At 71.4% G+C, this 54,480-nt stretch carries 57 protein-coding genes and 2 pseudogenes (1 of these 59 running past the window's edge); 25 read left to right on the forward strand and 34 right to left on the reverse strand.

Annotation, left to right across the window (positions count from 1 at the left end):
- Nucleotides 1–145 precede the first annotated feature (145 nt).
- A complete protein-coding gene (locus ACZ61C_RS16470; RefSeq protein ID WP_465307427.1) occupies nucleotides 146–982 on the reverse strand; it encodes a hypothetical protein in 837 nt (278 codons plus the stop codon).
- 166 nt (nucleotides 983–1,148) lie between these two features.
- Complete coding sequence (locus ACZ61C_RS16475; RefSeq protein WP_360767072.1) at nucleotides 1,149–1,391, reverse strand: DUF3039 domain-containing protein; 243 nt, start codon at nucleotides 1,389–1,391, stop codon at nucleotides 1,149–1,151.
- Between the two features lie 67 nt (nucleotides 1,392–1,458).
- Between ACZ61C_RS16475 and ACZ61C_RS16480 the strand changes: the two genes are divergently transcribed.
- Genes ACZ61C_RS16480 through ACZ61C_RS16495 form a run of 4 tightly spaced genes read left to right on the forward strand, consistent with a single transcriptional unit; the run spans nucleotide 1,459 to nucleotide 4,648 of the window.
- A complete protein-coding gene (locus ACZ61C_RS16480; RefSeq protein ID WP_465307429.1) occupies nucleotides 1,459–2,247 on the forward strand; it encodes a sporulation protein in 789 nt (262 codons plus the stop codon).
- Entirely contained in the window at nucleotides 2,247–2,864 is a 618-nt protein-coding gene (locus ACZ61C_RS16485; RefSeq protein WP_465307431.1) for an HD domain-containing protein, read from the forward strand. The genes ACZ61C_RS16480 and ACZ61C_RS16485 overlap by 1 nt, the downstream gene beginning before the upstream one ends.
- Nucleotides 2,865–2,873: 9 nt before the next feature.
- Complete coding sequence (locus ACZ61C_RS16490) at nucleotides 2,874–3,779, forward strand: pseudouridine-5'-phosphate glycosidase (RefSeq protein WP_465307433.1); 906 nt, start codon at nucleotides 2,874–2,876, stop codon at nucleotides 3,777–3,779.
- Entirely contained in the window at nucleotides 3,776–4,648 is an 873-nt protein-coding gene (locus ACZ61C_RS16495; RefSeq protein ID WP_465307435.1) for a carbohydrate kinase family protein, read from the forward strand. Before ACZ61C_RS16490 ends, ACZ61C_RS16495 begins: the two co-directional genes overlap by 4 nt.
- A 30-nt stretch (nucleotides 4,649–4,678) precedes the next feature.
- On the opposite strand, the gene ACZ61C_RS16500 is transcribed toward ACZ61C_RS16495, so the two are convergent.
- A complete protein-coding gene (locus tag ACZ61C_RS16500; protein ID WP_465307437.1) occupies nucleotides 4,679–5,014 on the reverse strand; it encodes a DUF3099 domain-containing protein in 336 nt (111 codons plus the stop codon).
- 17 nt (nucleotides 5,015–5,031) lie between these two features.
- Nucleotides 5,032–6,297 (reverse strand): amidohydrolase, encoded by a 1,266-nt coding sequence (locus ACZ61C_RS16505; RefSeq protein ID WP_465308252.1) that lies wholly within the window; start codon nucleotides 6,295–6,297, stop codon nucleotides 5,032–5,034.
- A gap of 28 nt (nucleotides 6,298–6,325) precedes the next feature.
- Here ACZ61C_RS16505 and ACZ61C_RS16510 point away from each other — a divergent pair, with 28 nt between their 5' ends.
- The 4 genes from ACZ61C_RS16510 (at nucleotide 6,326) to ACZ61C_RS16525 (ending at nucleotide 12,068) form a co-directional block, all read left to right on the forward strand.
- Nucleotides 6,326–7,828 (forward strand): DUF7782 domain-containing protein, encoded by a 1,503-nt coding sequence (locus tag ACZ61C_RS16510; RefSeq protein WP_465307439.1) that lies wholly within the window; start codon nucleotides 6,326–6,328, stop codon nucleotides 7,826–7,828.
- Nucleotides 7,825–8,250 (forward strand): D-aminoacyl-tRNA deacylase, encoded by a 426-nt coding sequence (gene dtd / locus ACZ61C_RS16515; protein WP_465307441.1) that lies wholly within the window; start codon nucleotides 7,825–7,827, stop codon nucleotides 8,248–8,250. Before ACZ61C_RS16510 ends, dtd begins: the two co-directional genes overlap by 4 nt.
- 286 nt (nucleotides 8,251–8,536) lie before the next feature.
- Nucleotides 8,537–9,571, forward strand: coding sequence for a sigma-70 family RNA polymerase sigma factor (locus ACZ61C_RS16520; RefSeq protein ID WP_465307443.1), 1,035 nt, complete (start codon nucleotides 8,537–8,539; stop codon nucleotides 9,569–9,571).
- Nucleotides 9,572–10,412: 841 nt separating this feature from the next.
- Complete coding sequence (locus ACZ61C_RS16525) at nucleotides 10,413–12,068, forward strand: fumarate hydratase (RefSeq protein ID WP_465307445.1); 1,656 nt, start codon at nucleotides 10,413–10,415, stop codon at nucleotides 12,066–12,068.
- 58 nt (nucleotides 12,069–12,126) lie between these two features.
- On the opposite strand, the gene ACZ61C_RS16530 is transcribed toward ACZ61C_RS16525, so the two are convergent.
- The 13 genes from ACZ61C_RS16530 to ACZ61C_RS16590 all read right to left on the reverse strand — a co-directional run bounded on the left by ACZ61C_RS16530 (nucleotide 12,127) and on the right by ACZ61C_RS16590 (nucleotide 22,936).
- Nucleotides 12,127–12,801, reverse strand: coding sequence for a hypothetical protein (locus ACZ61C_RS16530; protein WP_465307447.1), 675 nt, complete (start codon nucleotides 12,799–12,801; stop codon nucleotides 12,127–12,129).
- Between the two features lie 100 nt (nucleotides 12,802–12,901).
- Nucleotides 12,902–14,314 carry an MFS transporter gene (locus ACZ61C_RS16535; RefSeq protein WP_465307449.1) on the reverse strand — a complete coding sequence of 471 codons (1,413 nt, stop codon included), beginning with the start codon at nucleotides 14,312–14,314 and terminating at the stop codon, nucleotides 12,902–12,904.
- Nucleotides 14,315–14,379: 65 nt separating this feature from the next.
- Entirely contained in the window at nucleotides 14,380–14,817 is a 438-nt protein-coding gene (locus tag ACZ61C_RS16540; RefSeq protein ID WP_465307451.1) for an SRPBCC family protein, read from the reverse strand.
- Nucleotides 14,818–14,831: 14 nt separating this feature from the next.
- A complete protein-coding gene (locus tag ACZ61C_RS16545; RefSeq protein WP_465308254.1) occupies nucleotides 14,832–15,317 on the reverse strand; it encodes a hypothetical protein in 486 nt (161 codons plus the stop codon).
- Between the two features lie 159 nt (nucleotides 15,318–15,476).
- Complete coding sequence (locus tag ACZ61C_RS16550; protein WP_465307453.1) at nucleotides 15,477–15,974, reverse strand: hypothetical protein; 498 nt, start codon at nucleotides 15,972–15,974, stop codon at nucleotides 15,477–15,479.
- Nucleotides 15,975–16,014: 40 nt separating this feature from the next.
- Nucleotides 16,015–16,812, reverse strand: coding sequence for an ABC transporter permease (locus ACZ61C_RS16555; RefSeq protein ID WP_465307455.1), 798 nt, complete (start codon nucleotides 16,810–16,812; stop codon nucleotides 16,015–16,017).
- On the reverse strand, nucleotides 16,790–17,647 hold the full coding sequence (locus ACZ61C_RS16560) for a 2-aminoethylphosphonate ABC transporter permease subunit (protein ID WP_465307457.1): 858 nt from the start codon (nucleotides 17,645–17,647) through the stop codon (nucleotides 16,790–16,792). The genes ACZ61C_RS16555 and ACZ61C_RS16560 overlap by 23 nt, the downstream gene beginning before the upstream one ends.
- Nucleotides 17,644–18,693, reverse strand: coding sequence for an ABC transporter ATP-binding protein (locus ACZ61C_RS16565; RefSeq protein WP_465307459.1), 1,050 nt, complete (start codon nucleotides 18,691–18,693; stop codon nucleotides 17,644–17,646). The genes ACZ61C_RS16560 and ACZ61C_RS16565 overlap by 4 nt, the downstream gene beginning before the upstream one ends.
- Nucleotides 18,690–19,697: a 2-aminoethylphosphonate ABC transporter substrate-binding protein gene (locus ACZ61C_RS16570; protein ID WP_465307461.1), complete on the reverse strand. Its 1,008-nt coding sequence runs from the start codon at nucleotides 19,695–19,697 to the stop codon at nucleotides 18,690–18,692. Before ACZ61C_RS16570 ends, ACZ61C_RS16565 begins: the two co-directional genes overlap by 4 nt.
- On the reverse strand, nucleotides 19,694–20,368 hold the full coding sequence (locus tag ACZ61C_RS16575; protein WP_465307463.1) for a phosphonatase-like hydrolase: 675 nt from the start codon (nucleotides 20,366–20,368) through the stop codon (nucleotides 19,694–19,696). The genes ACZ61C_RS16570 and ACZ61C_RS16575 overlap by 4 nt, the downstream gene beginning before the upstream one ends.
- Entirely contained in the window at nucleotides 20,365–21,483 is a 1,119-nt protein-coding gene (locus ACZ61C_RS16580) for a TIGR03364 family FAD-dependent oxidoreductase (protein WP_465307465.1), read from the reverse strand. The genes ACZ61C_RS16575 and ACZ61C_RS16580 overlap by 4 nt, the downstream gene beginning before the upstream one ends.
- 102 nt (nucleotides 21,484–21,585) lie before the next feature.
- The gene (locus ACZ61C_RS16585; protein WP_465308256.1) at nucleotides 21,586–21,822 is read right to left on the reverse strand and encodes a DoxX family protein; all 237 of its coding nucleotides are present in this window, start codon (nucleotides 21,820–21,822) and stop codon (nucleotides 21,586–21,588) included.
- Nucleotides 21,823–22,159: 337 nt separating this feature from the next.
- Nucleotides 22,160–22,936 (reverse strand): GntR family transcriptional regulator, encoded by a 777-nt coding sequence (locus ACZ61C_RS16590; protein WP_465307467.1) that lies wholly within the window; start codon nucleotides 22,934–22,936, stop codon nucleotides 22,160–22,162.
- A gap of 320 nt (nucleotides 22,937–23,256) precedes the next feature.
- Between ACZ61C_RS16590 and ACZ61C_RS16595 the strand changes: the two genes are divergently transcribed.
- Nucleotides 23,257–24,057 (forward strand): S1 family peptidase, encoded by an 801-nt coding sequence (locus ACZ61C_RS16595; protein ID WP_465307469.1) that lies wholly within the window; start codon nucleotides 23,257–23,259, stop codon nucleotides 24,055–24,057.
- 40 nt (nucleotides 24,058–24,097) lie between these two features.
- On the opposite strand, the gene ACZ61C_RS16600 is transcribed toward ACZ61C_RS16595, so the two are convergent.
- The gene (locus ACZ61C_RS16600) at nucleotides 24,098–25,198 is read right to left on the reverse strand and encodes an NAD(P)H-dependent flavin oxidoreductase (RefSeq protein WP_465307471.1); all 1,101 of its coding nucleotides are present in this window, start codon (nucleotides 25,196–25,198) and stop codon (nucleotides 24,098–24,100) included.
- Nucleotides 25,199–25,212: 14 nt separating this feature from the next.
- Nucleotides 25,213–26,829, reverse strand: a complete 1,617-nt coding sequence (locus ACZ61C_RS16605; RefSeq protein ID WP_465307473.1) for an acyl-CoA synthetase — start codon at nucleotides 26,827–26,829, stop codon at nucleotides 25,213–25,215.
- A gap of 61 nt (nucleotides 26,830–26,890) precedes the next feature.
- Here ACZ61C_RS16605 and ACZ61C_RS16610 point away from each other — a divergent pair, with 61 nt between their 5' ends.
- The 5 genes from ACZ61C_RS16610 (at nucleotide 26,891) to ACZ61C_RS16630 (ending at nucleotide 31,762) form a co-directional block, all read left to right on the forward strand.
- On the forward strand, nucleotides 26,891–27,679 hold the full coding sequence (locus ACZ61C_RS16610) for a crotonase/enoyl-CoA hydratase family protein (RefSeq protein ID WP_465307475.1): 789 nt from the start codon (nucleotides 26,891–26,893) through the stop codon (nucleotides 27,677–27,679).
- A 246-nt stretch (nucleotides 27,680–27,925) separates the two neighbouring features.
- Nucleotides 27,926–28,909 carry a Zn-ribbon domain-containing OB-fold protein gene (locus tag ACZ61C_RS16615; RefSeq protein WP_465307477.1) on the forward strand — a complete coding sequence of 328 codons (984 nt, stop codon included), beginning with the start codon at nucleotides 27,926–27,928 and terminating at the stop codon, nucleotides 28,907–28,909.
- Between the two features lie 7 nt (nucleotides 28,910–28,916).
- Nucleotides 28,917–29,930, forward strand: coding sequence for a thiolase domain-containing protein (locus ACZ61C_RS16620; protein ID WP_465307479.1), 1,014 nt, complete (start codon nucleotides 28,917–28,919; stop codon nucleotides 29,928–29,930).
- Nucleotides 29,927–31,090, forward strand: coding sequence for a thiolase domain-containing protein (locus ACZ61C_RS16625; protein ID WP_465307481.1), 1,164 nt, complete (start codon nucleotides 29,927–29,929; stop codon nucleotides 31,088–31,090). The genes ACZ61C_RS16620 and ACZ61C_RS16625 overlap by 4 nt, the downstream gene beginning before the upstream one ends.
- Before the next feature lie 15 nt (nucleotides 31,091–31,105).
- Nucleotides 31,106–31,762: a TetR/AcrR family transcriptional regulator gene (locus ACZ61C_RS16630; RefSeq protein WP_465307483.1), complete on the forward strand. Its 657-nt coding sequence runs from the start codon at nucleotides 31,106–31,108 to the stop codon at nucleotides 31,760–31,762.
- 30 nt (nucleotides 31,763–31,792) lie between these two features.
- Here the strand turns inward: ACZ61C_RS16630 and ACZ61C_RS16635 are convergent, their stop codons facing one another.
- Entirely contained in the window at nucleotides 31,793–32,812 is a 1,020-nt protein-coding gene (locus tag ACZ61C_RS16635) for a YhjD/YihY/BrkB family envelope integrity protein (RefSeq protein WP_465307485.1), read from the reverse strand.
- Nucleotides 32,813–32,879: 67 nt separating this feature from the next.
- A complete protein-coding gene (locus ACZ61C_RS16640) occupies nucleotides 32,880–33,671 on the reverse strand; it encodes a transglutaminase-like domain-containing protein (protein ID WP_465307487.1) in 792 nt (263 codons plus the stop codon).
- 22 nt (nucleotides 33,672–33,693) lie between these two features.
- Between ACZ61C_RS16640 and ACZ61C_RS16645 the strand changes: the two genes are divergently transcribed.
- A complete protein-coding gene (locus ACZ61C_RS16645) occupies nucleotides 33,694–34,275 on the forward strand; it encodes a dienelactone hydrolase family protein (protein WP_465307489.1) in 582 nt (193 codons plus the stop codon).
- Here the strand turns inward: ACZ61C_RS16645 and ACZ61C_RS16650 are convergent.
- Nucleotides 34,247–35,473, reverse strand: coding sequence for a cytochrome P450 (locus ACZ61C_RS16650; protein WP_465307491.1), 1,227 nt, complete (start codon nucleotides 35,471–35,473; stop codon nucleotides 34,247–34,249). The two genes, ACZ61C_RS16645 and ACZ61C_RS16650, sit on opposite strands and share 29 nt — an antisense overlap.
- Nucleotides 35,474–35,705: 232 nt before the next feature.
- On the opposite strand from ACZ61C_RS16650, the gene ACZ61C_RS16655 reads away from it, so the two are divergent.
- Nucleotides 35,706–36,863 (forward strand): steroid 3-ketoacyl-CoA thiolase, encoded by a 1,158-nt coding sequence (locus ACZ61C_RS16655; protein ID WP_465307493.1) that lies wholly within the window; start codon nucleotides 35,706–35,708, stop codon nucleotides 36,861–36,863.
- On the opposite strand, the gene ACZ61C_RS16660 is transcribed toward ACZ61C_RS16655, so the two are convergent.
- Nucleotides 36,860–37,246 carry a RidA family protein gene (locus tag ACZ61C_RS16660; protein WP_465307495.1) on the reverse strand — a complete coding sequence of 129 codons (387 nt, stop codon included), beginning with the start codon at nucleotides 37,244–37,246 and terminating at the stop codon, nucleotides 36,860–36,862. The two genes, ACZ61C_RS16655 and ACZ61C_RS16660, sit on opposite strands and share 4 nt — an antisense overlap.
- Before the next feature lie 43 nt (nucleotides 37,247–37,289).
- Here ACZ61C_RS16660 and ACZ61C_RS16665 point away from each other — a divergent pair, with 43 nt between their 5' ends.
- Nucleotides 37,290–38,090 (forward strand): alpha/beta fold hydrolase, encoded by an 801-nt coding sequence (locus tag ACZ61C_RS16665; protein WP_465307497.1) that lies wholly within the window; start codon nucleotides 37,290–37,292, stop codon nucleotides 38,088–38,090.
- Nucleotides 38,087–38,455 carry a DUF2255 family protein gene (locus ACZ61C_RS16670; protein ID WP_465307499.1) on the forward strand — a complete coding sequence of 123 codons (369 nt, stop codon included), beginning with the start codon at nucleotides 38,087–38,089 and terminating at the stop codon, nucleotides 38,453–38,455. The genes ACZ61C_RS16665 and ACZ61C_RS16670 overlap by 4 nt, the downstream gene beginning before the upstream one ends.
- Here the strand turns inward: ACZ61C_RS16670 and ACZ61C_RS16675 are convergent.
- The 4 genes from ACZ61C_RS16675 to ACZ61C_RS16690 are packed head-to-tail and all read right to left on the reverse strand — an operon-like array spanning nucleotide 38,452 to nucleotide 42,462.
- Nucleotides 38,452–39,654 carry a metal-dependent hydrolase family protein gene (locus tag ACZ61C_RS16675; protein ID WP_465307501.1) on the reverse strand — a complete coding sequence of 401 codons (1,203 nt, stop codon included), beginning with the start codon at nucleotides 39,652–39,654 and terminating at the stop codon, nucleotides 38,452–38,454. The two genes, ACZ61C_RS16670 and ACZ61C_RS16675, sit on opposite strands and share 4 nt — an antisense overlap.
- On the reverse strand, nucleotides 39,651–41,066 hold the full coding sequence (locus ACZ61C_RS16680; RefSeq protein WP_465307503.1) for a sodium:solute symporter family protein: 1,416 nt from the start codon (nucleotides 41,064–41,066) through the stop codon (nucleotides 39,651–39,653). Before ACZ61C_RS16680 ends, ACZ61C_RS16675 begins: the two co-directional genes overlap by 4 nt.
- Nucleotides 41,063–41,263 (reverse strand): hypothetical protein, encoded by a 201-nt coding sequence (locus ACZ61C_RS16685; RefSeq protein WP_465307505.1) that lies wholly within the window; start codon nucleotides 41,261–41,263, stop codon nucleotides 41,063–41,065. The genes ACZ61C_RS16680 and ACZ61C_RS16685 overlap by 4 nt, the downstream gene beginning before the upstream one ends.
- Nucleotides 41,264–41,268: 5 nt before the next feature.
- The gene (locus ACZ61C_RS16690) at nucleotides 41,269–42,462 is read right to left on the reverse strand and encodes a M20 metallopeptidase family protein (protein ID WP_465307507.1); all 1,194 of its coding nucleotides are present in this window, start codon (nucleotides 42,460–42,462) and stop codon (nucleotides 41,269–41,271) included.
- A gap of 68 nt (nucleotides 42,463–42,530) precedes the next feature.
- Between ACZ61C_RS16690 and ACZ61C_RS16695 the strand changes: the two genes are divergently transcribed.
- Nucleotides 42,531–43,595, forward strand: a complete 1,065-nt coding sequence (locus ACZ61C_RS16695) for an Lrp/AsnC family transcriptional regulator (RefSeq protein ID WP_465307509.1) — start codon at nucleotides 42,531–42,533, stop codon at nucleotides 43,593–43,595.
- Between the two features lie 605 nt (nucleotides 43,596–44,200).
- On the opposite strand, the gene ACZ61C_RS16700 is transcribed toward ACZ61C_RS16695, so the two are convergent.
- From ACZ61C_RS16700 to ACZ61C_RS16725, 6 genes and pseudogenes are all read right to left on the reverse strand, one after another.
- A complete protein-coding gene (locus ACZ61C_RS16700) occupies nucleotides 44,201–44,464 on the reverse strand; it encodes a hypothetical protein (RefSeq protein WP_465308258.1) in 264 nt (87 codons plus the stop codon).
- Nucleotides 44,465–44,515: 51 nt separating this feature from the next.
- Nucleotides 44,516–44,659 (reverse strand): annotated as a pseudogene (locus ACZ61C_RS16705) (hypothetical protein); the annotation flags it as partial.
- A gap of 44 nt (nucleotides 44,660–44,703) precedes the next feature.
- A pseudogene (locus ACZ61C_RS16710) lies at nucleotides 44,704–45,141 on the reverse strand (hypothetical protein); the annotation flags it as partial.
- A gap of 44 nt (nucleotides 45,142–45,185) precedes the next feature.
- Nucleotides 45,186–46,679, reverse strand: a complete 1,494-nt coding sequence (locus ACZ61C_RS16715) for a DUF1996 domain-containing protein (RefSeq protein WP_465307511.1) — start codon at nucleotides 46,677–46,679, stop codon at nucleotides 45,186–45,188.
- A 266-nt stretch (nucleotides 46,680–46,945) separates the two neighbouring features.
- Nucleotides 46,946–47,737: an anti-sigma factor family protein gene (locus ACZ61C_RS16720; protein ID WP_465307513.1), complete on the reverse strand. Its 792-nt coding sequence runs from the start codon at nucleotides 47,735–47,737 to the stop codon at nucleotides 46,946–46,948.
- 7 nt (nucleotides 47,738–47,744) lie between these two features.
- Nucleotides 47,745–48,308, reverse strand: coding sequence for a sigma-70 family RNA polymerase sigma factor (locus ACZ61C_RS16725; RefSeq protein ID WP_465307515.1), 564 nt, complete (start codon nucleotides 48,306–48,308; stop codon nucleotides 47,745–47,747).
- A gap of 229 nt (nucleotides 48,309–48,537) precedes the next feature.
- Here ACZ61C_RS16725 and ACZ61C_RS16730 point away from each other — a divergent pair, with 229 nt between their 5' ends.
- The 5 genes from ACZ61C_RS16730 to ACZ61C_RS16750 are packed head-to-tail and all read left to right on the forward strand — an operon-like array spanning nucleotide 48,538 to nucleotide 52,180.
- Complete coding sequence (locus tag ACZ61C_RS16730) at nucleotides 48,538–49,131, forward strand: hypothetical protein (protein ID WP_465307517.1); 594 nt, start codon at nucleotides 48,538–48,540, stop codon at nucleotides 49,129–49,131.
- Entirely contained in the window at nucleotides 49,115–49,906 is a 792-nt protein-coding gene (locus ACZ61C_RS16735) for a DUF4142 domain-containing protein (protein ID WP_465307519.1), read from the forward strand. Before ACZ61C_RS16730 ends, ACZ61C_RS16735 begins: the two co-directional genes overlap by 17 nt.
- Nucleotides 49,899–50,516 (forward strand): ferric reductase-like transmembrane domain-containing protein, encoded by a 618-nt coding sequence (locus ACZ61C_RS16740; protein WP_465307521.1) that lies wholly within the window; start codon nucleotides 49,899–49,901, stop codon nucleotides 50,514–50,516. Before ACZ61C_RS16735 ends, ACZ61C_RS16740 begins: the two co-directional genes overlap by 8 nt.
- Before the next feature lies 1 nt (nucleotide 50,517).
- Nucleotides 50,518–50,748 carry a ferredoxin gene (locus ACZ61C_RS16745; protein ID WP_013224408.1) on the forward strand — a complete coding sequence of 77 codons (231 nt, stop codon included), beginning with the start codon at nucleotides 50,518–50,520 and terminating at the stop codon, nucleotides 50,746–50,748.
- A complete protein-coding gene (locus ACZ61C_RS16750) occupies nucleotides 50,741–52,180 on the forward strand; it encodes an NAD(P)/FAD-dependent oxidoreductase (protein ID WP_465307524.1) in 1,440 nt (479 codons plus the stop codon). The genes ACZ61C_RS16745 and ACZ61C_RS16750 overlap by 8 nt, the downstream gene beginning before the upstream one ends.
- A 413-nt stretch (nucleotides 52,181–52,593) precedes the next feature.
- Here ACZ61C_RS16750 and ACZ61C_RS16755 read toward each other — a convergent pair whose 3' ends face one another.
- On the reverse strand, nucleotides 52,594–54,000 hold the full coding sequence (locus ACZ61C_RS16755; protein WP_465308260.1) for an MFS transporter: 1,407 nt from the start codon (nucleotides 53,998–54,000) through the stop codon (nucleotides 52,594–52,596).
- A 117-nt stretch (nucleotides 54,001–54,117) separates the two neighbouring features.
- On the opposite strand from ACZ61C_RS16755, the gene ACZ61C_RS16760 reads away from it, so the two are divergent.
- Nucleotides 54,118–54,480 carry the 5' end (the start) of a LysR family transcriptional regulator gene (locus ACZ61C_RS16760; protein WP_465307526.1) on the forward strand. The gene runs 522 nt beyond the window's last position, so 363 of the gene's 885 nt are visible here — the first part of the coding sequence; it begins with the start codon at nucleotides 54,118–54,120; the stop codon falls past the right edge of the window.

Here is a 54,480-nt window from a genome sequence, read left to right on the forward strand (position 1 = left end):
CGCCACCGGGGGAAGGCGTAGGGTTGGGATTCACGAGACCCCTCCCCCACCTCCCAACCCAAAGCGGCCTTTCCATGGGACGTTCCCGCCCCGGACGTGCCGAGGCCCGCACTTTCACGTGAAAGTGCGGGCCTCGGCATCTCGGCTACTGGCGGAAGCGGTAGGTCATGCTGTCGAAGAGGATGCAGATGCTCGGCGACATCACGATCACGCGCAGGGTGTTGTCCCGCTCGTCGAAGTCGATGCCTTCGACCTCGAAGTTGCCGCTGCAGCCGCTGCGCAGCGGGAGCTGGCCCAGCGACGTCACGTGCCCCGCGACGTCCGAACCGGACAGCGGGCCCGCGAGATCCACCTGCAGCAGCGGCTTCGTCGTGCCGAAGAGGCTGCCGTCCGGGTCGTCGGACGCGCAGAGGAGGCGGGTCGCCGTCTGGAAGTCGCAGCCCTGGACGTCGCGGACCGGGTGGTCGAGCCGGATCGTGCCCGCCGGCGGCAGGTTGGCGGCCGGGTCGGTGGCGACGGCGCCGGGCATCGGGTGGACCAGGAGGCGGTCCATCGTGCCCCACTCCCCCGCCACCATCCAGCGGGCGTCGGGCGAGACCGCGGCGAAGGAGTTGTTGTTCGCTTCCCACGATTCGAGGGTGTGCTTGAAGTTCTTCCAGCTGCCGTCCGGGGCCTGGACGCGGAAGAGCTTCGCGCCCCGGTCGTCACGCTGGTAGGGCTCGACGTACCAGCCCTGGGCCGAGCCCGGGTCGCCGACGTGGTTCCAGCCCTGGGAGCTCAGGTCCGCCGGGATGGTGCTGATCCCGGTGTAGCGGATGGTGGTGCCCGACGGGCGGACGATCGTGGCGAGCCCCTGGCTCTCGTCGAGGGCGCGGGCTTGGTCCCGCCCGACCTCCGACCAGCCCGTGACGGCCTGCGCCAGCGCGGGCGCGAACACGGTGAGCAAGGCGGCTACGGCGACGACGATCCCGGTCCTGCGCATGTGCGACTCCGGTGGGTGAGGAAACCTGGCGTCAGGGATTTACCAGGAGTCCCGCACCCCGCACACCCGCCGAATGAAGGTTTTTCACGTTTGTTCGCGAAGCTGTCCGGTTCCGGACAGCGGAAAGCCCCGGCGGGCTCACCCGCCGGGGGGATTCAGGCCGGGGTCACTCGCCCGGGCGCAGCCCGTCGAAGATCTCCTTGCAGGCCGGGCAGACCGGCGAACCCGGCTTCGGCGACTTCGTCACCGGGAAGACCTCGCCGCAGAGCGCCACCACGAAGTTGCCCATGACCGCGCTCTCGGCGATCTTGTTCTTCTTCACGTAGTGGAACATCTTCGGGGTGTCGTCGTCGGTGGTGTCCGTGCCCTCGGGCGTGGTCTCCGGCTTCGTCAGCGTCTCGGTGCTCACCCGGCCATTGTGCCCGAGTCCCGCCGAACCTCGTACGAAAGCCCCCCGGCCTGGCAGGATCTGCGGCATGTTCCAGAAGGTGCTCGCGACGTTCGGCTCGGGCGGGGCGAAGATCGACGCCCGGCTGCTCGACCGGACCGCTTCCCCCGGTCGCCCCCTGCACGGCGAGGTCCTGCTGGCCGGCGGCGAGGTCGACCAGGAGATCAAGGGCCTTGACGTCACGCTGCTGGCCCGCGTCCAGGTCCCCGGCGCGGACAAGACCGAAGACCTCCCGTTCGGCTCCCAGCACCTGGTGGGCGCCGAGACCATCCGCGCCGGCCAGCAGGTCCGGCTGCCGTTCGAGCTGCCGTTGCCCTGGGAGACGCCGATCACCAGCGTCTTCGGCAAGCCGCTCACCGGGATGGCGGTCGGCGTGCGCGCCGAGCTCGACCTGGCGGCAGCGGTGTCGGACCCCTTCGACGCCGACGCCGTGGCGATCGAGCCGATCCCGGCGCAGAAGCGGGTCCTCGACGCGCTGAGCCGGATCGGCTTCGTCTTCCGCGAGGCGATCCTCGAGCAGGGCCGGATCAACGGCGCTCAGCAGCAGCTGCCGTTCTTCCAGGAGGTCCGCTTCACGCCTTCGCCGCGCTTCGCGAGCGTGTTCTCCCAGCTCGCGGTGACGTTCCTGGCGTCGTCGAGCCGCACGGACGTCGTCCTGGAGGTCACCAAGAACGTCCGGGTGAGCAAGAGCGGCGGCTTCGGCGGCCGCGGGCAGGACTTCCTCGGGATGTTCACCATGAAGCCGGACGTCAACTGGGAGAAGCAGCTCGAAGACTGGCTCGACCAGGTGGCGCGGCCGCGGGGCATCTTCGACTGATGGAGTGGAGCGCCGCGACCGGGGTGCTGGGCGGCCGGCCCGATGCGTGGCCACTCCTCGAAGCCCGCTACGGCGAACCGCACCGCCGCTATCACACGCTCGACCACGCGGCCGCGGTCGCGCGGGACTCCGCCTGGCTGGCCGCGGACCTCGACGAGACCGACCGCGCGATCGTCGCCGCGGCCGCCTGGACTCACGACGTCGTGTACGACGCGAAGCCCGGCGAAGACGAACGCGCCAGCGCGGCATGGGCCCGCGAAGCGCTGGAAGGCGTCCGAGAAGAGCACATCAGCCGTGTCGAAGGCCTCATCCTCGCCACGATCAAGCACGACGCGCCGGCGGACGACCACCTCGCCACCGCGTTGCTCGACGCCGATCTCGCCATCCTCGGCGCGCCGGAAGCGAAGTACGCCGCGTACGCCAAGGCGGTGCGCGAGGAGTACGCGAAGTACCCCGACGACGTCTGGCGCGAAGGCCGTATCGCCGTCCTCGAAGGCATGCTGTCCCGGACGCTCTACCGCAGCGAAGCCGCACGGACACGCTGGGCGACCACCGCGGTGAAGAACCTGACGGCCGAGCTGACCCACTGGCGCGCCGAGCGAGCCGATCACCGATGATGGTTCCTCGTGACCACCCCACTCAACCTGCACGAAGAGGTCGCTTCCGCGCTGCGTGACGGGCACCCCGTCGTCGCGCTGGAGAGCACCATCCTGTCCCACGGCCTCCCCGCCGGCCGCAACCTCGACGTCGCCCGCCGCCTCGAGCGGGTCGTGCGCGACGGCGGCGCCGTCCCGGCCACCATCGCCGTGCTCGACGGCAAGGTCGTCGTCGGCCTCTCCCCCGCCGAGCTCGAGCGCGTCTGCGCGCCGGACGCCGGGCTGGACAAGCTGTCGCTGCGCGACCTCGGCCCGGCCGTCGGCCTCGGCCGCTCGGGCGCGACGACCGTGGCGAGCACGTCGGCGCTGGCCGCCGCGGCCGGCATCGGGATGTTCGCCACGGGCGGCCTCGGCGGGGTGCACGTCGGCGCCGCGCAGTCGTGGGACGTCTCGGCGGACCTCGGCGTGCTCGCGAAGGTGCCGACCGTGGTCGTCTGCTCCGGCGTGAAGTCGGTCCTCGACATCCCGGCGACGCTGGAAGTGCTGGAGACGAACTCGGTGCCGGTGCTGGGGTACCGCACCGACGACTTCCCGGCGTTCTACCTCCGCTCGTCGGGCCACGCGGTCGGCTGGCGCGTCGATGACCCGAAGCAGACCGCCGCCGTGGTCGCCGCCCACCGCGCGTACGCGGATTCCGGTGTCCTGCTGGCGAACCCGATCCCCGAAGCGTCCGAAATGGACAAAGAGCTGCACGACCGGCTGCTCGCCGAGGGCCTGGCGCTGGTCGCCGAGCGGGGCGTGCACGGCGCCGAAGTCACGCCGGTGCTGCTGGAGCACTTCCACACCGCGAGCGGCGGCGTGAGCATCGACGCCAACGAGGCGCTGGTGCTCAACAACGCGAAGCTGGCAACCGAGGTGGCGGTGGCGCTGGCATGAGCGGGATCGTGGTGGTCGGCGACGCGGCCCTGGACGTGATCGCCCGGCACGAGAAGCCGTTGCCGCACGGGGGTGACGCCCGCGCGAAGATCCGGTTCACCGGCGGCGGCTCGGGCGCCAACACGGCGCTGTGGCTGCGTTCCCTCGGCGCGGAGACGACGCTCCTCGCCCGGATCGGCAACGACCCGGGCGGCCGGCTGATCCGCGCGGAGCTGGAGGCCGCGGGGGTGCGGTGCGCGTTCGCGGTCGACGACGAGGCGCCGACGTGCTGCGTCGTGGTGATGGTCGACGGCTCCGGGCAGCGCAGCATGCTCGCCGACCGCGGCGCGAACCAGCGCTTCTCCCCCGAGGACGTCACCCCGGAGGTGCTGGCGGGCGCGAGCCACCTGCACCTGTCCGGGTACGTGCTGCTGGACCCGCCGTCGCGCGCGGCCGGGCTCGCGGCGCTGGCCGCCGCCAAGGAAGCGGGGTTGACGACGTCGGTCGACCCGCAGGCGGCGGCGCACATCACCGACCCGGCGGCCTTCCTCGACGACGTGCGCGGGGCCGACCTGCTGATGCCGAACACCGAAGAGCTGGTCGCGCTGACCGGTTCGGCGGACCCGGCGTCGGCGAAGGAGCTGCTCGGCACGGTCGGCGCCGTGGTCGTGACCGCCGGGCTGGACGGCGCCAGCTGGGTCGACGCGGGTGGCGTCACGAGCGTGCCCGCGGTCGAGGCCGAGTGCCTCGACTCGACGGGCGCGGGGGACGCGTTCGACGCGGGCGTGCTCACCGGCTGGCTCGCCGGGGAGTCCACTGTGGACGTCCTGCGGCAAGGGACGCGCCTGGGCGCGCTGGCCGTCGGGAAGGTGGGCCCGCAGCCGTCCTGAGGCGTAGCTTTCACGTGAAAGCTACGCTTGTCAGCCGTCGATGACGCGGTGGCTGGTGCCTTCGATCGCCGTCGCCTCGGCCCGGTAGGTGTTGACCTTCTCGGACTTGCGCGGCGGGCGGTCGTTGGCGATCAGCACCGCGATCCACGGCAGCGGGACCGAGATCGCGAGGAACCCCAGCGCCAGCCACCACGTGTGGTAGGTCAGCCCGGCCAGGATCAGGCACGGGATGCGGCAGCCCATCATGATCACGTACTTGCGCTTGCGCGCCTTGAACTGCTCTTCGTACGACGGGGCCGCCGCGGTGATCAGCACCGGGTCCGAGTCGTTGGCGGGCATGGTCACTGCACCACCTCCGCCGTCCATCGTCCCACCCGCGGGGCTCATCCGACACCGGGGTGGCTCAACCGGCTCAACGCGGCCGCGACGAGCGTCTCGATGCCGGTGCGCAGGGTCGGGTGCAGCACCGGGGCGAACCGCGGCGAGTGGTTCGACGGGATGTCGCGTTCGAACCGGCCTTCGGTCATCGCCGTGACGACCGTCTCCGGGTCGAAGCCGCCGACCAGCCAGAACACCGACGGCGCGCCGGCCGCGCGGCCGAACTCGCTGAAGTCCTCGCTGCCGGTGACCAGCGGCGCCGGCAGCACGACGTCGGCGCCGAAGCGGGCGCGGAAGACCTCGGTGAGCGCGTTGTTGGCGGCCTCGTCGTTCTCCGTGATCGGGTAGGAGCCGAACCGGACGATTTCGGGCGGCTTCGGCGCGCCGGCCGTCGCGGACTCGCCGTTCGCGATCCGCTCGACCGCGGCCAGCACCCGCTCCCGGACCGCCTGGTCGAACGACCGGACGTTGACCTCGAGCACGGCCTCGTCGGCGATCACGTTGCTCGCGGTGCCGACGTGCAGCGAGCCGACGGTGACCACGGCCGACTCGGTGGCCGCGATCTCCCGCGACACGATCGTCTGCAGCTTGAGCACCACGGACGCGGCGAGCACGGCCGGGTCGACGGTCGTCTCGGGACGCGAGCCGTGCCCGCCGCGGCCGTGCAGCGTGATGCGCAGGGTGTCGGTCGCGGCCATGATCACGCCGGGGCGGGTGAGCACCCAGCCGGCCGGGCCGGGCACCAGGTGCTGGCCGAACACGACGTCCGGTTTCCCGGCGATCTCGAAGAGGCCGTCGCGGACCATCGCCGACGCCCCGCCCGCGCTCTCCTCGCCGGGCTGGAACACCACCAGCAGCGTGCCGGACCACGTGTCGCGGCCCTTCGCGAGCAGCGCGGCGGCGCCGGAGAGCCAGGTCGCGTGCATGTCGTGCCCGCAGGCGTGCATGACCGGGACGTCCTTGCCGTGCTCGTCGGTGCCGCGCTCGGTGCTCGCGTACGACAGCCCGGTCTTCTCCTCGACCGGCAGCGCGTCGATGTCGGCGCGCAGCTGGACCGTCGGGCCCTCGCCGTTGCGCAGGACGCCCAGCACGCCGGTGCCGGCGATGCCGGTGTGCACCTCGTAGCCGTCGCGCTCCAGCCGCCGGGCCAGCTCGGCCGCGGTCCGGGTCTCGGCGAACGAGAGCTCGGGGTGGCGGTGGAGGTCGATGTACAGCGCTTCGAGCTCGGGCAGCGCCGCGGCGAGCGGGGTGAGGACGTCTTCGAGGGTCACAGGGGCCATCGTGGCAGCATTACCCACCGTGAGCACGCGAAGCGTACTGCCCGACCTGTCCGACGACGTCTGCGCGAGGCTGCGCGAAGCCTTCCGCCGCACCGGCTACGACGCCGATGGCGTGGTGGGCGCCCTCGGCGGCGCCGCCCACGCGGCGCTGGGCCGCGGCGAGCCGGTGCCGGCCGAGCGCGCGAGCCGCGACGCGGGTGAGCTGGGCACGTTGATCCGGCTGTTCCTGCTGGGCGGCACCGAGCCGGAGACGCAGGTCAAGGCGGCGTTCGCGCCGCTGACGCCGGAAGACGCGGTCTCGGCGGGCCTGCTCACCCTGGCCGCCGACGGCTACCGCGCCGCGCTCGACGTCCGCCCGCACGGCGACGAAGAAGGCTCCTGGTGGGTGGTCTCCGACCTCGACGCCGACGTGCTCGGCGCCGCGGTGCCCGAGGACCACGTGCTCGGGGTCGGCCACGCGTCGCTGTCGCTGATCCGCGCGACCAGCCGCCGCCCGGTCGGCACCCTGCTCGACCTGGGCACCGGCAACGGCGTGCAGGCGCTGCACGCGACCCGGCACGCACAGCGCGTGACCGCCACCGACGTCTCGGAGCGGGCGCTGGCGCTGGCCGCGGCGACGTTCCGGCTCAACGAGCTGGACGTCGAGCTCGCGCGCGGCGAGTGGTTCGCGCCGGTCGCGCGGCGGAAGTTCGACCAGGTCGTCTGCAACCCGCCGTTCGTGGTCGGCCCGGCGCGCGTCGACTACACCTACCGCGACTCCGGGCTGGCCGGCGACGACGCGAGCGCGCTGGTCGTGCGGCAGCTCCCGGGTTTCCTGAACGACGGCGGGGTCGGGCAGCTGCTGGCGTCCTGGCTGCACACCGGCCGCGAGGACTGGGCCGACCGGGTGAGCCGCTGGCTGCCCGCCGAGACCGACGCCTGGTTCGTCCAGCGGGACGTCGCCGACCCGGCGCTGTACGTCGGCACGTGGCTGCGGGACGCGGGCATCGAGCCGCGCTCGCCCGAGGGGCGGGTGAAGGCGGCGGCCTGGCTCGACTGGTTCGCGGCGAACGACGTCCGCGGCATCGGCTTCGGGTTCGTCACCCTGCGCCGCGCGGCCGGGCGGACTCCGACCGTCGTCTGCGAAGACCTGCGGCAGGCCTACGACGACCCGCTGGGCCCGGAAGCGGCGGGCTGGCTCGACCGGGTGGAATGGCTGCGCGAATCGGGCGATTCGCTCCTTGATGTCCGTTTTGTGGTGCCCGACACGGTTTTACTGGAAAGCGTCGAGGAACCCGGGGACGAGGGCTGGGAAACGACCATCCGGCGGTTGCACCGCACCGACGGGCCGGGCTGGCAGCACGAGGTCGACGAGCTGGCCGCGCGGCTGCTCGCGGGCTGCCGTGGCGCGTTGCCCCTGGAAGACCTGATCGAGCTTCTCGCGGCCGCGCAGGGCTTGGAGGCCTCGGAGCTGGCGGCCGCCGCGCTGCCCGTCGTGCGTGAGCTCGTCCGCCACGGAATGCTCGTCCCGGCGGGCCGGTGAGGGCCGTCGCCGCCCGCGTCACCCGGGCGGACGTCACCGTCGCGGGTGAGGTCGTCGGCGCCATCGACGAGCCGGGTTTGCTGGTGCTGCTGGGAATCCACGCCGACGACGACCCGCCGAAGGCCGTCACGATGGCGCGGAAACTGCACGAACTGCGCGTGCTCCGCGACGAGGAATCATGCGCCACGGCGAATGCGCCGCTGCTCGTGGTGAGCCAGTTCACGCTCTACGGCGACACGAAGAAAGGCCGGCGGCCGTCGTGGACGCAGGCCGCGCGGCCGGAGGTCGCCGAACCGTTGGTGGACGCCGTGGTGGCCGAGCTGCGCGGACGCGGCGCCACCGTGGCAACGGGACGGTTCGGGGCGATGATGGCGGTGTCGAGCGTCAACGACGGCCCGTTCACCGTTCTCGTAGAGGTCTAGACCACCCCGGGAGGGTTCAGTTCCCGACCCGATTCACACGGGATTCTCAGGTTTCCCGTCGGTCGCGTGTTCTCAGCAAAAGCTCAGCAATGGTGGAGCAACCGGAGGGCGCCCGGAGTCGTCTCCTTTTCAGCGAGCCGGGAACGTTTCGGGAACCCGGAGCGTTGTGCCAGATGTCCAGCCAAGCCGGCCGGACCGGCGTACCGGGCTCCACAGGCCCCGGGCCGCGGGTGCGCACCGGCGGACCACCGCAGCAGCACGTTCAGCCCGTGACCGGGGAGGCAGAATGTCAGTCCAGACTCTCGAACGCGAGTCGCGCGGGATTCGCGAGCGCATCCCGGCTCAGGCGTCCGAGGAACCGTCGTCGCTGAGCGTGGGGGCGCTCACCGACGCCGACCTCGACGCCCAGAGCCCCGCCGCCGACCTCGTGCGCGTCTACCTCAACGGCATCGGCAAGACGGCCCTCCTGTCCGCGGCCGACGAGGTCGAGCTCGCGAAGCGCATCGAAGCCGGCGTGTTCGCCCAGCACATGCTGGACACCGGCGAGAACCTCACCACCAAGCGCCGCACCGAGCTCGCCGCCCTGGTGCGCGACGGGCACGTGGCGAAGAACCACCTGCTCGAGGCCAACCTGCGCCTCGTCGTGTCGCTGGCCAAGCGGTACACCGGCCGGGGGATGCCGCTGCTGGACCTGATCCAGGAGGGGAACCTGGGCCTGATCCGCGCGGTGGAGAAGTTCGACTACTCCAAGGGGTTCAAGTTCTCGACCTACGCCACGTGGTGGATCCGGCAGGCCATCACCAGGGGCATGGCCGACCAGGGCCGCACCATCCGGCTCCCGGTCCACCTGGTGGAACAGGTGAACAAGCTGGCCCGCATCAAGCGCGACCTGCACCAGCAGCTCGGCCGCGACGCGACGAACGACGAGCTGGCGGCCGAGTCGGGCATCCCGGCGCACAAGATCTCCGACCTGCTCGACCACTCGCGTGACCCGGTAAGCCTGGACATGCCGGTCGGCACGGAGGAGGACGCCCCGCTCGGCGACTTCATCGAGGACTCCGAGGCGACCGACGCCGAGAGCGCCGTGATCTCGGGCCTGCTGCAGGACGACCTGCGCCGCGTCCTCGCGACGCTGGACGACCGCGAGCAGCACGTGATCCGCCTGCGCTACGGCCTCGACGACGGCCAGCCCCGCACACTCGACCAGATCGGCAAGCACTTCGGGCTGTCCCGCGAGCGCGTCCGCCAGATCGAGCGCGAGGTCATGTCCAAGCTCCGCCAGGGCGAGCGCGCAGACCGGCTCCGCGCGTACGCCAGCTGATCGACTCTGCCGCAAAAGGGGCGGGCACCACGGGTGCCCGCCCCTTTTGCGTGTCGATGACCAGCAGGTCCGGGTTTCACGGCGCCGGACTTGGAAAATTTTCCACGAAAAAGAGGTTTTGCCCCCACAGAACGGGGGTAGCAACCCTTCGCCGACACCCGTTCGGCCGCGTTGACTTATGACGTGCATCACGCCACATTCGTCTAGCGGCTTCCACCGGCACCGGCGCAGACCACGCGCCCGGATGCGCACGCATCCGGTCGCTCTCCCCGGGAGGTCGGGTCCGTCGGGGTGGACCCGGCCTCCCGACCAGCTCAGCGGTGGCGAAGCACGTTCGCCGAGCGGTTCAAGCGCCGATGGCAGGGGCTTTCCAGCGCCCCAAGGCGGCCTTGGTTGCGTTGAACGCACCGAAGGCGGCCTTCGGTGCGTTCAACGCCGAAGGCACCACCCAGGCAGGTAGGCAGGCAGCCGCGGCAGCCAAGCCAGCCAGACCCCCCGCAACCCCGATCCGAAGCCAGAACACGGCCGGCGGTGCCGGGTCAAGGCATCTTTCCCGCCTTGACGCGGTACTGCCGGCCGTAGTCACAATCGGGCGTCGGGGTGGCGGGGACACGAAACCGCGCCCGAACGAAGAACCGCGGGATGGCCCACAGCAACACCGCGCGAGTAACCCACAGCGAGTAACCCAAGCGCCCCCACGCGGACAACTCGCAGCAACCCGCGCGGCCGGCCCACACCGGACCCCAAGTGGGGTGCCCCACACCGACCCAGGTGCCCATCCCACCCCCCGACCATCCTGCGTAAGGTGGACCGATCCCGGAGCTGGCAAAGGAGCCTGGCAGTGCCGTCCACCACCACGTTTCAGCACACCGAAGTCCTCCCCCTCGGCAAGGACACCAAGACCGAGTACCGGCTGGTCACCGCCGAGGGCGTCGAGACCGTCGAAGCCGCCGGGCGGACCTTCCTGAAGATCGAGCCGAACGCGCTGACCACCCTCGCGCGCACCGCGATCAAGGACATCCAGCACCTGTTGCGCACATCACACCTCGAGCAGCTGCGCGCCATCGTGGACGACCCCGAAGCCAGCGGCAACGACCGCTTCGTCGCGATGGACCTGCTCCGCAACGCCGCCATCTCCGCCGGCGGCGTCCTCCCGATGTGCCAGGACACCGGCACCGCGATCGTCATCGGCAAGCGCGGCGAGGGCGTGCTCACCGGCGGAGACGACGAGCGCGCGCTCTCGCAGGGCATCTTCGACGCCTACCAGCAGCTGAACCTGCGCTACTCGCAGATGGCGCCCGTCAACTTCTGGGACGAGCGCAACACCGGCACCAACCTCCCCGCGCAGATCGAGCTATACCACAAGGAGGGGGACGCCTCCTACGAGTTCCTCTTCATGGCCAAGGGCGGCGGCAGCGCCAACAAGACTTTCCTCTACCAGGAAACAAAAGCCGTCCTGAACCCGAAGCGGCTCGCGCGCTTCCTCGACGAGAAGCTGCGCAGCCTCGGCACCGCGGCCTGCCCGCCGTACCACCTCGCGATCGTCGTCGGCGGCATGTCCGCCGAGTTCAACTTGAAGGTCGCAAAGCTCGCGTCGGCGCGTTATCTCGACAACTTGCCGCAGGAGGGTTCCGAGCTGGGCCACGCCTTCCGCGACCGCGACCTCGAGCAGCAGGTCCTCGAAATGACCCGCCAGTTCGGCATCGGCGCGCAGTTCGGCGGTAAGTACTTCTGCCACGACGTCCGCGTCATCCGGCTCCCCCGCCACGGCGCCAGCTGCCCGGTCGGCGTCGCCGTCAGCTGCTCCGCCGACCGTCAGGCCAAGGCGAAGATCACCGCGGACGGCGTCTTCATCGAACAGCTCGAGCGCGACCCCGCTCGCTTCCTCCCCGAGATCACCGAAGCGGACCTCTCGGACGACGTCGTGAGCGTCGACCTCAACCGGCCGATGGCCGAGATCCGCGCGCAGCTCTCGCAGCTGCCGGTCAAGACGCGGCTTTCGCTCACCGGGCCGCTGGTCGTCGCGCGTGACATCGCGCACGCGAAGATCGCCGAGCGCCTCGACGCCGGTGAGGAGATGCCGGAGTACCTGAAGAACCACCCGGTCTACTACGCGGGCCCGGCCAAGACGCCGGAGGGTTACGCGTCCGGCTCGTTCGGGCCCACGACCGCCGGGCGGATGGACTCCTACGTCGAGCAGTTCCAGGCCGCCGGCGGCTCATTCGTCATGCTGGCCAAGGGAAACCGCTCGAAGCAGGTGACCTCCGCGTGCCAGACGCACGGCGGGTTCTACCTCGGCTCGATCGGCGGCCCGGCCGCGCGGCTCGCGCAGGACTGCATCAAGAAGGTCGACGTCCTCGAGTACGCCGAGCTCGGCATGGAAGCCGTCTGGAAGATCGAGGTCGAGGACTTCCCCGCGTTCATCGTCATCGACGACAAGGGCAACGACTTCTTCGCCAGCACCGGAGACCCGGTGCTGCAGATCAGCTTCCGTTAGGACACAGGGGAAGGGGACACCGGCCCGCCGCCGATGCCCCCTTTCTTTCCCTGCTCCCTCAGCCGACGCGCTCGATCCGCGCGCGCCGGATGAGGAACTTTCCGGGTTCCCGAACCTGTTCGAAGGCCGCGTTGTTGAGCAGCGTGCAGCTGCCCGACACCGAGGTCACCTCGACCGTCGTGGACTTCGAGTTGTCCAGGTTGGTCACCTTCAGCTTCGTCCCCGCCGGGAACTGGTTGCTCGACGCGGCCGGCGCGCCCCCTTCGCCCGAGAGCGTCACGGTGGAGCCGGCGCACACGACGTCGCCGGTCGCGCCGTGGTTCCCGGTGTCCGCCCCGGCCTGGTTCTGGTTCTGCTGCGCGGGCGCCTGCTGCGCCGGGGCCTGCGCTTGCTGGGCCGGGGCCTGCCGGGCCGGCGCGCCGTTGTTCGCCGCGACGTTCGCCGTGCAGCCCGCGACCTGCCGCCGCTGCTGGATCAGGTCCACGACCGCCTGCCGGTTGGCGATCCTCGCGGCCGACTGCGCGTCCGGGTTCGCCTGCTGGCCCGCGATGAAGTTCAAGTTGTTCTGCAGGGCGGTGTCGAGCCCGCCACAGTTCTCCTTCGGCGCTTCGGCCGCGTTGCCCGCGGGACTGCTCAGCGCGATCGCGGCCGCGGTGACGCCGGAAACACCCAGCAACGCGGCCAGACCGACGGTCGCCTGCTTGCGGTGCCGACCACTGCTCAACCGGGGCATGTGCCCCTCCTCTCTGATCACCACCTCAACCATGGACACGGCTCGGTAACAGCGTCGGTTCACCGGATTTGCGAAGAGTTTTCGACGGCTTCGAAGAAGCTCAGCCGACCGGCGCCACGTCGTGGTCCGGACCATTGACCCGCGCCGCGGTGGCCAGCGCCCAGCGGCCCGTCGTCGCCAGGCCGAGGGCGAACACCAGCACTCCGCAGCCCGCGACGATCCCCCACGCGAGGTGTCCCGTCCCCGGCGCGACCGTCGGCTCCCCGGCCGCGACGACCGCGCCGATGACCGCGACCCCGAGCGAGATCCCCACCTGACGGCTGGTCGAGGCCACCGCCGCCGCGAGACCCGCGCGCTCGCGGGGCATGCCGGACACCGCCGCGTTCGTGATCGGCGCGTTGAGCATGCCGAAGCCGGCGCCGAAGACCGCGTAACCCAGTACCAGCACCGGAACCGGCGTGGCCGGGCCGATCCCGGCGAGCACGAGCCCGGCGACCGTGATCCCCGCGCCCGCGACCAGCAGCGGCAGCCGCGGCCCGCGCGCGCCGACCACGCGGCCCGACAGCGGCGCGCACACCGCCGTCACCGCCGCCATCGGCAGGGTCAGCAATCCCGCGTGCAGCGCGGAAAACCCGCGGGTCTCCTGCAGGTACAGCGTGTTGAGGAACAGGAAGCCCGCGAGTGCGGAGAACCCGGTGACCGCGGTGAGTGTCGCACCCGAAAACGGGACGCTGCGGAAGAACCTGAGCTCCAGCAACGGATCCCGCCGCCGGCGCTCGTAGGGCAGCAGCACCGCCAGCGCGACCGCGGCGACCACAAAACAGGCGACGATCGGCGGCGAGCCCCAGCCGGTGCCGCGGCCTTCGATGATCCCGTAGGTGACCGACGCCAGCAGGACCATCACCAGCAGCTGGCCCACCGGGTCGAGCCGGCGCGGGCGCGGTGAGCGCGACTCGGGGACGAACAGCGCCGTCAGCACGATCGCGGCCACGCCGACCGGGACGTTGATCCAGAAGATCGAGCGCCAGCCGGCCCAGCCGACGAGCGCGCCGCCGACCACCGGCCCGACCGCCATGCTCAGCCCGACCACCCCGGCCCAGACGCCGATCGCGCGGGCGCGCTCGCGGGGCTCGGTGAAGATGTTGGTGACGATGGAGAGCGCGACCGGGTTGAGCATCGACCCGCCGATCGCCTGCAGCGCGCGGAAGGCGACCAGCAGCCCGACGTTCGGCGCGACCCCGCACAGCAGCGAGCCGAGGCTGAACAGCGCGAGGCCGGTCTGGAAGGTCCGGCGGCGGCCGACGCGGTCCGCGGTCGAGCCGGACAGCATGAGCAGGCTCGCCAGGACGAGCGTGTACGCGTCGATCGTCCACTGCAGACTCGACACCGACGCGCCCAGATCGTCCCGGATCGCCGGGAGCGCGAGGTTCACGATCGTGTTGTCGAGCCCGACGATGAAGAGGCTCATGCAGCAGACGGCGAGGACCACTCGCCGCCGGACCGGCTGTGGCACCGACTACCCCACTTTAGTTGCACGGACAATATTAAGCATCGTACAACTAATGGGCGGGGCCCTCGTCAGGCCGGGAACAGCTCCGTGAGCCGGGCCAGCGTCTTCTCGATGCCTTCGGCGTTTTTTCGCGGGAACGGGCTGAGGCTGATGGCGAGCGGGAACTTCGCCGTCGACCAGTCGAAGGTCTCGGTGACCTCGGTGCGGCCGCCGTCGACGGGTTCGAGCCGCCAGCGCCAGCGGTGGCCGTTGAAGTGCCGCCAGGCGATCAGGCGGCCCTCTTCGAACTCGACCACGGTGTTGAGGATCTTGTAGGACGCGCCCATCTTCATGTCCATGCCGAACTTCGCGCCGAGCGCGAGCCGGTCCGGGCCGCCGGACTGGGCGGCCCGGACCGTGCCGGACCCGTCGATGAGCGGGTGCTGGGCCGGATCGGCCAGGAGCCCGAAGATCTTCTCCGGGGTCGTGGCGACGATCGCGGTGCGTGAGACCTGACGGCTACCCATCACCCGAGCCTAGATCATTTGGTCGTCTTCAACACGACGGTGCGCTGGTCCAGCGGCGCCGCCAGGGCGACGGAGATCACCGGGTACCGGATGTCCATCGTGCACATCTGGCCGGTCTGCGCCTTGGTCTCGCTCAGGTTGACGACCACGCGGTCGCCCGCCTGCTCGGTCGCCTCGCCGAGGGCGTGGCCGCAGCCGCCCTCCTGGGCGCGGATGTTGAGGATCGTGCCGCCGTTCGCCGTCCACACCTCGTGCGGGTAGGTGGCGGGCAGCGCGGCGGCGTCGACCTTGTTCGGCGGCACCGGGGTGCTGCCCTCGGGCACCTCGAGCCGGGGTTTGCCCGGCTGGTCCGGCGGCGCCGGCAGGACCGACTCGCTCGGCGAGGTCGAAACGCTGCCGGTGGGGGCGACCGAGCTGCCGCCGGCCGCGGGTTGACTGGTGGGCAGGTCCTGGCCGGCACAGGCCGTGGCCGTCAAGAGGATCGCGCCTGTTCCGACCACCTTCGCTAAGTACCTCATGTCCCCGAAGACGGAACGGGACGGGCGGTGGGTTGCACCGGTGGCCGATCCGGTGAATTTCTGTCGAAGAGGGCGTTGACGTGGTCTGGGAGGGCGACCCCGGGCATCCCGGGGCGGCCCTCCCAGCGTTCGCGGAGCCCGTCAGCCCTGGCGGAGGACGACCGTGCGGGTGCCGAGGGGCGCGGCCAGGGTCAGCGGGATGCTGATCTCCCTGATGTAGTCCGGGCACATCTGGCCCTTCTTCGCGGCGGAGACGGCGATCAGCACGACCACCTGCTGCGGTGTCTGGTCGCCGAGGCGGGCCGAGACGCGGCGGCAGCCGCCCTCCTCGGCACCGAGGATCACCTGCTTGCCGTCGATGCTGCGGGTCAGCGTGCGCGGGTAGCCCTCCGGCAGCCCGCGCGCGTCGACCTGGCTCTCGGCGATGACGTCGTCCCCGGGCGCGATGCCCTGCGTCGGGCGCCCGGCCGTCTGCGACGGCGGCGGGGCCACCGGCGGCGGCGACGGGTCCAGGGTCGGCGTGACCGTGCCCGGCACCGACGTCGCCGGGGCGGGGCTGCCCGCCGGAGCGCCGCCGGTGCCGGCTCCGCACGCCGTCACGGTGAACAGCAGCAGGCTCGCTCCCAGCAGTTTGCGCATACCTGCCAGACGGAGCGGACGCCCGCCGGGTTGCATCCCCTCAGCGATGGGCCGCCCGGCCGCGGACCAGGCCGAGCAGGATCACCCCCGCGAGGGTCACCCCGAGCAGCACCACCGTCGCCGCGGAGGCGAGGAACACCTGGCCGCGGTCGGTGAGGGCGAAGATGCTCGCCGGGAGCGTGCGCCAGTCCGGCGGGTACAGCATCATCGTCGCGCCCAGCTCCCCCATCGACATCGCCAGCGCGAGGCTCGCCGACGCCGTCATCGCCGGCAGCAGCACCGGGACGCGCACCCGCAGCAGCACCCGCGCCGGAGACGCCCCCAGCGACGCCGCCGCCTGCGCGAGCAGCGGGTCGACCCGGGCGAGCGCGGCCGACACCGTGCTGTAGGCGAAGGGCAGCAGGATCAGCAGGTGCCCGAGCAGCACGATCCAGCGGGTGCCGTTGAACGCCAGCGGCGGCCGGCTGAACGCCACCAGCAGCGCCAGCCCCAGCACCACCGACGGCACCGCGATCGGCAGGTGGAACGCTGTGTCGGCGAACTGCCGCAGCCGCCGCGGCGCGGTCTCCGCCGCCAGCGCGGCCCACGTCCCGAGCAGCACGGCCGCCGCGCCCGCGATGACCCCGGTCTGGATGCTCACCGACAGGCTCGCGAACGTCTCCCCCGACAACGCCCCGGCGTAGTGCCCGAGGGTGAACCCGCCGGGCAGCACGCCGGTCCAGTGCCCGGCGAACGACGCGAGCACGATCATCACCAGCGGCGCGGCCACCACGAGGGTGAACACCACGCCGAACACCAGCCACAGCAGCAGCTTGCTACGCCGCGTCCACAGCAGCACGGCTTCCCCTTCCGGACAGGACCCGGTAACTCCCGTACAGCAGCAGCGAAATCGCGACGTCGACCAGCGCGACGACGCTCGCCGCCGGGAAGTCGAACGTGACGATCCCCTTGCCGTAGACCAGCATCGGCAACGTCGTGACCCCCTTGGCGCCGAGGAACAGCACGATGCCGAACTCGTTGAGCGCGAGCAGCAGCGTCAGGCAGGCGCCCGAGGCCAGCGACGGCAGCGCCGCCGGGAGCACGACCTGCCGCAGCACCCGGCCGGGCCGGGCGCCCAGCGACGCCGCGACGTCCAGGTGCACGCCCGGGACCTGCCCGAACGCCGCGAGCGCGGGCCGCATCACGAACGGCGTGTAGAAGGTGATCTCGGCGAGCAGCACGCCCCACGGCGAGTACAGGAAGCCGCCCGCGCCGAACACACCCGCGCTGCCGTAGAGGAACGTGAACGCCAGCGCGATGAGGAACGACGGGAACGCGAGCACGGTGTCGACCAGCCGCGACAGCGTCCGCGCGCCCGGGAACGGGACGAACGCGATCACCAGGGCGAGGAACGTGCCGAGCAGCACGCAGCCGGTGGTCGCGCCCAGCGCCAGCAGCACGGTCTGCCAGGCCGCGTCCCGGAACTCCGCCGAGCCGAGCACCTCGCCCCACACCGCCAGGCCGAGCCCGCTGCCGGTGGTCAGGGACTGCCCGGCCACCAGGACCAGCGGGTACCCGAAGAAGACCGCGACGACCACCAGCGGCGGCAGCAGCCAGACCCCACCCCGTCGTGAGTGGTAAGTAGGGTTAGAACCCGAATTATCACTCACGAGGGGCATCGCGACGCCGGTCATGCGCCGACCCCGACCAGCGGGCAGCCGTCCGGGATCGACACCCCGACCGCCGACCCGACGGCGAACGCGTCGGCCACCTCGGCCCGGATGACCGCGCCCCCGGCCAGCTCCAGGTCCAGGCGGTAGCCGGTGCCGCGCCACTGCACCGCCCGGACCAGCGCCGGGAGGGTGTCCGCGCCGGGCTCCCCGACCCCGACGCGGTGCGGGCGCACCCCGAGCGCGACCGGTCCGGCGCCCAGCGCGCCGGTCGGCTCGGCGGTCAGCACGCGCTCGCCGAGCCGGACGGTCGCGGGCCGCCCATCGCTGACCAGGTCGACCGGGATGAGGTTGGCCGCGCCGAGGAAGCTCGCGGTGAACTCGGTGGCCGGGCGCCGGTAGAGCTGCTCGCACGGGCCGGTCTCGACCAGCCGCGAGTCGCGCATGACGGCGATGCGGTCGGCGAGCGCGAGGGCCTCGCCCTGGTCGTGGGTCACGTAGACGAGCGTGGTGTCCGGCAGCTCGGCGCGCAGCCGCAGCAGCTCCGCGATCATGTCCTCGCGCAGCGCGGCGTCCAAAGCGGACAGTGGCTCGTCGAGCAGCAGCACGTCCGGCCGGATGGCCAGCGCCCGGGCGAGCGCGACCCGCTGCTGCTGGCCCCCGGACAGCTCACGCGGGAACCGGCGGGCGTAGGCGCCCATGCCGACCAGGTCGAGGACCTCGGCAACGCGCTGGGTGACTTCGGCGCGCGGCGCCCGCCGGGCCTTGAGCCCGAACGCGGCGTTGGCGTCGACGCGCAGGTGCGGGAACAGCGCGTAGCTCTGCACCACCACGCCGAGCCCGCGCCGGTGCGGCGGCAGGTCGGTGACGTCCTCGCCGGCCAGGAAGACCCGGCCCGCGCTGGGCCGCACGAACCCGGCGAGGGCCTTGAGCGCCGTGGACTTGCCGGAGCCGGACGGCCCGAGCAGGGCGAGGGTCTCCCCGCGGGCCACGGTCAGGTCGAGCGTGTCCAGCGCCGTCGTCTGTCCGAAGTGGACGGAGACACCGCGGAACTCGACCGCCGGCGTCATCGGCCGACGGCCTTCTTGTAGGCGGCCAGGTCGGCGTCCAGCTTGCCGAGCACGGCGGTCCAGTCCGGCTGCCAGATGTCGACGCCGTCGAGCGCGGCCTTGATCTTCCCGGCGTTCGGGCCGCTCGCGGTGACGTCGGACCGGGCCGGGATGCCGAACGCGTCGGCCGTCTTGGCCTGGACTCCGGGCGAGAACAGGAAGTCGAGGAGCTTCTTCGCGTCGTCCGGGTGCGGCGCGTTCGTCACGAGCCCGGCGTAGTACGGCAGCGCGAACGTCGAGCGCTTGCCCTGGGCGTCGGCCGGGAAGAACACGTCGAAGCCGCCGCTCTTGGCGATCTCGGCGAGGTTCATCTGGACGTCGCCGTTGGCCACCAGCAGCTCACCCTTGGCCACCTTGGGCTGCAGCTTGCCGGTGGACGACGACGGGCCGGCGTTGTTCGCCTCGAGCCTGCCGAGGTAGTCGAGCGCGCCCTGCTCGCCGAGGACGTGCTGGAGCTGCAGGAGCACGGCGGTGCCGTCGCCGGCCTCGCCGGGCGTGGAGTACTGCACCTTGCCCTTGAGCTTCGGGTCGAGGAGGTCGTCCCAGGTCTTCGGCGCGGCCTGCGGGTTGCGGATGAAGCTGAGGTAGTTGTTCATCATCGCGGCGAAGCGGCCCTGCGGGTCCTTGTCCGGCACCTTGTCGGCGCCCTGCGGGGTGTACGGCTGCAGCAGCCCGGCGACCCGCTGGATGAACGGCGGGAGCGTGACGAGGACGTCCGCCTGCGTGTTGGCCTTCTCCTTCTCGACGCGGGAGGCGACCTCGCCGGACCCGGCCGTCACGGCCTGGACGGTGATGCCGGTCTGCTCCTTGAACTCGGCGAACCGGGCGGTGTACCAGTCTTCGAGACCGTCCACTGTGTACACGGTGACGGTCTTGCCGCCGGCGGACGCGGCGCCGGTGCCGCCGCAGGCGGCGAGCAGCGCGGTCAGCGCCACCGCGAGGACGGCGGCCAGGGTCTTCTTCATCGGGGTTCTCCTTCGAGCACGGCGGGGAGTTCGGAGACGGTGGCGAGGACGTGGGTCGCGCCGGCCGCGGTGAGGTCTTCGCGGCGGCCGGCGCCGGTCAGGACACCCGCGACGACGGAGGCGCCGGAACGGAGTCCGGTGAGGACGTCGGACGGGGTGTCCCCGGCGACGGCGATGTGCCGCACGTCGGTGACTTCCAGCCGCAGCGCCGCGGCGAGGACGAGGTCGGGGAACGGGCGCCCGCGGACGCCGTCGCCCGGGGCGAGCACGAGGTCGGCGAGGCCTTGCCAGCCCAGCGCGTCGAGGATGGCGTGCTGGGTGGCCGGGGCGAACCCGGTGGTGAAGGCGACCTTGACGCCGTCTTCGCGCAGGCCGCGGATGACGTCTTCGGCGCCGGGGATCGGGGCGCACGCACCGTCGGCGACGAGCTTTCCGTAGGCGGCCTCGAAGGCCGAGTTCGCTTGCTGCGCTTGGGTTTCGCTGTCCATCAGGGCCCGGAAGACGGTGATCTTCGACTGGCCCATCGTGTCGACGACGTGGCGCAGCATGTCCGGGTGCCGCTCCTCGGGCACCCCGAAGGACTCGATCGCGGCGGTGAAGGCGCGCACGACGAGGCCGTCGTCGGCGACGGTCGTGCCGGCCATGTCGAGGACGACGAGTTCGGTGGTCACAGTCCCAGCTCCTCGGCGGTGTCTTCGGCGATGGCGGGCGCGCAGGTCATGCCGCGCCCGCCCGGTCCGGTGATCAGGAAGGCGTTGTCCGCGACCCGCGCGCGGTGCACGATCCGGCCGGCGTCGGTGGTCTGCGCGTACACCCCGGCCCAGCGGCGCCGCAGCCGCGGCAACGGGCGGCCGAGCAGCGCCGAGGCGACGTCGGCGAGGTGCTCGTACGGGTCTTCGGTGACGTCGAAGGAGAACGGCTCGTCGTACTCGTGGGTGTCGCCGATGGTCAGCGAGCCGTCGAGCCGCTGGACGAGCAGCAGCTGCATGCGGTGCGCCGCGGCGACGTCACCCTGGGGCTGGGTTCCGGCGAGGGCGTCGAGCGCCGGGCCACGGTAGGCGGGGTAGTAGCGGAAGCTGTCACCGTCGGCGACGCTGGTGGTCAGCTCCTCGCCGAGCGGCTCGGTCTGCGCCATCTGCAGCCGGACCTTCCGCACCGGCGGGGCGCCGGCCAGCTCGCGGACGAGGCCGCCGGTCCACGCGCCGGTGCAGAAGAGGACGACGTCCCCCTCGTGCCGCTCACCGCGGTCGTCGACAACGCCGGTGGCGGTGAGGTGCCGCACCTCCCGGCCCGGCCGCCAGGTGTGCCGGCCGGTCTTGGCCAGCTCGGCGCGCAGCGCGGGCTGGGCGGTGCGCGGCTCGACGGCGCCGTCCCGCTCGCACCACAGCGCACCCAGGAAGTCCCCCCGCAGAGCGGGGTTCAGCTCGCGGGTCTCGGCGGCGTCGAGCAGCTTGTAGCCACGTTCGGCGGCTTCGGGCCCTTCGGCGACTTCGCGCGCGACGGCGAGCTCGGCGTCGGTCCGGACGACGGTCAGGGAGCCGTTGGCGCGGAAGCCGAGCGCCGGGACGCGCTCGCCGATCCGCTCCCACAGCAGCCGGGCGCGCCCCGCGGTCGCCAGCTCGGCGCCCGAGGCCCGGCCACCCACCCAGACCAGGCCGAAGTTCCGCACGGAAGCGCCGCGGGCCTCGGGTTCGCGTTCGAGCTGGACGACGTCGTGGCCGCGTTCGACGGCCTGCCAGGCGTGGAGTGTGCCGAGCACACCACCGCCCACGATGAGGATTCGCACGCCGCACACGCTCTCCGGAGCGCGCCAACGGGCGCTGTCCCCATGGCGAACACGGCGTGAAGCACCAGGGAATATTGGACCGGATGAGTTACCGTTCCGTTATCAGAGTCGCCCGGCCGCGACGAACACACAGACGGCGAGGATCAGGGCGTTGACCCCGACGTTGCGCCATTCGGCCGGTTTGTGCTGCACGACGGCCAGCCGGCTGTGCATGGCCATCGCGCCGATCATGACGACGGCCAGGCCGACGGCGGCCCAGCCGGTGAGCGCGGGTGCGATGCCGAGGGGAACGGGAAGGATCAGCCCGACGAGCCGCCTTGTCCACAGCCCGGCCGTGATGTGGAGAAAGCAGCTCGAACTCTGGCTTCTCCGGCTTTTTGTCCGCCACCCCCGATAAACTGGACAAGGGCACGCCCCCCAGGGAGGGCGGGGCGCTGTCGAGGCCCCTGCGGTGGCAAGCGACCTGTGGCCACCGGGCCGGTCGGTTGAGTCCGCCCGGCACCGGAGAACGTGACAGTCAGTCGGCCCGACCCCAGCGGGTCATGAACCGAGGCGGACACAGCGCGCAGACCGCCGCTTCGGCTGGGCGGGTGCCAACCAAAGGCGGCGAACAGGCTGCAGCTGCGGTCGACCGGATTCGAGCAGACTTCCCCGCGCCCGCTCCAGAACGTGACAGTCAGTCGGCCCGACCCAAGCGGGTCATGAAACTGAGCCGGTCACCACGGTAAAGAGACCGGACCCGCTCGAACGGCGCACCATCCGGCCCCCACGAGATGCGGTGCATGAGCAACATCGGCAAAGCCGGGTTCGTCCCGATCAAGAGCGCTTCCCGCGGCGTCGCGAGCACCGTCTCGACCCGCTCCTCGGCGCCGTCGAACACCACGCCGAGCTTCTCGCTCAAGCACGCGTACAGCGACTGCTCCGGGTTGAAGACCTCCATCAACGTCGGGAACCGCTCCGCCAGGAGATAAGTCGACTCCAGCCCGACGCGCTCCTCGTCGGCGAGGAGGACGCGCTCGACGTGGATCACTTCGGCGTCCGATGTCACCTGCAGGTCGGCGGCCAGCGCGCTGCCGGCCAGGCGCCGCTCCAGCGTGATCACGTTGCGGCCCGGCCGGATGCCCTGGCGACGCAGCCCCTCGGTGTAGCTGACCAGGGCCAGCGGCTGGACCAGCTTCGGGCCGGCGACGTAGGTGCCGCTCCCCTGGCGGCGGCTGAGCTTGCCCTCGAGCACCAGCTCCCCCACCGCCTGCCGCACGGTCGCCCTCGACACCTCGAAGCGCTCGCACAGCTCCCGTTCCGTCGGCAGGACCGCGCCTTCGCCGAGCTCCGCGATCACCGCCAGCAGTTCGACCTTGACCGCGTAGTAACGCGGGACACGGCCGTGCTCGGGAATCCCGTCGAGGACGGGACCGTCGGCGGACAGGCGGGAATGACGTGGAGGGGCGGGCACGGAATCGACCCTATTCGTTTCCCGCGACGCCGTGGTTCGCTGTGGCGCGTAACACGGCCGTCACACGAAGATCACCCGGATGCGCCGACTCGTTTTCCCGGCTCGATGATTTCCGGCCGGGAAAGGCCGGGTGAATTCCCGGGGACGCGGTCACTGGGCGCTTCGGCCTACGGCGTTCGTCGGATCCGCGGGTCGGAAATCACCCAACCGCCCGAAAGATCCGAAGAAAGTCGGTTGTCCAGGTCTGTGACCACCTGGTGTAGTCATGGGGCCGCTGACGGCAACGGCTTCCACTGTGGACACTGGAAGGACTGATCCCCTTGGCTCCCAAGCGCTGGTTCACCCTGCTCAGAAACGTCACCACCGCCGTGGCCGCGGTCGCCGCGGCCGCCTCGTTCGCCACCCCGGCGATCGCCGCCCAGCCGCCCTCCACCGACGTCGTCGGCGGGACGCGGGCCGCCCAGGGCGAGTTCCCGTTCATGGTGCGGCTGTCGATGGGCTGCGGCGGCGCGCTCTACACGAACCAGATCGTCCTGACCGCCGCGCACTGCGTCAGCCGGACCGGGGCCAACACCTCGATCACCGCGACCGTCGGCGTGGTGGACCTCAACAGCACGAGCGCCAAGAAGATCAAGTCCACCTACGTCTACCAGTCCCCCACCTACGGCACCTCGACCGGCGGCGACTGGGCGCTGATCAAGCTCGCGAGCCCGGTCACCGGCCTCTCGACGCTGCCGATCGCGACGACGTCGACCTACAACACCGGCACGTTCACCGTGGCCGGCTGGGGCGCGGCGACCGAGGGTGGCGCGCAGCAGCGGTACCTGCTGAAGGCGACCGTCCCGTTCGTGTCCGACAGCACCTGCCGGGCCCAGGGCGGCAGCTACCCCGACCTCATCCCGAGCGCCGAGATCTGCGCCGGCAACCTGACCGCGGGCGGTGTCGACACCTGCCAGGGCGACTCCGGCGGCCCGATGTTCCGCCGGGACAACAACAACGCCTGGATCCAGGTCGGCATCGTCTCCTGGGGTGACGGCTGCGCCCGGCCGCACGCCCCCGGTGTCTACACCGAGGTGAGCACGTTCGCGTCGAAGATCGCCGCGGCCGCCGGCTCGCTGTAACCGCTTCCGCGAAGAGGGGGCCCGCCACGGCGGGCCCCCTTCAGCGTGTCTTGTCCAAACGCGACAGTGCCTCTTCGTAGCCGGCGACGAGCTCGGCGACGACGTCGGCGACCGGGCGGACCGCGTTCATCCGCCCGACGATCTGCCCGACCGGCATCGACACCACGCTCGGGTCGTTCGCCGCGTGGATCCGGTTGTGGGCGTGGGAAACCAGCAGGTTCTGCAGCGGCATCGGCAACGGCTCGGGCGCGTCTTCCGCGGCCCAGGCCTCCGTCCACCGCGTTTTGAGCAGCCGTGCGGGCTTGCCGGTGTAGATCCGCGTCCGCACGGTGTCCGACGATGTCGCGCCGACCAAAGCCTGCTGCATCGCCACCGACTCGCCCATGGTCTGCAGGTACTCCTCGGTGGCGAGCCACATCGAGCCCATCCAGACGCCGGACGCGCCGAGCGCGAGCGCCGCGGCCACCTGCCGCCCCGACCCGATCCCGCCCGCGGCGAGCACCGGGACGTCGACGGCGTCGACGATCTCCGGCACCAGCACCATGGACGCGATCTCGCCGGTGTGCCCGCCGGCCTCGTAGCCCTGCGCGACGACGAAGTCGACGCCGTTCTCGACGTGCCGGACCGCGTGCTCGGCCTTCCCGGCGAGCGCCGCGACCGGGACGCCCCGGTCGTGGCACTGGCCGATGACGTCGGCGGGCGGCGAGCCGAGCGCGTTGGCGATCAGCTTGATCGGGTGGTTCAGCGCCACCTCGACGTGCGAACGGGCGACCGAGTGCAGCCAGCCGAGCACGCCCGCGCGTTCGTCGGTGTCGTCCGGCAGCGGCGGCACCGAGAGGTCCTTCAAGACGCGATCGACGAACGCGCGGTGGCCCTCCGGGATGTGCTTCGAGAGGTCGACCTGGGTGCCCTCGGCCGGGATCTTCGCCGGCATCACGATGTCGACGCCGTAGGGCCTGCCGCCGGTGTTCTCGTCCATCCAGGTGAGCACCCGGTCGAGCTCGGCCGCGTCGTTGAACCGGACGCAGCCGAGCACCCCGAGCCCGCCGGCGCGGCTGAGCGCCGCGGCGACGTGCTCGGAGGGCGTGAACCCGATGATCGGCAGGTCGATGCCGAGCCGGTCGCAGAGCGGTGTCCGCACTTGGGGTGTCCTCCTCAGACGGGCTGGGCCGTGGCCGGTTCGTGCTCGGCGGCGTAGCGCTGGGCCCACGGGTAGTCCGGCTTGCCGCTGGGCGACCGGCCGATCTCGCCGGCCAGCCAGATCGTCCGCGGCACCTTGTACCCGGCGATCTCGCCGCGGACGTGCTCCTCGATCGAGGCGAGATCCGGCGAAGCGCCTTCGCGCAGCTGGACGACGGCTGCCACACGCTGGCCGAGCCGCTCGTCCGGCACGCCGATGACCAGCGCGTCGAAGACGTCCGGGTGCGATTTCAGCGCCCCTTCGACCTCTTCGGGGTAGACCTTCTCGCCGCCGGTGTTGACACACTGGGAGCCGCGGCCGAGCAGCGTGACCGTGCCGTCCTCTTCGTAGCGGGCGTAGTCACCCGGCACGACGTAGCGGACGCCGTCGAGGTCGACGAAGATCTTCTTGCTCTTCTCGGGATCCCCGTAGTACCCGAGCGGGACGTGCCCGCGGCGGCCGATCAGCCCGACCGCGCCCGCCTTCGGCTCCACGAGGTGACCGTCGTCGCCGAGCAGGATGGCGTCCTTGCCGAAGCTGACCCGCGGGCCGGCGCTGTGGTCGGAGCCCTTGGCGACCATGCCGATCCCGGTGAAGCCGCTTTCGGACGCGCCGATCGCGTCGGTGATCACAGCGTTCGGCACGAGCTCGACGAACTCCTGCTTCACCGACTGGGAGAACAGTGCGGCGTGGCTCGACACGGCGACGAGCGACGAAGCGTCGTAATCGCCTTCGCGGAAGGCCTCGATGAGCGGGCGCGCCATCGCGTCGCCGACGATCGTGAGGACCTGGACCTTGTTCTCCTGCACGGCTTTCCACACCTCGTGCGCGTCGAACCGCGGCACGAAGACGACCGGGCTGCCGGTGAACAGCGCGCCGAACGCGGCCCACTGCGCGGCGCCGTGGATCAGCGGCGCGGCGGGCAGCCGGACGAGGCTGCCGGCCTTGCCCTGCTCGGCGAGCGTCCACTCGTCGGGGACGTACTCGCCGGTGACGAAGTTGATCCCGCCGCCGAGCGCGCGCCAGATGTCCTCGTGGCGCCAAAGCACTCCCTTCGGGTAGCCCGTGGTGCCGCCGGTGTAGAGGATGTAGAGGTCGTCGTTGCTGCGCTCACCGAAGTCGCGGTCCGGGGACTCGCTTTCGAGGGCGGTTTCGTAGTCGATTCCGCCGTAGGCCGCGTAATCGCAACCACTGCCGTCTTCGATGACGACAACGTGTTTCAGTTTCGGCGCTTCGGGCAGGGCGTTCGCGACTTTGTCGGCGTAACCTCTCTCGTGCACGAGGGCGACCAGGTCGGCGTCGTTGAAGAGGTAGACGAGCTCGCCGTGCACGTAGCGGTAGTTGACGTTGACGGCGATCGCGCGCAGCTTGTACGCCGCGACCATCGCCTCCAGGGCCTCGATCGAGTTGCGGGAGTAGACCCCGATGTGGGACCCGCGTCCCACGCCGTGCGCGGCGAGGTGGTGGGCGAGCCGGTTGGCCCGCGCCTCCAGTTCGGCGAAGGTGACCCGCCGCTCGCCGCACACGACCGCGACGCGCTCCGGCACGGCGTCGACGGCGTGCTCCAGAAGATCCGCGATGTTGAGTGCCACGCCCTCAAAGTAGAACATGTTATTGTTCTGGGCAATGGCACTGCTCCGTCAGGAGGTTTCCGTGGGTGAACCGCACGCGCTGGTCTCACAGGAGGGCCAGACCCTCGTCGTCACGATGAACCGGCCCGAGGCGCGCAACGCGATCACCGGCGAGATGATGGCGATCATGGCCGACGCGTGGGACCGGGTCGACGCCGACGACGGGATCCGCAGCTGCGTTCTGACCGGCGCGGGCGGCGCGTTCTGCGCGGGCGCGGACCTGAAGTCGATGTCGCGGAACTCGCCCGCCGCCGCCTTCGACGAAGGCCGGTTCGACCCCTCGCGCATCCCGGGTCTCCTGAAGGGACGCCGCCTGACGAAGCCCCTGATCGCGGCCGTCGAGGGGCCGGCGATCGCGGGCGGCACGGAGATCCTCCAGGGGACGGACATCCGGGTGGCAGGCGCCGGCGCGCGCTTCGGGGTGTCGGAGGCGCGATGGGGACTGTTCCCGATGGGCGGCTCGGCGGTGCGCCTGCCACGCCAGATTCCGTACACGGTCGCGGCGGACATCCTGCTGACCGGCCGTCACCTGACCGCCGACGAGGCACTGGCCATCGGCCTGATCGGCCACGTGGTCCCGGACGGCCAGGCGCTCGCGAAGGCACTCGAGCTGGCTTCGCTGGTGAACGCGAACGGGCCGGTCGCGGTGCGGGCGATCCTCCGGACGATCCGCGACACCGAGGGACTCCACGAAGAGGAGGCCTTCAAGCTCGACTCGCAGTACGGGATCGAAGTCTTCGCCTCGGAGGACGCCAAGGAGGGACCGAAGGCGTTCTCAGAGAAGCGGAAGCCGGAGTTCAAGGGCCGCTGACCGGCATCACGCGTGATCAGAGAGGCATCACGCGTGATCAGAGAGGCATCACGCGTGATCAGAGAGGCATCACGCGTGACTGGAGGGGCATCACCTGTGACCAGAGGGGCATCAGCGCGATGCCCCGCCAATCACGCGTGATGCCCGCCCAATCACGCATGATGCCTCTTCTGGCACAGAAATCTAGAACGCGTTCCATGCGTCGGGGCCTGGATCTTGCCGCCAGAACGAGAACGTGTTTCACTCATGGATGTGACCGAGACACCACTGGCGGCACCCCTCAACGTCGGCTTCGACTACACGCGCTCCACCGGGCCCGTCCTCGGCCGGTTCGTGAACGCGCTGCGGGAACGCCGCATCGAAGGCATCCGGGGCAGTGACGGGCGGGTGCACGTTCCGCCGGTCGAGTACGACCCCGTCACCGCCGACCAGCTCAGCGAGTTCGTCCCGGTGGCCGAAGAGGGCACCGTCGTCTCCTGGTCCTGGTGCGCCGAGCCGCTCGACGGCCAGCCGCTGTCCCGGCCGTTCGCCTGGGCCCTGGTCAAGCTCGACGGCGCCGACACCGCGATGCTCCACGCCGTGGACGCCGGCGAGCCCGGGAAGATCCACAGTGGACAGCGCGTCCGGGTCAAGTGGGCCGCGGACACCGTCGGGCACATCCGGGACATCGCCTACTTCCTGCCGGTGGACGCCGAGGACACCACGCCGACCGAGGCCGCTCCCCCGGTCGCCGACCGTGAAGAAGGCGCGCCGGTCAGTGTCGTCATCACGCCCGTGCACCTGAAGTACATGCACTCCGCCTCGCCCGAGGAAAGCCGCTACCTGCGTGGGCTCGCCGAAGGCAAGCTCATCGGCCAGCGGTGCCCGAAGTGCGAGAAGGTCTACATCCCGCCGCGCGGCTCCTGCCCGACCGACGGCGTCCCCACGACCGACGAGGTCGAGCTGCCCGACACCGGCATCGTGACGACGTTCTGCATCGTCAACGTGCCCTTCCTCGGGCAGCGGCTCAAGCCGCCGTACGTCGCCGCGTACATCCTGCTCGACGGCGCCGACATCGCCTTCCTCCACCTCGTCCTCGGCTGCGACGCCCAGGACGTCAAGATGGGCATGCGCGTGCGCGCGGCCTGGAAGCCCCGCGACGAGTGGTGGACGTCGCTGGAGAACATCAGCCACTTCGAGCCGACCGGGGAACCGGACGCGGCCTACGAAACCTTCGCCCACCACCTGTGAGGTCCTGATGCCAGACGTCGCGATCGCCGGGTTCGCGCAGGCCCCGAACGTCCGCGAGACCCCGGGCACCACCAACGGCGTGGAGATGCTCGTCCCGATCTTCGCCGAGGTCTTCGAGAAGACCGGGTTGTCCAAACAGGACATCGGCTTCTGGTGCTCCGGCTCGTCGGACTACCTCGCCGGGCGCGCGTTCTCCTTCATCGCCGCCGTCGACGCGATCGGCGCGTTCCCGCCGATCCACGAGTCGCACGTCGAGATGGACGCCGCCTGGGCGCTCTACGAGGCCTGGCTGAAGATCAAGATGGGCGAGGTCGAGACCGCGCTCGTCTACGGCTTCGGCAAGTCCAGCGCCGGGCAGCTGCGCCGGGTGCTCGCCCTGCAGCTCGACCCGTACGTCGTGACGCCGTTGTGGCCCGACTCGGTCTCGATCGCCGGGATCCAGGCGCGGGTGGGCCTCGAAGCCGGGCTCTGGTCCGAAAAGGATCTTGCCGAGGTCGCCGCCCGGGGTACGGACAAGGACGTCAGCGAACTGCTCGACACGCCGTACTTCGCGGACCCGTTGCGCCGGCACGACATCGCGCCGATCACCGACGGCGCGGCGGTGGTCATCCTGTCCACTGTGGAACGCGCGAAGGACATCGTCGACCAGCCCGCGGTGATCCAGGGCATCCAGCACCGCGTCGACTCCCCCGTGCTCGGCGCCCGCGACCTGACGCGGTCGCCGTCCACCGAGATCGCGGCGGAGGCCCTCGACCTCGACGGCGCCGACCTCGCCGAGCTGCACGCGCCGTTCACGCACCAGGAGATCATCCTGCGCAACGCCCTGAAGCTCGACGACAGTGTCAAGATCAACCCCTCGGGCGGCGCGCTCGCCGCGAACCCGATGTTCTCCGCCGGGCTCGCCCGCATCGGCGAGGCGGCCGCGCGGATCCACCGCGGCGAGTCCCGCAAGGCCGTGGCGCACGCGACGAGCGGGCCTGCCCTGCAACAGAACCTGGTGACCGTGCTGGAGGCCCGATGACCAAGCAGCTCACCGCCGTGCTCGGCACCGGCCAGACGCACCACCGCGCCAAGCGCCAGGACGTCTCGATGCCGGGCCTGCTGCGCGAGGCGATCGACCGCGCGATGGCCGACGCCCAGGTCGGCTGGGCCGACATCGACGCCGTGGTCCTCGGCAAGGCGCCGGACCTGTTCGAGGGCGTGATGATGCCCGAACTGTTCCTCGCCGACTCCCTGGGCGCGAACGGGAAACCGTTGCTGCGTGTGCACACCGCCGGCTCGGTCGGCGGCTCGACCGCGCTGGTCGCGGCGTCGCTCGTCCAGGCGGGTGTCCACCGGCGCGTGCTGACCGTGGCGTACGAGAAGCAGTCCGAGTCGAACGCCATGTGGGGCCTGTCGATCCTGCCGCCGTTCCAGATGCCGGTCGGCGCCGGCGCGGGCGGCTACTTCGCGCCGCACGTGCGCTCCTACATCCGCCGCTCGGGCGCGCCCGAGCACGTCGGGGCGATCGTCGCGGCGAAGGACCGGCGCAACGGCGCCCTGAACCCGTACGCACACCTGCGGCAGGCCGACATCACCGTCGAGTCGGTCCAGGCGTCGCAGATGCTGTGGGACCCGATCCGCTACGACGAGACGTGCCCGTCGTCCGACGGCGCGTGCGCGATGGTGCTAGGCGACGAAGCCGCCGGGGACGCCGTCGAGGGCGGGGCCGCCTGGATCCACGCGACGGCGATGCGCACCGAGCCGACCACGTTCGCCGGCCGCGACCAGGTCAACCCGCAGGCCGGGCGCGACGCCGCGGCCGCGTTGTGGGCCGAAGCGGGCATCACCGACCCGCTGTCCGAAGTGGACGTCGCCGAGATCTACGTGCCGTTCTCGTGGTTCGAGCCGATGTGGCTGGAGAACCTCGGGTTCGCGCCCGAAGGCGAGGGCTGGAAGGTCACCGAGGCGGGTGAGACGGCGATCGGCGGGCGGCTGCCGGTGAACCCGTCGGGCGGGGTGCTCTCGTCCAACCCGATCGGCGCGTCCGGCATGCTTCGCTTCTCCGAAGCCGCGAAGCAGGTCATGGGCCGGGCCGGGGACTACCAGGTGGACGGGGCACGCATCGCGGTCGGCCACGCCTACGGCGGTGGGTCGCAGTACTTCTCGATGTGGGTCGTCGGCGCCGGCAAGCCGCGTTGATACGCTCGACCCACCATGCCGAGACTCGCCGACCACGAGCAGCGCCGCCGCCAGATCGCCGAAGCCGTCTGGCGGATCGCCAGCGCGCGCGGGCTGGAAGACGTGTCCCTGCGCAAGGTCGCGGCCGAGGCCGGGGTCTCGCTGCGGCTGGTCCAGTACTACTTCGGCACGCGGGACGACCTGCTGCTGGGCGCGCTGGAGATCCTCAACGCCGACGCCGGCGAGAGCATCCGTGCCGGGCTCGGCCCGGAGGAGGACGCGACCCCGCGGGAGATCCTGCACGCGCTGCTCGTCGGGATGCTGCCGATCGACGACGAGCGCCGCACGCGGTACCTCGTGCACCTCGCCTACTTCGTCCGGTCGCTGTCCGACCCGGGCCTGGCCTCGGCGTTCAGCGGCGCGCCGCCCGAGCTGGAACGGCTGACCGCCGACCTGCTGTCCTGGGGCCGCGACCGCGGCGAGGTGGCGCCGGACCTCGAGCTGATGCCGGAGGCCGAGCTGCTCCTGTCGAGCGTCGACGGCCTGCAGACCAGCATCATCCTGGGCCGGCGGACGCCGGAAGCGGCGATCGCGCTGATCGACCACCAGCTGGACCGGCTGTTCCCCATCCGGCCGAAAGCAGGCGGACACGGCCCGCGGCCGGTCAGCGCGAGCCACCCGTTTCCGCCGTGACTGCGGCCGGATGGGGAACCACCAGCACAGTCAGCCGCGCGAACGTCGCCACTTGAGCGCGAGCAGCGTCCCGATCACCCCGGTCACCACGCCGACCGTGGCCGGCACCGCGACCGGCGGGTCCACCACGATCACCGGCTCGAACACGACCGGCGCGGGCGGCTGGATCGGCTTCGGCGGCGCGTCCGAAGCGGTCGCCGTCCACGCCGTGACGTAGACGAGCAGCCGCGCGACCAGCGAGATGAAGAAGATCAGGCCGATGATCGAGCCGAACGCGATGCCGGTCGGCGAGTCGCCGATCAGGCGCAGGTAGACGCCGCCGGCCAGCTTGAGCGCCTCGAAGCCGATGGCGAGGGCGATCGCGCCGCGCACCGCGCTGCGCACGCCGACCTTCTGCCGCGGCAGCCGCGTGAGCACCCACAGGAACACCAGCCAGTCGGCGGCCAGCGAGAGCGGCACCGAGGACGCCGAGACGAGCTGGTGGCCCCAGCTCGTGTCGTCCAGCCCGGCCAGCCGCAGCAGGTAGCTCCCGAGCGCGGTGCCGGAGAGGGTCAGCGTGAACGACACCAGCAGCGCCGCGCTCAGGCCGAGCAGCGCGAGCAGGTCGACGGCGACCAGCCGGAGCAGAGACTGGTCGGACCGGTTCTGCCCCCACAGCGCGGTCAGCGAGTCCCGCAGCGCGTTCATCCAGTTCCAGCCCGAGTAGAGGCCGATGACCAGACCGAACGCCCCGACGCTCGTGCGCTGCTTGACGAACCCGGTGAGCAGGTCCGTGGCCTTGGTCCCCAGCCCGCCGGGGAGCGTGGACACGATCGCGTGGACCATCGTGTCGAGCAGGTGCGGCTGGCTGGCCAGCACGAACCCGGCGACCGACGACGTCACCATCAGCAGCGGCACCAGCGACAGCAGGCTGAAGTAGGTGATCGAGGCGATGTAGTGGTAGCCGCCGGCGTCGATGTAGCGGTCGGCGGCGCGGGCGATGTGGTCCAGCCACCGGTACCGGGCACGGGCCCGCGCCCAGGGGCTCGGGGCCTTGGGGGAACTCTTCACGGACACTGTCTACCCAGCTGAAGGCCACTTCGCGCAGACAACACGCGGTTGGCCCCTCCGATCGGCGTCAACCGAGCACGACCAGCTCGGTCCAGTCGTCCTGGGGCAGCGCCGTGTCCGTCGTCGCGAAGACCGTGCTGCCCAGGAAGTCGAGCTCGCAGCCGAGGGTCGCGAGGAACGCCGTGTCGGCGGCGTCGCGGCCGGTCGAGATCCGGAGCATGGTCTGCCGCGGCGCGAGGTGGGTGGCGTCGAAGACGTACCAGTGGCCGTCGACGGCGGCCTCGAAGACGGCGTGGAAGTCCATCGGGGACAGTCCGGGCGCGTAGACGCCGACGTACCGCGCGGGGATGTCGAGCGACCGGCAGAGCGTGATGCAGACGTGCGCGAAGTCGCGGCAGACGCCTTCCCCGGCCAGGAGCGTGTCGATCGCGTCGTCGGTCCCGCGACTGGATCCGGCCACATAGGACAGTCGCTCGTGGACGTGCCGGACGATCCGGTCCACCTTGTCCTTGGTGCCCGGCACGGAGAACAGCTCGGGCGGCACCAGCCCGGCGATCCGGTCGGACGGGCAGTACCGGCTGGGCCGGGTGAACACGGCGATCTCGGCGAGGGTGACCGGCTCGGGTTCGGGCTCGGTCACCGCGTGCTCGGCGTGGTAAGAGACGCGGTGCTCCCCGGCGGGCAGCTCGAAGACCTCGGCGCGTGTCCCGTGCTCGAACTCGGCGAGCTCGCTCTCCCCGTGCCAGGACACGGTGAGCTCGTCAGTGTCAGCCCGCGCGGCGGCGACGGAGACCGCCGCGCGCCCGGGTTCGGTGACACGGACGGAGAACTCGACGTCGACGGTCGCTCGCGGGGCCATCGCGTCATGATGTCATGGTCGGGTGACCACCATCGTGCTCTTCCACTCCGTCCTGGGGCTGCGGCCCGTCGAGCTCGGCCTCGCCGACCGGCTGCGGGCCGCCGGGCACCGCGTCGCCACCCCGGACCTCTACGCCGGCTCGACCGCCGCGACGATCGAGGAAGGTTTTGCGCTGAAGGACACCGTCGGCTGGGCGACCATCGCCGGGCGGGCCCGGGAAGCCGTGCGGGGCCTGCCCGCGGAGACCGTGCTCCTGGGCGTGTCGATGGGAGCGGGGGTCGTCCAGGAGGTGCTGCCCGAGCGCCCGCACACGGCCGGCGTCGTGCTGCTGCACGCGGTGGGAGCGCTGCCCGCGTCGGTCCGCCCGGGCCTGCCGGCGCAGGCGCACGTCGCCGACCCCGACCCGATCGCGCCACCGGCGCAGGTCGCGGCCTGGCAGGCGGCCGCCACCGGTGCGGGCGCCGACGCCCGGGTGTTCACCTACCCGGGCGTCGGCCACTTCTACACGGACGCGGCCGGCCCCGACCACGACGAACCCGCCGCCGACCGCACCCGGCGGCGGGTCCTCGAGTTCCTCAGGCGTACCGAACCGGGTAGTGCTTGATCCCGTTCAACCAGCTCGACCGCAGCCGGACCGGGGCCGCCGCTTCGGTGATGCCCGGCATCACGTCGGCGATCGCGTTGAAGATCAGGTCGATCTCCAGCCGGGCCAGGTTCGCGCCGATGCAGTAGTGCGAGCCGGTGCCGCCGAACCCGACGTGCGGGTTGTCCTCGCGGAGGACGTCGAACTTCTCCGCGTTGTCGAACACCTCCGGGTCGAAGTTGGCGGAGCTGTAGAACATGCCGACGCGGTCGCCCTTGCGGATCCGCGCGCCGCCGAGCTCGGTGTCGCGGGTGGCGGTGCGCTGGAAGGCGACCACCGGGGTGGCCCAGCGGACGATCTCGTCGGGCGCGGTCTTCGGCCGCTGGTCCTTGTAGAGCTCCCACTGGTCCGGGTGGTCGAGGAACGCCTTCATGCCGTGCGTGATGGCGTTGCGCGTCGTCTCGTTGCCCGCGACGGCGAGCAGGATGACGAAGAACCCGAACTCGTCGGAGCCCAGCGCCTCGCCGTCGACGTCGGCCTGGATCAGCTTCGTGACGATGTCGTCCATCGGGCACTTGCGCCGGTCCTCGGCCATGTTCCACGCGTACCCGATGAGCTGCGCGGACGCCTCCAGGGGCTCGACCTCGTACTCCGGGTCGTCGTAGGCGACCATCTGGTTGGACCAGTCGAAGATCTTGAGCCGGTCCTCCTGCGGGACCCCGATCAGCTCGGCGATCGCCTGCAGCGGCAGCTCGCACGCGACGTCGGTGACGAAGTCGCCGGTGCCCTTCTTGCGCGCCTCGTGGACGATCTTTTCGGCGCGCTCGCGCAGCGTGTCCTCGAGCTTGGCGATCGAGCGCGGGGTGAAGCCCTTCGACACGATCCGCCGCAGCTTGGTGTGCTGCGGGGCGTCCATGTTGAGCAGCACCAGGCGGTTCGCGTTGAGGCGGTCCTCGGTCATGCTCTCGTCGAAGCGGATGATCGCGGTCTTCTCACTCGACGAGTAGAGCGTGCTGTCGCGGGAGACCTCCTTGACGTCTTCGTGCCGGGAGACGACCCAATAGCCGTCGTCGCCGAAGCCGGCGGTGTTCGTCTTCTGGGGGTTCCACCACACCGGGGCGGTCCGCCGGAGCTCGGCGAACTCGGCCAGGGGCAGCCGTTGGGCGTAGAGGTCCGGGTCCGTGAAGTCGAAACCGGCGGGGATGAGCGGAGCGGCCACGTTGCCTCCCACGGTTCGCCGTGAAACACGTTCTAACTCGGATTGAAGCATACGGTGTTAACTAACGGAAGGGCGTTCAGTGAAACCCGTTAACTTGACCGATGACGGCAGGTGAGCGGACGCTCAGTTACGGAAGATCAAGATTACGTGGATGCTGCGGCGGCTTGCCTAGAACGATAACTTGTTCTAGTTTTTGAGCCAGTGGACAGTGTTTCCCGACGAAGGGGACGACATGGGCGTGCCGGTCATCGTCGAAGCCGTGCGGACCCCGATCGGCAAGCGGGGCGGGCTGCTGGCCGGCCTGCACGCGGCCGAGCTGCTGGGCGCCGCGCAGCTCGCCCTGCTCGACCGGGCCGGGATCGACCCCGCGCTGGTCGAGCAGCTGATCGGCGGCTGCGTCACGCAGGCCGGCGAGCAGTCCAACAACGTCACGCGCACGGCGTGGCTGCACGCGGGCCTGCCCGAGACGGCGGGCGCGACGACCATCGACGCCCAGTGCGGCTCGGCGCAGCAGGCCACCCACCTCGTCGCCGGCCTGATCGCGGCGGACGCCATCGAGGTCGGTGTCGCGTGCGGGGTCGAGGCGATGAGCCGGGTGCCGCTCGGCGCGAACCGCGCGGGCGCGTCGCCGCGGCCGGCGTCGTGGTCGATCGACCTGCCCAACCAGTACGGCGCGGCGGAGCGCATCGCCGTCCGCCGCGGGCTGACGCGCGACGACGTCGACGCGTTCGGCGCCGCGTCCCAGCAGAAGGCCGCGGCCGCGTGGGAAGCCGGGCACTTCGACCGCGAAGTGGCGCCGGTGAAGGCTCCGGTCCTCGACGCTTCGGGGGCTTTGACGGGGGAAACTCGCCTGGTCGGCCGCGACCAGGGCCTGCGCGAGACGACCGTCGAAGGCCTCGCCCGGCTGAAGCCGGTGGTGGAGGACGGCATCCACACGGCGGGAACGTCGTCCCAGATCTCCGACGGCGCGGCGGCGCTGCTGCTGATGGACGCCGACCGGGCCGCTGCCCTGGGGCTGCGGCCGCGCGCCCGGATCGTCGCGCAGGCGCTGGTCGGGGCCGAGCCGTACTACCACCTGGACGGCCCGATCCGCGCGACGGAACGGGTGCTGTCGCGGACCGGCATGACGGTCGGTGACCTGGACCTGTTCGAGGTCAACGAAGCGTTCGCTTCGGTGGCGTTGTCGTGGCAGCGGACGCTTTCGCCCGATCCGTCCCGGGTCAACGTCAACGGCGGCGCGATCGCGCTGGGTCACCCGGTGGGCAGCACCGGAGCGCGGCTGCTGACAACGGCGTTGCACGAGCTGGAACGCCGCGACGCGTCGACGGCGCTGGTGACGATGTGCGCCGGCGGCGCGCTCGCCACGGCGTCGATCATCGAGCGGCTCTAGCCGGGGAGGTGGGCGTCCACCTCGATTTCGATCTTCATGCGCGGGTCGGCCAGGCCGCACTGAAGCATCGTCGCGGCCGGGCGGACGTCCGCGAAAGCCTTACGCAGCACCGGCCAGCACGGTTCGAAGTCCTCGCGTGCGGGCAGCAGGTACCGCACGCGGACGACGTCCGCCAGGGTGCAGCCCGCCTCCGCCAGCGCGGATCCGATGTTGTGCAGGCATTGCGCGGCCTGCTCGACGACGTCTTCGGAGATCGTCATCGTCGAGTAGTCGAAGCCGGTCGTGCCCGAGACGTACACCCGATCGCCGTGCACGACGGCGCGGGCGTACCCGATCTGTTCCTCGAAGGTGGAGCCGCTGAGGATCGCTCGCCGTTCCGTCATACCGCGCACGTTAGCTTGCGGCCGTTGTGCTTCACTTCGATGCATGATCTCGGAAAGCCGTTGCCCGGTGGAGGACGGTGAGCTCCTCGTCCGCCGCGGCGGCGAGGGTCCGGCGCTGCTGCTGATCGCGGGCGGCACCGGGGCGGGTGACTCCTACCGCGCGCTGGCGAAGCAGCTGTACGCGGAGTTCACCGTGATCACGTACGACCGGCGCGGCCACTTCGGCAGCACGGACACGACAACGGGCCCGGTCCCGGTGTCCCTGCAGGCCGACGACGCCCGGGCGGTGCTGGAGCGCACAACCGACGGCCCGGCGCTGGTGTTCGGCTCGAGCGCGGGCGCCCTGATCGGCCTCGACCTCGTGGCCCGGTTTTCGGACCGGGTGACCACGCTGGTCGCCCACGAGCCCCCGGCGGTCCACCTGATGCCGGACGCGGGCAGCTGGCTCGAGGCGGCGGCCGAGCAGGTCCGGCTGGCCCGTTCGGGTGAGCTGATGGCGGCGGTGACCCGCTTCGCGGACGCGATCGCGGGCGCGGCCCTGCCCGACCTGCCCACGATCCGCCTCCCCCACGAGGCCGACTGGGTCCGCCTGTTCGACCGCGAGCTGACGGAGTTCTTCGACTACCTGCCGGATCTGCGAGCGTTGCGCAGGGCGAGCACGGAGATAGTCCCGGTGGCGGGCGAAGCCAGCCGCGGCCGCTACCACTACCAGCCGGCGAAGATCCTGGCGCTGGAGCTGGGGTTGCCGTTCACCGAGATGCCGGGAGCCCATCTGGCACCGCAGCGAAACCCGGCGAAGTTCGCGGCGGCGTTGAAGGATCTGCTCACCCCGGAGCCGGCATGACGGAACCCTGGTCCCCGGAGGACGTGCGGCTCCTGAACGCGGCCCAGGAGCTGGAGATCGCGGTCGGCTCGCGCCGGTGGGTGCCGATTTGGGTCGTGTGCGCGGGTGAGCAGGTTTACGTGCGGACGTGGTACCGGCGGGAAACCGGGTGGTTCGGCGCCGCGGCGCGGTCGGGTCGGGCTCGCGTTCGGGTGGCGGGTCTGGAAGCCGAGGTTTCCGTCGAAGACGTCGGTGCCGCGTCGGCGGAGGTCACCGCGGCGGTCGACGCTGCTTACCGGGCGAAGTACGGGGGCGGGACGGACGCCATGGTCACGCCCGAGGCCGCGGCGACCACCCTGCGGCTCGACCGGGTCGGCGCGCCCTAAACCACTCGGATGCCGTCCTTCCAGACTTCCCGGATGTTCGACGCCAGCGCCGGGAAGTCGTACGGATCCCCCGCCACCACCACAAGATCGGCCCGCAGCCCCGGCTCGATCCGCCCCAGCTCGCCGTCCAACCCCATCAAGCGCGCCGCCGACGACGTTGTCGCCTCCAGGACGTCCGCCTGGGTCATCCCGCACGCCGCCATCAGCGCGAGCTCCTCGAGGTTCGTCCCGTGCGGACCCACCCCGCTGTCCGTCCCCATCGCGATCCGCACGCCCGCCGCGTACGCCCGGCGCACCGAGTCGCGGTGGACTTCCACCACCTCGCGCGCCTTCGCCACCACCGACGCCGGCAGATCCACGCCCGCGTCCGCCGCGCGGACCACGTTGACCGGGGCGATCAGCGTCGGGACCAGCCACGTTCCGTGGCCGAGCATCAGCTCGATCGCCTCGTCGTCGAGGTAGATGCCGTGTTCGATGGACCGCACACCCGCCCGCACCGCGTTCTTGATGCCCGCCGCACCCTGGGCGTGGGCCATCACCGGACGGCCCTGCGCGGACGCCTCGGCGACCAGGACCTCCAGCTCCTCCGGGGTGTACTGCGAATGCCGCGGGTCGTCGCGCGGGGAGAGCACGCCGCCGGTCGTGCACACCTTCAGCACGTCCGCGCCCGCGCGCAGCAGTGTGCGGGCGACGCGGCGCATCTCGTCGGGGCCGTCGGCCGTCGCGTCCGGGCGGCCCGGGTGCGGCACCAGCAGCGGGACGCAGATGCTCGACGGGTTCCAGCTGTCGCCGTGGCCGCCGGTCTGGCTGATCAGCCCGATCGAGATCTGCAGCCGCGGCCCGGGGATCAGCCCGTCGTCCACCGCCTGCTTGATGCCGAGGTCGGCGCCCGAGGCGTCGCGGACCGTCGTGATGCCCAGGCCGAGCGTCGCCCAGAGGTTCCGCGCGGCTTCGTAGAACTGGTAGGAGAACGGCTTCTGCACCCGCGACAGCAGCCCGATCTCCGACACCGTCACGTGCACGTGACAGTCGAACAGCCCCGGCAGCAGCACCGCGCCGGCGCAGTCGACACCCTCGTCGCCGTCCAGGTCCGTGCCGACGTCGACGATCCGGCCGTGCTCGACGACGACGTCCGCCTCGGCCGGCTCCGCGCCGGAACCGTCGAACACCGAACCACCGGTGAAAACCGTGCGCGTCACGCCGCCTCCACGGGAGAAGTCTGCCGCCGCGACACCAGCGCGGCCAGCGCCAGCACGACGACGTTGACGCCGAGCCCGATCAGGCCGACGTTGACGGTGCCGGCGAAATGAGTGTCCACAAAGGTCAGCCAGATGACGACGACCTCGCCGGCGACCAGCCCGGCGAACACCGGGCCCTTGCCCACCGGCACGCGCCTGAGGAAGCCCAGCAGGTTGGCCGGGGCCAGCTGGACCGACCCCGAATACGTGAGCAACAGCAGGTTGGCCAGCAGGTCCGGCCGGAAGATGCCCAGCACGAGGGCAAGGGTACTCGCGAGCACAACCGTGCCGTGGTTGATCCAGAACTGCTTGCGCCCGCCGCGCACGCGGACTATGTTGCGCGCCACCAGCGACGAGATGCCGATCAGGATCCCGGCCGCCGGGACCATCGCGGTGGCCGTCGCGGCGACGACGATGATGCCGGTCACCCAGCCGGGCAGGGCGTCCTTCGACAGCGTCAGCAATACGCCGTTCGGGTCACTGCCCTTGGGCACCACGAGGATCGCCGCGAACCCGACGACCATCGGCAGCAGCAGGCACAGCTCGTACACCGGCATCCAGGCGTAGTTGCGCCGCAGCACCTTCGGGTCGCGCGCCGACATCAGCGCCGGCCACGAGTGCGGCAACGTCATCAGCCCGACGCCGATGGCGCTGACCAGCATGCTCGTCACGAACCAGACGTGGTCGTTCGCTCCACTGTGGACGATCAGCTTCTCCGGGTGCAGCTGTTCGATCTTGTGGAACACCGCGGGGATCCCGCCGGCGAAGTGCGTCGGCACCGCGACGATCAGCACCACCAGCGCGACGAGCATGATGCCGTCCTTGAAGTACGACGTCGCCGCGACCCCGCGCAGCCCCGCCCACAGCACGAACGCGACCACCAGCACGCTGCCGGCGACCATGCTGAGCGTGCCGGACGCGCTGTCGCCGGTCACCAGCCGGACGATCAGCCCGAGCCCGGTGATCTGCAGCTGCAGGTACGGCAGCACGAAGACCACGCCCAGTACCGCCGACAGCGTCCCGAGCGCCCGGCTGGAGTAACGGTCTTCGAGGAAGTCGCCCTGCGTGAGGTAGCCGCGCTCCTTGCCCAGCGTCCACAGGCGCTTCGCGAGGAAGAACAGCACGACGTAGGCGATCGGCACGTACGGCAGCGCGTACATCGCCGCGACCCCGCCGGAGAACGCGAGCCCGGCCATGCCGAGGAAGGTGAAGGTGGTGAACACCTCCCCCGCCTGGAGGAACCACATGGTCATGGCGCCGAAGCGGCGGCCGCCGACCGTCCACTCGGCGAGGTCGGCGACGGGCTTGCGGCGGCCGACAAAACCCAGGACGCCGATCAGCACGATGCCGGCGAGGGTGAAGGCGAGGATCATTCGTCGTCCTCCCCGGCCGCGCGCAGCAGGCGTTCGGACAGCAGCAGCGCCGGGGTGAACATCAGGCACCAGAACGCGCCCCACACGACCATCCGCGGCAGCCCGAGCCACAGCCCGGTGGTGTTGACGAACGGCAGGAACGGCATCAGGACCAAGGCGAGCACCGGGAGCAGCGGGGGCCAGTGATAGCTGCGCACGCGCGTCACCCCGCCAGGATCCCGAGCCGGCGGACCGCGAGCTCGGCCAGCAGCGCGGCACCGTCGCCGAGCACGCTGTCGTCGAACCGGGCGCGGGGTGAGTGGTTGTCCGGCGCGGTCGCCGGGTCCGTCGGGCACGCGCCGAGGAAGAGGTAGGCGCCGGGCACGCGTTCGAGCACCCGGGAGAAGTCCTCCGAACCGGTGATCGGATCGGCCATCTCGGTGAACCGCTCCTCGCCGTAGACGTCGCGGATCGTGTCGGCCACGAAGTCGTACGCGCCGGCGTCGTTGACCGTCGCCGGGTACTCCGGCTCGAAGGTGACGTCGATGTCGAGGCCGTGCGCCTGGGCGATGCCCCGGCACACCCGCACCGCGCGCTCGCCGACGCGTTCGGCGACCTCCGGCGAGAACGACCGCAGGGTCGCCTCGAACACCGCGTCGTCCGGGATGATGTTGCGCCGCGTGCCCGCGTGGAACGTCCCGACGGTGACCACCACCGGGTCGAAGACGTCGAAGCCGCGCGTGACCATCGTCTGCAGCGCGGTCACCATCTCGCAGGCCGCCGGGATCGGGTCACGCGCGTCGTGCGGCGACGAGCCGTGCCCGCCGTCGCCGCGCACCCGCACGAACAGCCCGCCCGACGCCGCCATCAGCGTGCCCGGGCGGGCGGTGAAGTGGCCCTTCTCGTAGGTCGTGGCCGAGACGTGCAGGCCGTAGGCGGCGTCGACGTGCTTGCCGGACGCCGTCAGCACGCCTTCCTCGATCATGCGGCCGGCGCCGTCCCAGCCCTCTTCGCCGGGCTGGAACATGAACACGACGTCGCCGGGCAGGTCGTCCTTGCGCGCCGCGAGCAGCCGGGCCGAGCCGACCAGGCCCGCCGTGTGCAGGTCGTGGCCGCAGGCGTGCATCGCGCCGGGCACGGTCGAGCTGAAGTCCTCGCCACTGGCTTCGGTCACCGGGAGCGCATCCATGTCGCCGCGCAGGAGCACGGTGCCGCCGGGCTTGCCGCCGCGCAGGACGGCGGTGATCGAGGAGAGATTCTTGCCGAGGGAGATTTCGAGGGGCAGGCCGTCGAGCGCCGCGAGGACCCGCTCCTGGGTGCGCGGCAGGGTCAAGCCGATCTCGGGGATGCGATGCAGGTCGCGGCGCAGGGCGACCAGGTCGTCGAGGAGCGCGGCGGCGTCGGAGCGCAGGGTCATCCGCCGATCATGCGAGAGTCGAGCACAATGGCCGGGGAAAATCCCCGAAACCACCGTTCCGAGGTCCGATGAACGAAGAATCCGCCATGCTGGCCGAGCAGGACCTCAAACTGGTCGACGCGCTGCAGGCCGCGCCCCGGGCGTCCTGGTCGACGCTCGGCCGCGCGCTCGGCCTGGGCGCGGTGACCGCCGCCCGGCGCTGGGCCGCGCTCGTCGAGCGGGGCGACGCGTGGCTCACCGCGTACGCCGGGGGTGAGCTGACCGCGCAGCTGGCCCTGGCGTTCGTCGAGATCGACTGCGCGCCGGGGGCCGCGCTTTCGGCGGCGTCCGCGCTGGCCGCGGACCCGCGTGTCGTCACCGTCGAATGCGTGGCCGGGCCGGGCGACCTGCTCGCCCACGTCGTCGCGCCGACGTTGCGGGAGCTGGGCGCGCACGTCCTGGACCGCGTGACGGCGGTGCCCGGCGTGACCCGCGTCCGGACGGTGCTGTCGCCGCGGATGTTCACCGAGGGCAGCCGGTGGCGGGTGCGGGCGATCTCGCCGGGTCAGCGGGAGGCCCTTTCGGCGAAGCCGCCGAAGAACCGGGCGCCACTGCGGTTCGACGACGCGGACCGGGCGCTGATCCTCGCACTGGGCGTCGACGCGCGGGTGTCGGCGGCGGCGTTGGCGCTCGAACTCGGCGTCGGGGCGACGACGGTGCGACGCCGGCTGGACGCGCTGCTGGCCCGTGGCGCGATCCGCGTCCGGTGCGAGATCGCGCGGTCCGTGTCACCCGCGCCGGTGACGGTGACGCTCTGGCTGCGGGTCCCGCCGGACAAGCTGGAGACGACGGCGCGGTCGCTGGCGATGCTGCCGGAGGTCCGGATGTGCGCGGCCCTGACCGGGGCGGCGAACCTGATGCTGGTGGTGTGGCTGCCTTCGCAGCACGACACGGTGGCGCTGGAGGCGGTGCTGGCGGCGAAGCTGCCCTGGCTGGAGATCACGGACCGGGCGGTGACGCTGCGGAGCGTCAAGCTGATGGGCCGTCTCCTCGACGCGGCGGGGCGCGGGACGGGCCGGGTGCCGCTGGACTTCTGGGCCGCGGTCCCCGTGCCGGAGCACGGGAACCGCGGCGTGAGCCGGCCCGGGGGATGAGGGGGGTGAGGTGGAGGGAAGCATCCACCGGACCGGGGTCTGCGGGGGTTCTGGCGAGGGGCGGTCACCGGCCGGAAGTCTTTGGGGGCGGAAGTCGCGTGACTGGGGGCGGAACTCGCGTGACTGGAGCCGGAACTCGCGTAACTGGAGCCGGAACTCGCGTGACTGGGGGCGGAATTCGCGTGTCTGGGGGCGGAATTCGTGTGTCTGGAGGGTCGACTCGCGTGACTGGAGGGGGATCTCGCGTGACTGGGGAGGCTTCTTGCGTGAGTGGAGGGGAATCTTGGGTGAGGTGAGCGAGGAGGGAGGGTTCCGGCCGATGGACTGGGGGGTGAGGTGGAGGGAAGTGTCCACCGGGCCGGAACTCGCGGGCGGGAGCGACTCCCGCCGTCTCCTCCTTCGCTGATCCGGTGGGGCCGGATCGGTGTGGGTGAAGAATCCCGGCCCGGCGGACAGGGGGGTGAGGTGGAGGGAAGTGTCCACCGGGCCGGGGCTCGGGGCGCGGGACGGGGTCCCGCGGTTCTTCGGGTGGAGCAACCGCCCCGGCGGACTGGGGGGGGTGAGGTGGAGGGAAGTGTCCGCCGGGCCGGGGTTCGTGGGGCGGGTCAGTACCCGCCGGTCGCCGAGGCCGTCTTGAACGAGGAGTCGGGCCGGCGCGCGGGGTCGACCTTGCAGCCGCCGGGTTCGACGGCGTACCAGGCGTTCCCGGCGCCGTGGCCGTTCGCCTCGCCGGGCGCGCTGTCCTGGGCGTAGGTGTAGACGGGCCAGCCGCCGACGGTCACCTGCATGGTGCCGTCGCTCCGGCGGATCTGGCCGATGAGACCGGTGTCGACGCTTTCGGCGACGGTGATCCGGCCGTCGACGAGCACGGGCGGCCACTTGTCCGAACAGGACGCGTCGCAGGTGGACTGTCCGGAGTCCTTGCCGTCCTTGGTGAACAGGTAGAGCGTGCGGCCCGCCGAGTCCGTGAGGACCGGGCCGAGACCGCCGGCCTCGCCCGTGCCGACGGTGGTCGGCTTGGCCGCGGTGGCCGCCTTCTCCCCTTCGGCGTGACCGCCGCCCAGTCCGCGCTGACGTTCTGGCCCAGCGCGACGCCGGCGCCGGTGTCCTTGGCGTAGGTGTAGACCGGCCGGCCGGCCACCGACACCTGCTTGCGGCCGTCGGGCCGGGTGAGGAGGCTGACGAGCTTCTCGTCCACCCCGGCGACGAGCGCCGGGACGTCGGAGAGCAGCGGCGGCCACAGCTGGGCGCAGGCACCGTCGCAGACGGAGCGCGGCGGGTCGGCCGCGTCCTTGGCGTACTGGTAGAGCGTGTGGCCGCCGGCGTCGGTCAGGACCGCGCCGAGACCCTCCACTGTGGACGCCACGAGCTGGGCCTGGCCGGCCGTGGAGCCGGCCGGGACCGCGCTCGCCGGTTGCCGCGGGGCGCCGAGCGCCACCGACTGGACCGCGCCGGAAGCAGCGTACGGGTTGGACCCGCAAGCCGCGACAAGCGCGAATCCGGCGACGGTGAGCACGGCGGCGGCAACCGGGCGAGCACGGTTCATCGGAGGTTCTCCTTCCCGAATCCGGGTTTCAGCTGGCCGGGTGACTATTCCGCGCAGGCCTTGCCCGAGTTGACGCAGTTGACGAGGCGGCCCATGATCTTCTTGCTCATCACGTTCGCGAAGTCGTCGTGGTCGGACCGCGGGTTGTGCTTCTCCTGGGCGAAGGCGTCCACTTTGTACTGGCCCTTCTGCTGGACGTCCTGCGGGACGTCGTAGACCAGCGTCACCTGCAGCTGCGGCACGTTCTTGAAGCCCTGCGGGCACTTGCCCTGCTGGTTCGCGAACACGATGTGCGTGCGGTGGTTGGCGCTGTCGGTGTTCTTGCCGTCCCAGCAGTTCGGGAAGGCGTGGATGCGCTCGACCTTGCTGCCGGCCGGACAGATCGGGTAGAGGTCGGTCAGCCGGTCCTCGAAGCCGGTGCAGGTCCAGCTGGGCCGGGCGTTGGCCGGGCCGTTGGTGCTCTGCTTGGCGTCACCGTAGAGGATCTTCAGCCCGAGCGGCATCGCGACGACGTTCTTCGCGCCACCGCCGATGAACTTCAGGGTCGCGGACTCCGGCTCGAGGATCTCGCCGTCGTTGTCGCCGACCTCTTCGTTCGCGCCCTGGGGTCCGCCGAGCTCTTCGGCCGGGGGCGCGGCGGCGCTGCTGCTCTGGTTCTGGTTGCCGTTCTGGCCACCGTTGTTCTTGCCGCCGTTGCCGTTCTGGTTCTGGTTCTTGCCGCCACGACGCTGGTCCTGGCCCTGCTGCTGGTCCTGCTGCTGGTCCTGCTGCGCCTGCTGGTCCTGGTTGTCCTGCTGCTGCGCGTTCTGGTCACCGCCGCGGCCCGCGCCGCCACCGGTGTTCTTGCGCTTCTGCTGGCCGTTCTGGTCCTGCGCGTTCTGATCCTGCGCGTTCTGATCCTGCGCGTTCTGATCCTGAGCGTTCGGGTCGTCGGCCGCCTGGTCCTGACCCTGCCCGGCGTCCTTCGCGGCCTGCGCGTCCTTGGCGCTCTGGTCCTGCTGGACGTCGCCGGTCTTGCCCTGCTGCTTCTGCTGCGCCTGCTGGTTTTCGTTCTGGTTCGCCGCGTTGTCTTCGCGGTCGATCCGGATCACGGGCCAGAAGTACGCCGACTGGTCACCGTTCTTGCAGGTGGTGTCGCCGGCGAGCAGGCTCTTGAGGCTGGAGTCGGCGTCCGTGGTCACGTTGCCGACGTAGTCGTGCAGGTGCTGGGCGCCGTTCTTGATCCCGGGCTGGGCGATGAAGTTGTCCGGGTTGTGGTGCGCGCCGTCGGCGTTCGTTCCACAGTCGACGGTGAAGGATCCCTGCGCGCCCTTCTTCTGCAAGGCCGCGTTGACGTTGTTGCCCGCGGGAACCTTGTTGATGTCGATGAAGAACGACGGGTCGGCGGGGTCCGCGCTCGCTTCGCCCGTGCGGCCCGCGGTGACCGCGACGGCGAGTGCGCCGACGGCGATCGCCAGGCCGATCGCGCCCATGGCGATCTTCGTACGACGGGCGACGCGATGCTTGCCCGTCACGGGGGACCGAGAATTCCGGGCCATAGACTAGTTCACCTCGTTCGTTATTCCGGGCACGCCGAACACCGCGGTGGCCCGGGCAAGAACTACCGTTGGTTGAGGTCGAGATCACGCGGAGTCCGGGGATGCGTTCGGCTCCGGCGTCGGGATGCATCGGGGGATGCATTGGGGGATACGGACCCCGGTGCCACGAGGTTCAAAAGCGACCGGCCCGTTATCTGTTCGTTATCAAGCGGAACGCAACCGGGCAGCATCAACCCAGGTCACCGCGTTTTATCCGGGAAAGAGATTCAGCGCTGCACGGTGACGAGGACGGTGCCGTCGTCACCACGGACCTCGAAGCGCGCGATCTGGTCCATCACCATCGAGATGGAACCCTGCAGCCGCAACGGTTCCGACGAGCCAGGAATGCCGAAACCCTTGGGCGGCACCACCCAGCTGGACACCACGCGCTCGTCACCCGACGCCGAGACGGCGATCAGCTGGCACTTCAACGGCCCGACGATCCCGCGCAGCTCGAGGTCGACCCGGCTGCCCCACTCCACCGGGGAGACGGTGACGAGGGCGCTGACCGCGGACCCGCCGCTGCCGCGGCCGTAGGTCTGGCCGCCGCCGGGCTGGCTCGGGGTGCCGCTCTCCGGCGGCGCGGTGGACGTCGCGGGCACGCTCGTCACCGGCGGCGGCTGCTTGCCGCTCGGCGCGGCGAGCGACGCGGGCGGGACGGCGTCGGCCGGCCGGACCGCGAGGGTCACCAGCGGGCCGGCCACGACGAGGGAGGCGGCCGCGACGCCGGCGATGATGCCGAGGCGCTTGCGGCGGCGCCGCTTGACGGTGGCCTCTTCCATCAGGCCACGCAGGACCCGCGGCCCGGGCGCGAGGGTGCGCGGGCTCGGCGCGGGCATCGGGGGCTCTGGCCAGCTGCGCTTCACCAGGTCCAGGACGTCCGGGAGCTGGTAGAGCTCGATCAGGTCGAGCTGGCAGTGCGGACAGTTCATGAGGTGGGCTTCGAACTGGGTGTTCTCGGCCTCGCTGAGGACGCCGAGCACGTATGCGGCGACATCGGTGTGTGCGGACCCGGCCACCCTCAGTTCACCCCCGCTCGCGGAGGGCACGGCGCAGCGCGCGGACGGCGTGGTGGATGCGGGACTTGATCGTGCCCGGGGGCACCCCGAGGGTCGCCGCGACCTCGTTCACGGTCCGATCGCGCAGGTAGGTCTGCTGGATGGCCTCCCGCTGCTCGGGCGAAAGCCCCTGCAGCGCCTCGTAAACGATCATCGCGGCGAGCGTCCGGTCCGATTCGTCGGACACCGCGATCGCGTCGGATTCGATCTCCTCGAGCTCCTGGGGGCGGACGCTCCGGCTGCGCCAGCCGTCGATGACGATACGCCGGGCCACCGTGAACAGCCACGCGCGCAACATCTCGGGCCGGCGGTCGAGCTTGTCCGCGTTCCGCCATGCCTTGATCAGGGTCTCCTGCACGACGTCCTCGGCCCACTGCCGGTCGTGACCGGTCAGCCGCAGGGCGAACGCCATGAGGGACCCGCCGAACTCCTGGTAGAGCGCCTTCGCCAGATCATCGGAGGCGTCGTCGGACCCGACAACCGCTTCCTGGTGATCTTCGACGGGTCTCAGCGCTCGAGTGTGCCGTCCCACGCGGCACATCCTGGTGTGCCGGAGCCCCGGAGTCCAGTACCAAATGTCCCGGAACTTTTTTGAACCGTTTCCGGATCGTGTCCGTATCCCCTACCGAAGACCCCCGACAAGGCGTTGTCCCCCGCAACGCTCCGCATCCACTCCGGACCGAAAGTCCACTGTGGATCTTTCGCGCGCTTTTCCGCCGCACCCTCGGCGACGGCGCGTAGTCATGCCCCACGGAGGAGCAGTGATCCGCATTCCCCGAACGGTGGTCCCCGCCGCCGTGTGCCTCACCGCACTCGCTCTGCTCACCGCCTGCACCGCCGGCGCCGCGACCACCTCGGGTGGTTACGCCGCAGGTGGCGGGGCCGGCATGCAGATGCCCGGCATGCAGGCGCCGCTGACCCTGGCGATGCCGCAGCCCATCACCGCCAACCCGAACGACCCGGCGAAGAGCCAGCTCCGCGCGGCCAAGACCTTCGACCTCGGCCTGATGCTCGTCGACGGGACCGGGTACACGATCTACCGCTACGACCGGGACACGACCGACCCGTCCCGGTCCAACTGCAACGACGCGTGCGCCGCGAAGTGGATCCCCGTCAAGACCGGCGGTCCCGCGCCGATCGACGTCGACCAGTCCCTCATCGGCCAGATCACCCGCGACGACGGCACCCAGCAGGTCACCCTCGCCGGCTGGCCGCTGTACCACTTCACCGGCGACAGCGAACCGGCCGACACGTCCGGCCAGGGCGCCGACCAGGCCTGGTACCCGATCGCGCCGGACGGCAAGAAGATCACGCTGACCCAGGACGAGTGGAGGCAAAATGCGTTCGGCGTCTGAGTTCGCCACGCTCGAGCTGGACCCGCCGTCCGCTCTGGAGCGCTCGCGGCCGCTGGTCCGCATCCTGTTCGTGGTCGTCGCCGTGCTGGCGCTGCTCGCGCCGGGTTCGGCCTCGACCGCCCAGACCACCGCGGTCTCGCCCACCGACGCGGTGCTGCTGACCAAGGTCCGCCAGGCCGGTCTGTGGGAGATGCCCTCCGGCATGATGGCCATGGAGAAGGGCAGCCCGCAGGTCAAGGCGGTCGGCTTCGCGATCATGATGGACCACGGCCGGCTCGACGTCGCGACCCGCGCGCTGTCGGCGAAGCTGAACTCGCCGGTCCCCGACCAGCCGTCCGACGAGCAGCGCGGCTGGCTGCTCGAAGAGATGAACGCGGCGCCCGGTCCGGCCTTCGACCGCGTGTTCGCCAACCGGCTGCGCGCCGCGCACGGCCAGGTCTTCGCCGTCCTGGCGCAGCTGCGCGCCGGCACCCGCAACGACGACGTGCGCGCCTTCGCGACCGTCGGCAACCAGGCCGTGATGCGGCACATGACGATGCTCGAGAGCACCGGGATGGTCGACTACACCGCGCTCCCCGAGCCCAGTGTGTCCACCACCGCGGCGCCCGCCGGGGCCCAGCTGGGCCTCGACACCTCCCAGATCGCCGTGGTGTCGGCGTTGTTCCTGCTGGTCGGCGGTGGTCTGTTCTACGTGCTGCGCCAGATCAAGGGCAACCGCCGCGGCCGCGGCTCGTCCCGTCCGGTCCCGGTCCGTGCCGGGGGCACCCATGGTTGAGACCTGGCACGACGCGACGATCCTGATCACGCAGCAGTTCCAGCCGAAGACCGACCCGGCGGCGCGCGGCCTTGCGGCGTTCGCCGCCCGGGCGTCCTACGCGGCGATGATGCTGACTCTCACCTGGGGCGTGCTCACCGCCACGGGCTGGGTGCGCTCGGTCACCGGCCGCAAGGCGCTGCGCAGCACGCACATGGTCCTCGCGACCGGAACGCTGATCTTCGGCGGCATCCACGCGCTGGGCTTCTTCTACCTGACGATCCAGCCGTACACCCTGCAGTACCTGTTCGTCCCCTTCCTCTCCGGCCAGGAGACCCGGCACAACCTCGGCATCGTCGGTCTCGAGGTCATGCTGGCCATCGGCTTCACCGCCGGCCTGCAGCGGTTCACCTCCTACCGCCGCTGGCTGTGGCTGCACCGGTGCGCGTACCCGGCGGTGGCGCTGACGGCGCTGCACGCCTGGTTCGGCGCGATCGCCAACGGCCACCTCTCGACCGTGTGGCTGGGCGGCATCACGCTGCTCATCCCGGCGGTCACGGTGTCGCTGCTGCGGTTCATGCCCGCCCGGACCCTGGAACGCATCGGGCTCGTGGAAGAGCAGGTGGCCTGACATGCCCTTCCGTTTGCCCGGTGGCGGGCCCCGGATCAGCGTCGACAACGACCGGTGCGAGCTCTACGGCATCTGCGCCATGGAGGCGCCCGACGTGTTCGACCTCGGCCAGGACGGCCGGCTGCGGTTCCACACGCGGCTGCTGGACGAAACCACGATCGAACAGGCGAAGATGGCGGCCCGCTGCTGCCCGATGCAGGCGGTCGTGATGAGAGGGGACCTCGATGGCTGACGGCGACCGGATCGTCATCGTCGGCGCGGGTGTCGCAGGGTTGCGCGCCGCGGAACGACTGCGGGAACAGAACTTCGACGGTGAGATCGTGCTCATCGGCGACGAGGCCCGGCGCCCCTACCACCGCCCGATGGTGTCCAAGGCCCTCGTGATGGGGACCGAACGGCCCAGCGACGTGGGCCTTTCGCACTACCTGCCGGACCTCGACGTGCACTGGCGCCTCGGCGCCCGCGTCACGCACCTGGACACCACCGAGCGGGTCGTGCACCTGCCCGGCGGGGAGTCCCTCTGGTACGACGGCCTGATCGCCGCGACCGGCGTCTACCCGCGGCACCTGCCCGGGTCGCCGCGGCACGACCCGCGCGTGCGGATCCTGCGCACGGTCGAGGACTCGATGGCCGTGCGGCGCTGCCTGCACGCCAGCAAGAAGCCGGCGGTCGTGATCGGCGCCGGCCTGATCGGCAACGAGTTCGCCGCGAGCATGCGGCACATCGGCCGCGACGTCACGCTCGTCGGGCACGCCAAGGCCCCGCTGCACCGCTTCGGCGACCGCGTCTCGAGCGGCGTCGTCGAGGCGCACCACGAGCACCGGGCGAAGCTCGCGATGAAGAGCGAAGTGCGGCACTGGATCAGCACGAAGGACACCGTCGGGCTGCACCTGACGAACAACCAGCTGCTGGTCGCCAGTGTCGTCGTGCTCGCCATCGGCAGTGTCCCGTCGGTCGACTGGATGCGCGGCTCCGGCCTCGACATCAGCGACGGCGTGCTCTGCGACTCGAAGCTGTTCGCCGAGGGCGCGTCCGACGTCGTCATCGCCGGCGACATCGCGCGCTGGCCGAACCTGCGCTTCGACGAGACCCCGCGCCGCGTCGAGCACTGGATCAACGCCGTGGAGTCGGCCCGGCACGCGGCGGACAACCTGCTGATGGGCCACTCCAGCGCCGTGCCGTTCACCCCGCTCCCCCGGGCGTGGTCGACGCTGTACGACACGCGGCTGCAGATGTGCGGCATGCCGTCGCTGGCCGAGGACACCGTCACGCTCGCCGACGGCATCACCGGCTTCATCCGCGACGGCCGGCTCGTCGGCGTCTCGGCGTGGGACAAACCGCGGGCGATGCTCGACTGGATGGCCGAGCTCGACCGGCGGCTGCCCGCGCCCGACTACGTGCCCGAGCCGGAGCCCGCTCCGGTCGCCGAGGTCCCCGAGGTCCCGGTCGTCGAGCCGGCGCTCGCCGCGCTGGCGGCCGAGGTGCCGACGGAGTTCGAAAGCGGCTTCGACCAGCAGGCCTTCGAGCGCGAGTTCGAGAGCGAGTTCGCCAACAACATCCCCACGACGGCGTTCCCCGCGCTGGCGGCCCCGCCGACCACGGCGTTCGCCGCCCAGCCCGGAGCGGCCGCGCCGCCCACCATGGCCATCCCGATGGGGAGGTAGCAGAGCCGGGGCGGGGCTGCGCGCGGCGGCCCCCGTCCCTTGCCGGTCACCACGCCCCCTCCGCGGCTGGGCGGTGTGGTGACCGGTCCCCAACGTGACACGGCAAACGTCCCCCCTGCCCGCCTCGCGTCCGGTGCCGGTGACAACCGGAACAGGCCGAGCGTCCGGCGGGCCAGGAGAGGGCCATCCCGAGGGAACCCGACACCCCCGGGATGGCCTTCTTCCGGCCGCGCCGGGCGGGGGTCCGGGGTCGAGCGTCACGGCGGTGAACCTGCCGCCGGGGCGTGCGTCGTCCGTGCCGGCCCTTCCGGGGGAAGGGTATGCCGCCGGAAGGATCGGCACGGTCGGAAGTCGGGGTCGGGGTTGCACCGGCGAAGGCCGTCCCCAGGGAACGGGAACCCTCGGGACGGCCTTCACCTCGTCCGCCTTGCGACCCGCGCTTCCCCCACGACCAGCGCGCCGAGGACGAGCACAGCCACGCCGACCACCCGCAGCCCGGCGTCCGCTCCCGCGGTGAAGGCCGCGACGACGTCGGCCGCGTGGCTCGTCCTGTCCAGCGCTTCCGCCACCGTGTGCGCGCCGCGTGCTTCCGGCGGAAGCGCGTCGGCGAACTTCGCGGTCATCACCGTGGCGATCACGGCGACCCCGAGCGCGCTGCCGAACTCCCGGGTGGTGGCCTGCAGGCCGGTGCCGACGCCCGCCTGCGCCGGCGGCAGTGCGCCCGCGATGACCCCGGACAGCGTCGGCAGGGCCAGCGTCACCCCGATCCCGGTCACCACGAGCCAAGCCGCGTAACCGGCGTACGGCGTCTGCGCGTCGCTTGTGGACAGTCCGAGCAGGCCACCGCCGACGAAGACGAACGCGAGCGCGATGGTCGCGTCGAGGCCGGCACGCCGGGTAAGCAGCCCGACGTGGCGGCCGCCGAGGATGATCGGGACGGTCAGCGGGATGATCCCGAGCCCGGTCCCCAGCACGCCGAACCCCTTGGCGTACTGCAGGAACGACGCGTTGACGTAGAACAGCGCGAACATGCCGAAGAAGATCGCCGTCAGCCCGAGGCAGGCGCTGCGCAGGCCCGCGATCCGGAACAGCCGGGGGTCCAGCAGCGGGTGCCCGGCCCTCAGCTCGACGAGCACCCAGGCGGTGAAGAGCACGGCGGCGCCGGCGAACCCGGTCACCACGAGCGCGCTCGCCCAGCCCGCCTCCGGACCCTGGACGATCCCGACCAGCAGCGCGACCGACGCGCCGACGAGCAGCACCGCGGCGAGCGGGTCGAGCCGGCGGTCGTGGCGGGCGGACACCGGCGCGGTCCGGGCCACCAGCGCGGCCGCGGCGAGCGCGAGCGGCACGGCGGCGGCGAAGAGCCAGCGCCAGGAACCCGCCGTGAGGACCAGGCCGCCGCCGACGTTGCCGGCCACCCCGCCGATGCCGGTCATCGACGCCCAGACGGCGATCGTCGCGGGTTTGCGCTCAGCCGGCACGGCGTGCAGCAGCACGGCGAGCGAGTTGGGCAGCACCGCGGCGGCGCCGACGCCGGTGAGCGCGCGGCCGGCGAGCAGCACGACGACGTCCGGCGCCAGCGCGGAGCCGAGCGCGCCCGCCGCGAACAGCACGAGCCCGGCCAGCAGGACACCCTTTCGGCCGAACCGGTCCCCCGCGGCGCCGCCGGGGATCACCAGGCAGGCGAACACGATCACGTAGGTGTCGACGATCCAGACCAGCGCGGACGCGGACGGGTGGAGGGCGCTCGCGGCCAGCATCGGGACGGCGAGGTTGATCGCCGCGACCATCCCGACGACGAGCACGACGCAGGCGCACATGACGGTGAGCAGTCCGGTGGTTTCCCGGTGCTTGAGGACCATGCACCCGACGGTAGGGACGACCGGGGGCGACGTGCCACGCAACTTCGGCAACAACTGTTTGCGTAGGATGCAACCATGGCGGACCAGCTCGACCTGAACCTCCTGCGGGTGTTCGACGCGCTCTTGCGGGAAGGGAGCGTCACGGCGGCGGCCGAGCGCCTCCACCTGTCGATCCCGGCGGCCAGCCGCGCGCTGGGCCGGCTGCGGCGCGCGATGGGCGACCCGATCCTGGTGCGCGCGGGGCGCGGGATGGCGCCGACGCCGTTCGCGCTCCGCACGGCCCCGCGGGTGCGGTCGCTGCTGGACGAGGCAGCCGCCTTGGTCACCACTGACTTCTCGTTGGCCGACCTCGACCGCACCTTCACGATCCGCATCAACGACGGCGTGGCGGCCACGCTGGCGACAGCGGCGGTCGAAGCCGCGGCGGCGGCCGCTCCC

Source organism: Amycolatopsis sp. NPDC104587 (assembly GCF_055583645.1).

What these genes read in the sequence shown, in the direction of transcription:
- ACZ61C_RS16470 (WP_465307427.1), bottom strand. Translation starts at nt 982, where the DNA reads ATGCGCAGGACCGGGATCGTCGTCGCCGTAGCCGCCTTGCTCACCGTG.
- ACZ61C_RS16480 (WP_465307429.1), top strand. Translation starts at nt 1,459, where the DNA reads ATGTTCCAGAAGGTGCTCGCGACGTTCGGCTCGGGCGGGGCGAAGATC.
- ACZ61C_RS16485 (WP_465307431.1), top strand. Translation starts at nt 2,247, where the DNA reads ATGGAGTGGAGCGCCGCGACCGGGGTGCTGGGCGGCCGGCCCGATGCG.
- ACZ61C_RS16495 (WP_465307435.1), top strand. Translation starts at nt 3,776, where the DNA reads ATGAGCGGGATCGTGGTGGTCGGCGACGCGGCCCTGGACGTGATCGCC.
- ACZ61C_RS16500 (WP_465307437.1), bottom strand. Translation starts at nt 5,014, where the DNA reads ATGGACGGCGGAGGTGGTGCAGTGACCATGCCCGCCAACGACTCGGAC.
- ACZ61C_RS16520 (WP_465307443.1), top strand. Translation starts at nt 8,537, where the DNA reads ATGTCAGTCCAGACTCTCGAACGCGAGTCGCGCGGGATTCGCGAGCGC.
- ACZ61C_RS16530 (WP_465307447.1), bottom strand. Translation starts at nt 12,801, where the DNA reads ATGCCCCGGTTGAGCAGTGGTCGGCACCGCAAGCAGGCGACCGTCGGT.
- ACZ61C_RS16540 (WP_465307451.1), bottom strand. Translation starts at nt 14,817, where the DNA reads ATGGGTAGCCGTCAGGTCTCACGCACCGCGATCGTCGCCACGACCCCG.
- ACZ61C_RS16550 (WP_465307453.1), bottom strand. Translation starts at nt 15,974, where the DNA reads ATGCGCAAACTGCTGGGAGCGAGCCTGCTGCTGTTCACCGTGACGGCG.
- ACZ61C_RS16560 (WP_465307457.1), bottom strand. Translation starts at nt 17,647, where the DNA reads ATGACCGGCGTCGCGATGCCCCTCGTGAGTGATAATTCGGGTTCTAAC.
- ACZ61C_RS16565 (WP_465307459.1), bottom strand. Translation starts at nt 18,693, where the DNA reads ATGACGCCGGCGGTCGAGTTCCGCGGTGTCTCCGTCCACTTCGGACAG.
- ACZ61C_RS16570 (WP_465307461.1), bottom strand. Translation starts at nt 19,697, where the DNA reads ATGAAGAAGACCCTGGCCGCCGTCCTCGCGGTGGCGCTGACCGCGCTG.
- ACZ61C_RS16615 (WP_465307477.1), top strand. Translation starts at nt 27,926, where the DNA reads ATGGATGTGACCGAGACACCACTGGCGGCACCCCTCAACGTCGGCTTC.
- ACZ61C_RS16620 (WP_465307479.1), top strand. Translation starts at nt 28,917, where the DNA reads ATGCCAGACGTCGCGATCGCCGGGTTCGCGCAGGCCCCGAACGTCCGC.
- ACZ61C_RS16625 (WP_465307481.1), top strand. Translation starts at nt 29,927, where the DNA reads ATGACCAAGCAGCTCACCGCCGTGCTCGGCACCGGCCAGACGCACCAC.
- ACZ61C_RS16630 (WP_465307483.1), top strand. Translation starts at nt 31,106, where the DNA reads ATGCCGAGACTCGCCGACCACGAGCAGCGCCGCCGCCAGATCGCCGAA.
- ACZ61C_RS16640 (WP_465307487.1), bottom strand. Translation starts at nt 33,671, where the DNA reads ATGGCCCCGCGAGCGACCGTCGACGTCGAGTTCTCCGTCCGTGTCACC.
- ACZ61C_RS16655 (WP_465307493.1), top strand. Translation starts at nt 35,706, where the DNA reads ATGGGCGTGCCGGTCATCGTCGAAGCCGTGCGGACCCCGATCGGCAAG.
- ACZ61C_RS16660 (WP_465307495.1), bottom strand. Translation starts at nt 37,246, where the DNA reads ATGACGGAACGGCGAGCGATCCTCAGCGGCTCCACCTTCGAGGAACAG.
- ACZ61C_RS16665 (WP_465307497.1), top strand. Translation starts at nt 37,290, where the DNA reads ATGATCTCGGAAAGCCGTTGCCCGGTGGAGGACGGTGAGCTCCTCGTC.
- ACZ61C_RS16670 (WP_465307499.1), top strand. Translation starts at nt 38,087, where the DNA reads ATGACGGAACCCTGGTCCCCGGAGGACGTGCGGCTCCTGAACGCGGCC.
- ACZ61C_RS16680 (WP_465307503.1), bottom strand. Translation starts at nt 41,066, where the DNA reads ATGATCCTCGCCTTCACCCTCGCCGGCATCGTGCTGATCGGCGTCCTG.
- ACZ61C_RS16690 (WP_465307507.1), bottom strand. Translation starts at nt 42,462, where the DNA reads ATGACCCTGCGCTCCGACGCCGCCGCGCTCCTCGACGACCTGGTCGCC.
- ACZ61C_RS16695 (WP_465307509.1), top strand. Translation starts at nt 42,531, where the DNA reads ATGAACGAAGAATCCGCCATGCTGGCCGAGCAGGACCTCAAACTGGTC.
- ACZ61C_RS16715 (WP_465307511.1), bottom strand. Translation starts at nt 46,679, where the DNA reads ATGGCCCGGAATTCTCGGTCCCCCGTGACGGGCAAGCATCGCGTCGCC.
- ACZ61C_RS16735 (WP_465307519.1), top strand. Translation starts at nt 49,115, where the DNA reads ATGCGTTCGGCGTCTGAGTTCGCCACGCTCGAGCTGGACCCGCCGTCC.
- ACZ61C_RS16740 (WP_465307521.1), top strand. Translation starts at nt 49,899, where the DNA reads ATGGTTGAGACCTGGCACGACGCGACGATCCTGATCACGCAGCAGTTC.
- ACZ61C_RS16745 (WP_013224408.1), top strand. Translation starts at nt 50,518, where the DNA reads ATGCCCTTCCGTTTGCCCGGTGGCGGGCCCCGGATCAGCGTCGACAAC.
- ACZ61C_RS16750 (WP_465307524.1), top strand. Translation starts at nt 50,741, where the DNA reads ATGGCTGACGGCGACCGGATCGTCATCGTCGGCGCGGGTGTCGCAGGG.
- ACZ61C_RS16755 (WP_465308260.1), bottom strand. Translation starts at nt 54,000, where the DNA reads ATGTGCGCCTGCGTCGTGCTCGTCGTCGGGATGGTCGCGGCGATCAAC.